58 protein-coding genes and 1 riboswitch are annotated in these 57671 nt (G+C 41.8%); of the genes, 11 read left to right on the forward strand and 47 right to left on the reverse strand.

Annotated features, from left to right (window positions below; translation table 11 throughout):
- On the reverse strand, positions 1-709 hold a 709-nt coding region (locus ACIQXU_RS05155; protein WP_402987145.1), incomplete at its 3' end, for an SH3 domain-containing protein.
- Between the two features lie 316 nt (positions 710-1025).
- Here ACIQXU_RS05155 and ACIQXU_RS05160 point away from each other — a divergent pair.
- On the forward strand, positions 1026-1526 hold the full coding sequence (locus tag ACIQXU_RS05160) for a lipoprotein (RefSeq protein ID WP_402987147.1): 501 nt from the start codon (positions 1026-1028) through the stop codon (positions 1524-1526).
- 206 nt (positions 1527-1732) lie between these two features.
- On the opposite strand, the gene ACIQXU_RS05165 is transcribed toward ACIQXU_RS05160, so the two are convergent.
- From ACIQXU_RS05165 to ACIQXU_RS05195, 7 genes are all read right to left on the reverse strand, one after another.
- On the reverse strand, positions 1733-2047 hold the full coding sequence (locus ACIQXU_RS05165) for a thioredoxin family protein (protein ID WP_402874112.1): 315 nt from the start codon (positions 2045-2047) through the stop codon (positions 1733-1735).
- 150 nt (positions 2048-2197) lie between these two features.
- Positions 2198-3919: an allophanate hydrolase gene (locus ACIQXU_RS05170; RefSeq protein WP_402987149.1), complete on the reverse strand. Its 1722-nt coding sequence runs from the start codon at positions 3917-3919 to the stop codon at positions 2198-2200.
- Positions 3891-7526 (reverse strand): urea carboxylase, encoded by a 3636-nt coding sequence (gene uca, locus ACIQXU_RS05175; protein ID WP_402987151.1) that lies wholly within the window; start codon positions 7524-7526, stop codon positions 3891-3893. The genes ACIQXU_RS05170 and uca overlap by 29 nt, the downstream gene beginning before the upstream one ends.
- A 5-nt stretch (positions 7527-7531) precedes the next feature.
- Positions 7532-8188, reverse strand: a complete 657-nt coding sequence (locus ACIQXU_RS05180; RefSeq protein ID WP_402874105.1) for an urea amidolyase associated protein UAAP2 — start codon at positions 8186-8188, stop codon at positions 7532-7534.
- Entirely contained in the window at positions 8188-8925 is a 738-nt protein-coding gene (locus tag ACIQXU_RS05185; RefSeq protein WP_402874102.1) for an urea amidolyase associated protein UAAP1, read from the reverse strand. The genes ACIQXU_RS05180 and ACIQXU_RS05185 overlap by 1 nt, the downstream gene beginning before the upstream one ends.
- A gap of 34 nt (positions 8926-8959) precedes the next feature.
- The gene (locus tag ACIQXU_RS05190) at positions 8960-10297 is read right to left on the reverse strand and encodes an APC family permease (RefSeq protein WP_402987153.1); all 1338 of its coding nucleotides are present in this window, start codon (positions 10295-10297) and stop codon (positions 8960-8962) included.
- 58 nt (positions 10298-10355) lie between these two features.
- Positions 10356-10463: riboswitch (guanidine-I (ykkC/yxkD leader) on the reverse strand.
- A gap of 311 nt (positions 10464-10774) precedes the next feature.
- A complete protein-coding gene (locus tag ACIQXU_RS05195; RefSeq protein WP_402987155.1) occupies positions 10775-11311 on the reverse strand; it encodes a GNAT family N-acetyltransferase in 537 nt (178 codons plus the stop codon).
- Between the two features lie 127 nt (positions 11312-11438).
- Here ACIQXU_RS05195 and ACIQXU_RS05200 point away from each other — a divergent pair, with 127 nt between their 5' ends.
- Positions 11439-12365, forward strand: a complete 927-nt coding sequence (locus ACIQXU_RS05200) for a ketopantoate reductase family protein (RefSeq protein ID WP_402987157.1) — start codon at positions 11439-11441, stop codon at positions 12363-12365.
- 220 nt (positions 12366-12585) lie between these two features.
- On the opposite strand, the gene brnQ is transcribed toward ACIQXU_RS05200, so the two are convergent.
- Positions 12586-13950: a branched-chain amino acid transport system II carrier protein gene (gene brnQ / locus ACIQXU_RS05205; RefSeq protein WP_402987159.1), complete on the reverse strand. Its 1365-nt coding sequence runs from the start codon at positions 13948-13950 to the stop codon at positions 12586-12588.
- Positions 13951-13983: 33 nt separating this feature from the next.
- On the reverse strand, positions 13984-14964 hold the full coding sequence (locus tag ACIQXU_RS05210; protein WP_402987161.1) for a proline racemase family protein: 981 nt from the start codon (positions 14962-14964) through the stop codon (positions 13984-13986).
- 245 nt (positions 14965-15209) lie between these two features.
- On the opposite strand from ACIQXU_RS05210, the gene ACIQXU_RS05215 reads away from it, so the two are divergent.
- On the forward strand, positions 15210-16202 hold the full coding sequence (locus ACIQXU_RS05215) for a proline dehydrogenase family protein (RefSeq protein WP_402987163.1): 993 nt from the start codon (positions 15210-15212) through the stop codon (positions 16200-16202).
- Positions 16203-16285: 83 nt separating this feature from the next.
- On the opposite strand, the gene ACIQXU_RS05220 is transcribed toward ACIQXU_RS05215, so the two are convergent.
- A complete protein-coding gene (locus ACIQXU_RS05220) occupies positions 16286-17578 on the reverse strand; it encodes an AAA-type ATPase lid domain-containing protein (RefSeq protein ID WP_402987165.1) in 1293 nt (430 codons plus the stop codon).
- 138 nt (positions 17579-17716) lie between these two features.
- Between ACIQXU_RS05220 and pruA the strand changes: the two genes are divergently transcribed.
- Entirely contained in the window at positions 17717-19261 is a 1545-nt protein-coding gene (gene pruA / locus ACIQXU_RS05225) for an L-glutamate gamma-semialdehyde dehydrogenase (RefSeq protein ID WP_402987167.1), read from the forward strand.
- Positions 19262-19423: 162 nt separating this feature from the next.
- Here the strand turns inward: pruA and ACIQXU_RS05230 are convergent, their stop codons facing one another.
- The gene (locus ACIQXU_RS05230) at positions 19424-19897 is read right to left on the reverse strand and encodes a DUF4306 domain-containing protein (RefSeq protein WP_402987169.1); all 474 of its coding nucleotides are present in this window, start codon (positions 19895-19897) and stop codon (positions 19424-19426) included.
- 19 nt (positions 19898-19916) lie between these two features.
- Positions 19917-20198 (reverse strand): hypothetical protein, encoded by a 282-nt coding sequence (locus ACIQXU_RS05235; protein WP_402874078.1) that lies wholly within the window; start codon positions 20196-20198, stop codon positions 19917-19919.
- A gap of 174 nt (positions 20199-20372) precedes the next feature.
- On the opposite strand from ACIQXU_RS05235, the gene ACIQXU_RS05240 reads away from it, so the two are divergent.
- A complete protein-coding gene (locus tag ACIQXU_RS05240; protein WP_402987171.1) occupies positions 20373-21029 on the forward strand; it encodes a DUF6944 family repetitive protein in 657 nt (218 codons plus the stop codon).
- Here the strand turns inward: ACIQXU_RS05240 and ACIQXU_RS05245 are convergent.
- Complete coding sequence (locus ACIQXU_RS05245; protein ID WP_402874072.1) at positions 21026-21433, reverse strand: VOC family protein; 408 nt, start codon at positions 21431-21433, stop codon at positions 21026-21028. The genes ACIQXU_RS05240 and ACIQXU_RS05245 overlap by 4 nt on opposite strands.
- Before the next feature lie 137 nt (positions 21434-21570).
- Here ACIQXU_RS05245 and ACIQXU_RS05250 point away from each other — a divergent pair, with 137 nt between their 5' ends.
- Together ACIQXU_RS05250 and ACIQXU_RS05255 are read left to right on the forward strand one after the other, a co-directional pair.
- The gene (locus ACIQXU_RS05250) at positions 21571-22332 is read left to right on the forward strand and encodes a YqjF family protein (RefSeq protein ID WP_402987173.1); all 762 of its coding nucleotides are present in this window, start codon (positions 21571-21573) and stop codon (positions 22330-22332) included.
- Positions 22333-22475: 143 nt separating this feature from the next.
- Positions 22476-23174 carry a hypothetical protein gene (locus tag ACIQXU_RS05255; protein WP_402957271.1) on the forward strand — a complete coding sequence of 233 codons (699 nt, stop codon included), beginning with the start codon at positions 22476-22478 and terminating at the stop codon, positions 23172-23174.
- A 55-nt stretch (positions 23175-23229) separates the two neighbouring features.
- On the opposite strand, the gene ACIQXU_RS05260 is transcribed toward ACIQXU_RS05255, so the two are convergent.
- From ACIQXU_RS05260 to ACIQXU_RS05275, 4 genes are read right to left on the reverse strand one after another with little or no spacing between them, the layout of a single operon-like run.
- The gene (locus tag ACIQXU_RS05260; protein WP_402987175.1) at positions 23230-24405 is read right to left on the reverse strand and encodes a hypothetical protein; all 1176 of its coding nucleotides are present in this window, start codon (positions 24403-24405) and stop codon (positions 23230-23232) included.
- Between the two features lie 34 nt (positions 24406-24439).
- On the reverse strand, positions 24440-25261 hold the full coding sequence (locus ACIQXU_RS05265; RefSeq protein WP_402987177.1) for a hypothetical protein: 822 nt from the start codon (positions 25259-25261) through the stop codon (positions 24440-24442).
- Between the two features lie 8 nt (positions 25262-25269).
- Positions 25270-25956 carry an ABC transporter ATP-binding protein gene (locus tag ACIQXU_RS05270; RefSeq protein WP_402987179.1) on the reverse strand — a complete coding sequence of 229 codons (687 nt, stop codon included), beginning with the start codon at positions 25954-25956 and terminating at the stop codon, positions 25270-25272.
- Complete coding sequence (locus ACIQXU_RS05275; RefSeq protein ID WP_402957265.1) at positions 25953-26330, reverse strand: GntR family transcriptional regulator; 378 nt, start codon at positions 26328-26330, stop codon at positions 25953-25955. The genes ACIQXU_RS05270 and ACIQXU_RS05275 overlap by 4 nt, the downstream gene beginning before the upstream one ends.
- Before the next feature lie 289 nt (positions 26331-26619).
- Between ACIQXU_RS05275 and ACIQXU_RS05280 the strand changes: the two genes are divergently transcribed.
- Both ACIQXU_RS05280 and ACIQXU_RS05285 read left to right on the forward strand, forming a co-directional pair.
- Complete coding sequence (locus tag ACIQXU_RS05280) at positions 26620-26964, forward strand: PadR family transcriptional regulator (RefSeq protein WP_402987181.1); 345 nt, start codon at positions 26620-26622, stop codon at positions 26962-26964.
- Positions 26961-27305 carry a DUF1048 domain-containing protein gene (locus ACIQXU_RS05285; RefSeq protein ID WP_402957263.1) on the forward strand — a complete coding sequence of 115 codons (345 nt, stop codon included), beginning with the start codon at positions 26961-26963 and terminating at the stop codon, positions 27303-27305. Before ACIQXU_RS05280 ends, ACIQXU_RS05285 begins: the two co-directional genes overlap by 4 nt.
- A gap of 117 nt (positions 27306-27422) precedes the next feature.
- On the opposite strand, the gene ACIQXU_RS05290 is transcribed toward ACIQXU_RS05285, so the two are convergent.
- From ACIQXU_RS05290 to ACIQXU_RS05355, 14 genes are all read right to left on the reverse strand, one after another.
- A complete protein-coding gene (locus ACIQXU_RS05290; protein ID WP_402957261.1) occupies positions 27423-27578 on the reverse strand; it encodes a hypothetical protein in 156 nt (51 codons plus the stop codon).
- Between the two features lie 106 nt (positions 27579-27684).
- Positions 27685-27930 carry a DUF2164 domain-containing protein gene (locus ACIQXU_RS05295; RefSeq protein ID WP_402987183.1) on the reverse strand — a complete coding sequence of 82 codons (246 nt, stop codon included), beginning with the start codon at positions 27928-27930 and terminating at the stop codon, positions 27685-27687.
- Between the two features lie 152 nt (positions 27931-28082).
- On the reverse strand, positions 28083-28727 hold the full coding sequence (locus ACIQXU_RS05300; protein WP_402874033.1) for an FMN-dependent NADH-azoreductase: 645 nt from the start codon (positions 28725-28727) through the stop codon (positions 28083-28085).
- 372 nt (positions 28728-29099) lie between these two features.
- Positions 29100-29420, reverse strand: a complete 321-nt coding sequence (locus ACIQXU_RS05305; RefSeq protein WP_402987185.1) for a hypothetical protein — start codon at positions 29418-29420, stop codon at positions 29100-29102.
- Positions 29421-29459: 39 nt separating this feature from the next.
- Entirely contained in the window at positions 29460-30146 is a 687-nt protein-coding gene (locus ACIQXU_RS05310) for a class II glutamine amidotransferase (protein WP_402987187.1), read from the reverse strand.
- 17 nt (positions 30147-30163) lie between these two features.
- Positions 30164-30427: a hypothetical protein gene (locus tag ACIQXU_RS05315; RefSeq protein WP_402987189.1), complete on the reverse strand. Its 264-nt coding sequence runs from the start codon at positions 30425-30427 to the stop codon at positions 30164-30166.
- 24 nt (positions 30428-30451) lie between these two features.
- Positions 30452-31960 (reverse strand): glutamine synthetase family protein, encoded by a 1509-nt coding sequence (locus ACIQXU_RS05320; protein WP_402874022.1) that lies wholly within the window; start codon positions 31958-31960, stop codon positions 30452-30454.
- Between the two features lie 19 nt (positions 31961-31979).
- Positions 31980-32558 carry an aromatic-ring-hydroxylating dioxygenase subunit beta gene (locus tag ACIQXU_RS05325; RefSeq protein ID WP_402874019.1) on the reverse strand — a complete coding sequence of 193 codons (579 nt, stop codon included), beginning with the start codon at positions 32556-32558 and terminating at the stop codon, positions 31980-31982.
- A gap of 18 nt (positions 32559-32576) precedes the next feature.
- Positions 32577-33872 carry an aromatic ring-hydroxylating oxygenase subunit alpha gene (locus ACIQXU_RS05330; RefSeq protein WP_402987191.1) on the reverse strand — a complete coding sequence of 432 codons (1296 nt, stop codon included), beginning with the start codon at positions 33870-33872 and terminating at the stop codon, positions 32577-32579.
- Positions 33873-33894: 22 nt separating this feature from the next.
- The gene (locus tag ACIQXU_RS05335; protein WP_402987193.1) at positions 33895-34671 is read right to left on the reverse strand and encodes an SDR family NAD(P)-dependent oxidoreductase; all 777 of its coding nucleotides are present in this window, start codon (positions 34669-34671) and stop codon (positions 33895-33897) included.
- A complete protein-coding gene (locus ACIQXU_RS05340) occupies positions 34650-35885 on the reverse strand; it encodes an acyl-CoA dehydrogenase family protein (RefSeq protein WP_402987194.1) in 1236 nt (411 codons plus the stop codon). Before ACIQXU_RS05340 ends, ACIQXU_RS05335 begins: the two co-directional genes overlap by 22 nt.
- 159 nt (positions 35886-36044) lie before the next feature.
- Positions 36045-37823 (reverse strand): hydantoinase B/oxoprolinase family protein, encoded by a 1779-nt coding sequence (locus ACIQXU_RS05345; protein ID WP_402874009.1) that lies wholly within the window; start codon positions 37821-37823, stop codon positions 36045-36047.
- Positions 37816-39939 carry a hydantoinase/oxoprolinase family protein gene (locus tag ACIQXU_RS05350; RefSeq protein ID WP_402987196.1) on the reverse strand — a complete coding sequence of 708 codons (2124 nt, stop codon included), beginning with the start codon at positions 39937-39939 and terminating at the stop codon, positions 37816-37818. The genes ACIQXU_RS05345 and ACIQXU_RS05350 overlap by 8 nt, the downstream gene beginning before the upstream one ends.
- A complete protein-coding gene (locus ACIQXU_RS05355; RefSeq protein WP_402987198.1) occupies positions 39936-41129 on the reverse strand; it encodes a M24 family metallopeptidase in 1194 nt (397 codons plus the stop codon). Before ACIQXU_RS05355 ends, ACIQXU_RS05350 begins: the two co-directional genes overlap by 4 nt.
- Positions 41130-41447: 318 nt before the next feature.
- Between ACIQXU_RS05355 and ACIQXU_RS05360 the strand changes: the two genes are divergently transcribed.
- The gene (locus ACIQXU_RS05360; RefSeq protein ID WP_402957237.1) at positions 41448-42176 is read left to right on the forward strand and encodes a FadR/GntR family transcriptional regulator; all 729 of its coding nucleotides are present in this window, start codon (positions 41448-41450) and stop codon (positions 42174-42176) included.
- Between the two features lie 85 nt (positions 42177-42261).
- Here the strand turns inward: ACIQXU_RS05360 and ACIQXU_RS05365 are convergent, their stop codons facing one another.
- The 6 genes from ACIQXU_RS05365 to ACIQXU_RS05390 all read right to left on the reverse strand — a co-directional run bounded on the left by ACIQXU_RS05365 (position 42262) and on the right by ACIQXU_RS05390 (position 48530).
- Positions 42262-43614, reverse strand: coding sequence for an LLM class flavin-dependent oxidoreductase (locus tag ACIQXU_RS05365; RefSeq protein WP_402987200.1), 1353 nt, complete (start codon positions 43612-43614; stop codon positions 42262-42264).
- A gap of 36 nt (positions 43615-43650) precedes the next feature.
- The gene (locus ACIQXU_RS05370; RefSeq protein WP_402987202.1) at positions 43651-45009 is read right to left on the reverse strand and encodes an LLM class flavin-dependent oxidoreductase; all 1359 of its coding nucleotides are present in this window, start codon (positions 45007-45009) and stop codon (positions 43651-43653) included.
- Between the two features lie 23 nt (positions 45010-45032).
- Positions 45033-45854, reverse strand: a complete 822-nt coding sequence (locus tag ACIQXU_RS05375) for an ABC transporter permease (RefSeq protein WP_402987204.1) — start codon at positions 45852-45854, stop codon at positions 45033-45035.
- Between the two features lie 26 nt (positions 45855-45880).
- Positions 45881-46687, reverse strand: a complete 807-nt coding sequence (locus ACIQXU_RS05380; protein WP_402874284.1) for an ABC transporter ATP-binding protein — start codon at positions 46685-46687, stop codon at positions 45881-45883.
- Positions 46688-46700: 13 nt separating this feature from the next.
- Positions 46701-47732: an ABC transporter substrate-binding protein gene (locus ACIQXU_RS05385; RefSeq protein WP_402987206.1), complete on the reverse strand. Its 1032-nt coding sequence runs from the start codon at positions 47730-47732 to the stop codon at positions 46701-46703.
- Positions 47733-48179: 447 nt separating this feature from the next.
- A complete protein-coding gene (locus ACIQXU_RS05390) occupies positions 48180-48530 on the reverse strand; it encodes an avidin-fold protein (protein ID WP_402873986.1) in 351 nt (116 codons plus the stop codon).
- 193 nt (positions 48531-48723) lie between these two features.
- Between ACIQXU_RS05390 and ACIQXU_RS05395 the strand changes: the two genes are divergently transcribed.
- Positions 48724-48879: a hypothetical protein gene (locus tag ACIQXU_RS05395; protein ID WP_402987208.1), complete on the forward strand. Its 156-nt coding sequence runs from the start codon at positions 48724-48726 to the stop codon at positions 48877-48879.
- A gap of 221 nt (positions 48880-49100) precedes the next feature.
- Here the strand turns inward: ACIQXU_RS05395 and ACIQXU_RS05400 are convergent, their stop codons facing one another.
- From ACIQXU_RS05400 to ACIQXU_RS05440, 9 genes are all read right to left on the reverse strand, one after another.
- Positions 49101-49586, reverse strand: coding sequence for a hypothetical protein (locus tag ACIQXU_RS05400; protein ID WP_402873978.1), 486 nt, complete (start codon positions 49584-49586; stop codon positions 49101-49103).
- A gap of 24 nt (positions 49587-49610) precedes the next feature.
- On the reverse strand, positions 49611-50099 hold the full coding sequence (locus ACIQXU_RS05405) for a GNAT family N-acetyltransferase (protein WP_402987210.1): 489 nt from the start codon (positions 50097-50099) through the stop codon (positions 49611-49613).
- Between the two features lie 201 nt (positions 50100-50300).
- A complete protein-coding gene (locus ACIQXU_RS05410; protein WP_402987212.1) occupies positions 50301-51533 on the reverse strand; it encodes an MFS transporter in 1233 nt (410 codons plus the stop codon).
- Positions 51534-51537: 4 nt separating this feature from the next.
- Positions 51538-52275, reverse strand: coding sequence for an alpha/beta fold hydrolase (locus ACIQXU_RS05415; RefSeq protein ID WP_402987214.1), 738 nt, complete (start codon positions 52273-52275; stop codon positions 51538-51540).
- Positions 52276-52441: 166 nt separating this feature from the next.
- Positions 52442-52681: a YczF family membrane protein gene (locus ACIQXU_RS05420; RefSeq protein ID WP_402987216.1), complete on the reverse strand. Its 240-nt coding sequence runs from the start codon at positions 52679-52681 to the stop codon at positions 52442-52444.
- Positions 52682-52722: 41 nt separating this feature from the next.
- On the reverse strand, positions 52723-53835 hold the full coding sequence (locus ACIQXU_RS05425) for a GerAB/ArcD/ProY family transporter (protein WP_402987218.1): 1113 nt from the start codon (positions 53833-53835) through the stop codon (positions 52723-52725).
- A gap of 25 nt (positions 53836-53860) precedes the next feature.
- On the reverse strand, positions 53861-55072 hold the full coding sequence (locus ACIQXU_RS05430) for a Ger(x)C family spore germination protein (protein ID WP_402987220.1): 1212 nt from the start codon (positions 55070-55072) through the stop codon (positions 53861-53863).
- Positions 55062-56690: a spore germination protein gene (locus ACIQXU_RS05435; protein ID WP_402957212.1), complete on the reverse strand. Its 1629-nt coding sequence runs from the start codon at positions 56688-56690 to the stop codon at positions 55062-55064. Before ACIQXU_RS05435 ends, ACIQXU_RS05430 begins: the two co-directional genes overlap by 11 nt.
- Positions 56691-56908: 218 nt before the next feature.
- Positions 56909-57667, reverse strand: coding sequence for an SDR family oxidoreductase (locus ACIQXU_RS05440; RefSeq protein ID WP_402873962.1), 759 nt, complete (start codon positions 57665-57667; stop codon positions 56909-56911).
- Positions 57668-57671: the final 4 nt, after the last annotated feature.

Genomic DNA, 57671 nt, shown 5'->3' on the forward strand with positions numbered 1-57671 from the left:
TCGCCCAGCCTTTTGACTCTGAATACACCGTTACTTTAGTGCCTTTGGTTAATTCAGTGACTATTTTCGCGCTCGCCGAACCACTTTTCCTCATATTCAGCGTACCTGAACTCACATTCACGTATTTTGTCGTCGTTTTGACGGTCGCAGTAACTGCTTGCTTAACCGCTCCTGGCTTTTTTGTCGAAAGGTAGGTTGTATTCACATAGCCTTCCTTATTGTTCGCTTTGACTTTTGCCCAGCCTTTTGACTCCGAATACACCGTTACCTTGGTACCCTTGCTTAGCGTCGTGACTATTTTCGCACTCGCGGAACCACTTTTCCTCATATTCAGCGTACCTGAACTTACATTCACGTATTTTGTCGTCGCTTTGACGGTTGCGGTCACTGCTTGCTTAACCGCTCCTGGTTTTTTTGTTGAAAGGTAAGCGGTACTCACGTATCCTTCTTTTCCATTCGCTTTAACTTTAGCCCAACCTTTGGATTCCGAATAGACGGCTACCTTCGTGCCTTTACTTAGCTTCGCCACTACGGCTGCGCTTTCCTTACCGCTTTTTCGCATATTCAGCGACCCTGAGCTCACATTCACATATTTTATCGTTTCTATCGTTTTTTGTTCGGCTGATAGTGGAGCTGCAGATATATGTTCTTCAAAAGCAACAGTACTCAATACTGCGAAACAGAAAGTCGGTATAAGTAACTTTTTCATATCATTCTCCCTACTAAAGTATTATTTTTATTACATTATTTTAAATATCGGTTAGAATTAGTATTCTGATATAGGTATTTTAAACTATTTTTATGACATAATTGTGTATTTACCTAAGATTACGACTATTGTTAAGTTCTTTTAATCTAATAGTAAAATAATTAATATTTATGTAACATAATTGAAATGATATTATTTTAAGGTATATGGTTCATCCATCAAAAAGGAATGTCATGTAAGCAAGGTTTTTGAAAATATTTGTAGAATAATAAGTTGAGGAAAGAAAAAAAGATTTCCATTAATAAGGAGGTTGCATATGAAAAAGATCATCCATTTTTTAGGCGTGGTTGCCGTATTGGCTGCTTGTTCGAATAGTGAGGTGAAGTACGATGGAGCACCTTTGAACATTGCAGTAATTGGCGAAACACCTGAATTTAAAAATAATAGTATTTCTGTTGAATCGCTATCATTAGACAAATTAAGTAAAGATATTGCAAGAATCGAAGCTAACTTTGATGCCGTTCTGTTAGCACCCGACGTTTTTGAAACAGCATCAGACGATAAATTTGTGAACGTTTATAGAAGTTCAGACATTCCGATTGTCTTCTTCGATTCTAGTAAAAAGCACGATCCCTTTATAACGGAGGGCCTTACTTATGAAACGGCCCATGATTCTTTAGCGAATGGTTCTCATACGACCATTTATTTACATGATGATCATGCAAATAAAGAGGATGCTTGGTATTTTTATGTAGACGATAAAAAGAACATTGACCAACTTTATACCGATCTCTTCAAAAAAATTGAGGAGTTATAAACAAAAGAAAAATGCCCCTTTAGTGGGGGACATTTTAATTCGTTACATCGACTATATCTTGAATCGAATCTTTAGCTCCCAATCGCCAGATCGATGGCTTGTTGAATTTTGTATACTGCGTAACAATTTAATCCTATTCACATACCATGAAACGAAAAACAACCCCCACATGACGATACATGCGAGGGTAGGTTCCGTGCTTATTATTATAGGTTATTTAAAAACTCATTCACTTGATCAGGAGTTTTAGCGTTCGCACTGTGCAGGTGGGCGATTTTTTCACCATTCTTGAATACCAATAATGAAGGGATTCCCATGACAGTCTGTTCTTCCGCGATTTCCGGGAATTCGTCTTTATCGATGGTGAACCAATTCTTGTCTTGATGTTCTGCTGTGATGTCACCGATGAACATATCCAGACGCTTGCAATCCGGGCACCATGTTGTCGTGAAAATCCCGACCGTTAATTCATCTTGTTTGATTTGTTCACGATATTCTTGTTCTGTACTAATCGTTTTCATAATATTCTCCTCCGAGCTTTTCTAAAAATAGCCTATGTCGCATATGTGACTCAGTGATAAATATATAGGTATTTCCTTCATTATTCAAATTCTAACTACAACTCACCAGTCAGATTCGTTATTGTTCCCAACATTACAGAATTCCACTACTTATTCAATCGATGTCGTTTCTAAATAACGCCACCCACCGGTATAAGAAATATCCAATGCTTGCTCGATTGCATCTGGCTCACAAATAAAACCAAGAACTTCAAGACCGTTTGCTAGCTGGACTTTTCCCATTCCAAGCGGTGCAGGAATCCGTTGCATAAAGGCACCGAGCTGTGCAATTGGCATATCCCATACCTCGACTTCTATGGCGACACCATCTGCACCCCGAACTAACCCAGGTTTAGCTGGCTGTGTAGCTAGTTGATATAATCGATAGGTAGAGGCTGTTGTTGTTTGATAGGCAAAGGTAGCTTGGCATTCTAGCATTTGGTGCTCTAATGCAAAGCCACGCATATGAAGTCCGCATACGGCAACGGGAATTGTGTTGCCACGCTCAATAGTAGTGGCCAGTCCTTTTAATAAATGCTCTTCATCGAAGCGGCTAAAAAGTGTAATGCCAAAAGGAACATCTGCGGTTGCATGATCTGCCGGAACAGCAATCGCTGCCAAATCGAGCAAATTGCAATGATTCGTATACAAGCCCAATTGTTGATTTGTGGAAATCGGGTCTTCTTTTGCCTGTTGAATCGTCCACGTACCACCTGTTGTTGGCAAAACAAGCACCGCATTCTCTAACTCTAGCATCGCACGTTTCTTTAAGGCTTGCAGTCGATGCATTGCCTGAAATAGCTCGGTGGCACGATACGTTTGATTTTCGCTTTCACGGAGTAATTGGCGCGTAACATCGAAGATTTCATCAGGATGGTCCTCTACAAAATCCCCAATCGCAGACCAGCGCTCCGCAATCCATGGGCCGTCGTATAAAATGGCTGCGGCTTCTTGTAAGTACGTCACATCTATATAACGGATCGGCACATTCCCATTTTCCAGACGTTGCACCGTACGATTCCAGGCCGCTTCATATTCGTGGGCATATGGGCCAAAAAACGTTAAGTCGTTTTTCGGCAAACACACTACAGCTGGATTTGCAGCGGGGGCCAATGGTACGGCGCGGCTCCAGATATCAGCCGCATCCTCCCCGCGTACAACGGCATCCACCGAATAGACATCTTGCAGTTCAGTCGCAAACACCGTCACACAATCCAAACTTTCGCATGCCGGAACCACACCTTTCACGGGCCAAGCGCCCAGACTTGGTTTCAACCCATACAACTCATTTAATGCGGCTGGTACGCGACCCGAACCCGCGGTATCCGTACCAAGACCAAAGCTTGCAAATCCTAATGCCACCGCGACGGCCGATCCCGAGCTCGAACCCCCGCTGATCAGTTCTTCGTTCAAGGCGTTCTTCACGACACCATATGGACTACGCGTGCCGATCAGCCCCGTTGCAAACTGGTCTAAATTGGTTTTGCCAATTGGAATCGCACCAGCATCAATTAAACGTTGGACAACAGTCGCACTTTCAGTAGGTGTATAGGCATAGGTTGGGCATGCCGCAGTCGTGTCGACATCAACCCAATCAATATTATCCTTAATGACAAATGGAATTCCATATAAAGGAAAGTTCTGCATATTGACTCGTTCCAATTTTTCAACATAAGGCGTCAGTCGTTCCCATGTCGGGGGAACAATAAATACCGTACTCGCCGTATAGTCTTCCACACGCTGTAAAATATCGGTGACTACTTGCCGTGGCGTCAAGCTACCATCTGCATAAGCTTGTTGTAAATTATTGATAGATAATAATGGATTCATCATCTTTTACCTCCACTTCTATGGGTTCTAGGGCTACCATTAATTGATTGGCTTGTACTTCGTCTCCAGGAGAAACATAAATTTGTTTCACAATGCCATCAAATGGGGCAACCTGCGGAAACTCCATTTTCATACTTTCTTCAACTAGCAATACATCCCCTTTTCTTACATACATGCCTGCTTCAACAAGTACTTTCCATATGCTCCCCGGTAATGTACAGCGGATGGCCTCGCTATTTTCGGGCACATCGCTATCGACATTCACCGCTTCATGATGCTCTGCTACATATTCGTCTAATCCAAGGTCGCGCCAACGCTCACGCTCTGTATCAAACGCTTGCTGTTGAGTTTGTTTAAAGCTTTGCGTTTCGACTTTAACCTCTTCCAAAAATCTGATATAGTCACGGAGTTTGAATGTTGTCTCTTCAATCTTGACCTCAAATTGACCACGTAAAAATTGTTGGCGTTTTATTTCTAATTCTTCTTCTGCTACTGGATAGAAGCGAATTTGATCGAAGAAGCGTAATAACCATGGCTTTCCTTCTGTAAAACTTTTTGTTGCTCTAAGGCGATTCCACATTTGGACCGTACGGCCAACGAATTGATAGCCACCAGGTCCTTCCATGCCATATACGCACATATATGCGCCACCAATCCCAACCGCATTTTCAGGCGTCCATGTCCGCGCAGGATTGTACTTTGTCGTTACGAGACGGTGCCGCGGATCGAGTGGTGTGGCAACGGGTGCCCCAAGATATACATCGCCAAGCCCCATCACTAAATAATTGGCATCAAACACGATACGACGAACATCATCAATTGCTCCAAGACCGTTCATACGGCGGATGAATTCGATATTACTCGGACACCAAGGTGCATCCGGACGGACATTTTTTTGATAACGCTCGATGGCTAATTGTGTCGAAGGATCGTCCCATGACAAGGGTAAATGGACGATTCGCGAAGGTACCTCAACCTCTTCCAACACAGGTAATGCTTGATTTAGCTCGTCTATAATACGGCATAATTCCATTAGCGTCATTTTCGTTGAATCAATATGCACTTGCAGGGAGCGGATACCTGGTGTGAGGTCAATCACTGGAATATCAGTGCGCTCTTTAATCGCCTCCATTAACAGATGGGCTTGGAAACGCAATAGTAAATCCAGAACCATATCACCATATTCCACAAGCAAATTTTCATCCCCATCTGCACGGATAACCATCGGGAAGCGGCCTTTCTCGCTTCTGAATAAAATCGCCGTTTCTGGATCAGCTTGTTCCATATACCCTACATCGTTCATCTCTTCAAACGAGGTGACCGTTAATTCCTCTAAAAATTGCTCTTGATTTTTACGTAGAGCATTGGCCTCGTCTACTGATAATAATTTAAAGCGTACCGTATCACCCGCGTGCAACTGACCGATCTTCCAAAACTCTGCCGAAGCCGTCGTCACTGGACAAACAAAACCGCCGAGGCTCGGTCCATCCGGGCCTAGTAAAATCGGCATATCACCTGTTAAATCCAGGGTACCAATCGCATAGGCATTGTCGTGAATATTCGATGGATGCAAGCCTGCCTCGCCTCCATCTTTACGTGTCCACTTCGGTGTGGGACCAATGAGCCGCACCCCTGTCCGGGAACTATTAAAATGCACTTCAAAGTTGGTTGCCGTCAGCTCTTCTAAGTAGGCTGCTTCTAAATATTCCTTCGTGCAATGAGGACCAGCAATAACGCCAATTTCCCACTCATGTGTATAGTGTTGCTGAGCTTCGACTTGTAAGGCGCGCGGTACAACGGGTTCTGCCGCATTAACGCGTAACACATCACCTGTATGTAGTGGTCGGCCATTGTGTCCTCCAAAGCCACCAAGCGTAAATGTCGAGGCACTGCCTAGATACTTCGGCATATCAAGTCCCCCTGCCACGAGCAAGTAACTGCGCATGCCTTCTTCGGCCTCTTCTAGTGACAGTACTTGTTGCGCAGCTACTTGAATCGTTTCGTAACGTGCAACTGGCACCCCATCGAGCGTCGCTTGCATATCGGCCCCTGTTAAACAAATAGTCATCGGTGCACGGAAGCGATAACTACCGCCACGCAGTGTCAACTCTAAGCCTGGTGCATCGAAGGCATTGCCAAGTAACTGATTGCCGATGCGGAATGCATAGCTATCCATCGGACCACATGGCGGCACTCCGACGTTCCAATGTCCTGTTCGCCCCGGAAAATCTTGTACCGTCGTTTGAATGCCACCATCTAACACTTCAATACTTGCTTCCTCTGGTAAAAAAGATTCCAATAGCTTCGTATAAACGGCCCCTGACCGCACCGATTCTTCCATTAATACTTGCTCTAAATATTGCAGGTTTGTCGTCACACCATATACACGCATTTCAGATAATGCTTGCTGTAACTTTGTAATGGCATCCTCACGCGTATCGGCATGGACAATCACTTTGGCAACCATTGGATCATAATACGTTGAGATGGAACCGCCTTTTTGGATGCCAGTTTCGATGCGGACACCCGCTGGCCATACGATATCATCTATCGTCCCGACACTTGGCTGAAACTGGTTAAAACAATCTTCAGCATAAATGCGAACTTGCATGCTATGACCTTGTGGCGATGATATTAGTGTGGAAAGATTCGCCAACTCCCCGGCTGCCTCTTTAATCATCCATTCCACTAAATCTACACCTGTGACTTCTTCCGTCACACCATGCTCTACTTGTAAACGCGTGTTCACTTCCAAGAAATAAAACTGATCACTCACAGGATCGTATAAATATTCCACCGTACCAGCACTACGATAGCCCACTAGTTTCGCTAAACGTATGGAAGCTTCCAACATCTTTTCACGAACCGCTTCATTCAATAGAGGTGCGGGTGTCTCTTCCACTACTTTTTGGTTGCGGCGCTGCAATGAGCAATCCCGTTCGCCCAATGCCACAATTTCCGTCTCTGTACCAAAGACCTGCACTTCTACATGGCGTGCACTTGCAATATATTTTTCAACAAATACACCACCATTATTGAAGTTCTTCTCTGCTAAATGCGTCACTGCTTCAAACGCCTCACGCAATGCTTGCTCATCCTCACACACTTTCATGCCAATGCCACCGCCACCAGCCGTACTTTTTAAGATCACTGGATAGCCAATCCTTGTAGAGGATGCTAGTGCTTCTTCTAAATCCTCAATCAAATGCGTACCGGGCAGTAACGGTACTTGCGCTTCTTTTGCAAGTTGACGTGCTGAGTGCTTTAAGCCAAATTGTTCGATTTGTTCAGGTTTAGGTCCTACAAAAGCAATGCCACTCGCCATACAATCACGTGCAAATGCGGCATTTTCACTTAAAAAGCCATAGCCTGGATGAATCGCTTCAGCACCAACGGCACGTGCCTTTTCTAAAATTAAATCCGCATTTAAATAGCTCTCTTTTGCAGGCCCATCGCCGATGAAAATGGCTTCGTCTGCCTCAGCTACATACGTATTGTCCTGATCGGCCGTTGTATAAACGACGACAGATTGTACATTCATTTTCTTTAATGTTCGAACGATTCGTGCAGCAATTGCACCTCGGTTAGCAATCAATACTTTTTTGAACATCTTATTCACCCTTCCCAAATTAGTAGTTGAATTGGTGTTGGATTATACGCATTACATGGATTGTTGAGCTGTGGACAGTTGCTAATGAGCACCACTGTACGTGTGATGGCACGCATCTCCACATATTTACCTGGAGCGGAAACTCCATCATCAAATTTCAGGCCGCCCTCAAGTGTGACAGGCACATTCATGAAGAAGTTTACATTAGGGGATAAATCACGTTTTTGCATGTGTTGATATTGATCGCTTTTCGCTAACTGCAACATATATGTGTCACGGCAATTGTGCATGGGTAACGTTTCGCGGGCATAACGTACTGTATTGCTTTGGGCTGAACATGAGCCGCCTAGTGTATCGTGACGCCCACACGTATCGGCGACAATTTCAACTAGTTCTGTACCCATCTCGGACAGTAAAACGGAGCCTGTTGATAGATAGATATTTTTTTGTTTCTGAATCGTTTTAACCGCGCTATAGTGATCTGTCGGTACCTCTGCATTGAAAAATAATGTATCTGCTGCTTGATTGCCTTCCAAGTCCACGATTCGTAATACTTGGCCCGGTTCTAATGTATGTAACCAGCCATCGCCCGCTAACAACCTTTTCGAATAAATGGCCTTCGCCTCTTGTCGTTCACTTTCAACATTATTAAATACAGCCATTAGAGAACGCCTCCTTGTGTAAGTTGTACATATTCCCACGTATTCTCATATGCGCGCTTATTTTCATCGCGGTGAAGGACGCATGGATCATCTCCGGTTGCAGGCATCGTATCCTTTACTTCCACGGTTACTTCCGCTTGTGGATAAGTGGTCGCTTCCGATAATGGATGGGGCGTATTCGACAGAGCCATGAAAACATCCATCTCCGTCCGTAATGTCACTGTATCTCCAGCTTTTACATGATCGGGTGCTAGATGCATATAGCCTGCATCATCACAGGATACTTTTGAAAATAAGTTGACAACAGGTCCTAAATCTTGGCGGCTTAAGCCATTACGGAACAATTCGATAAGCAAGTTATCTTCTCCATTACGATAGCGTTCATTGCGTGATTCTTGATACGTTGTTTCGCCGAATTGTGAGTCAATTTGCGCTTTTGTCGAATAACCGCCGATGGTATCATGCCAGCCGACAGAATCTTCGGTAATGCTCGCTAGAACACGGCCTTGGTCACTCATTAATACATTATGCTTCGTAAAAAAGGCAGTATATTGAGCTTTTAATGAATCCGGCATATTGTAGCGTTCTGCCAAATCATGTGCGTTAAATAGCAACAACGATACATTCGCTTGTTCCGCTGACACGGTAAAGGTAATTTCTTTGCCGCGTTTGATGAACGCCGACCATTTGCCCCCTGCTGGAATGATTTTTGATACGATCACACTTGTCTGTTGCATATAACCGCCTCCTATAGATTGAATATTCTGATTTTTAAACCAACTTTTTATCTAAATTCCTTAAACTCGGTGCCGTGATTCTATTTTTCAAAAATAAGTAGACAAATCCAAAGGCAACCCATGCTCCCCCAATCCATAAAGTATGAGGATCGAGTAGCGTCCATAACCATCCGATGAACAACACCCCAATGCTTGGGAAAACCAGATAGAAGAAGGTGGCTTTGAACCCTCGATTCTGCTCCTTGATATAGTAGTGGGAAATAACGCTTAAATTAACAAAGATAAAACCGGTCAAAGCGCCAAAGCTGACGAACAATACCGCCGTATCAAGGTTGATGAAAATGGCTGATAAGGAGATTGTTGATACAAACAAAATGTTAAGAATGGGTGTACGTAGTTTTGGATGTAATGAAGTAAATACCTTTTTCGGTAAAACGGATGCTTCCCCTAATGCATAGAGAAAACGTGTTACACTGGTCATTGAAGACAAGCCTTGTGTGAATGTCGCAATAATCAGCACCATGATGAAGAGGGTACTAAACAAATTGCCGCCGACCATTTGAATCAAGCTATACGCCGCATTGTCTGGATCTGCAAAGCTGAATGCCGGGAATGCAATAGCTGTTAAAAACGAGATCATCGCGTACAAAGTGATTGCGATGAAAATAATATAAAAGATGGCTCGTGGAATCGTCTTTTTCGAATCAATTGTTTCTTCTGCCATTGTTGTAACCGCATCAAAACCTAAGAAGCAGAAACAAATCAGTGACGCACCGGAAAAAACTGATACAACTGAACCCTCACCAACCAGCAATGGTTCTAAGGTGAATAAAGCACTGGCACCTTGATTAAGGACAATGTCTTTAGCTGTCAATAAACAGAAGATGAGGATAAACCCGATCTGGACCAACACTGAAAAGCCACTAATGCGTGCTGCCGATCCAATTCCGATAATATTCACAACCGCTAGCACAATGTTCATCAGGATAATCCAAACGAATATTGGGATGCTTGGAAACTCAGCGTGCATAAAAATCCCAAATGTTAAAATGGCGATAATCGGAGAAAATAGGTAATCGATCAATAACGCCCACCCGACCAAAAACCCAGCCTTTGGGTGAATCGCTTTACTCGTATAGGTGTACGCAGAACCTCCGGTCGGATACACTTTAACCATTCGACTGTAACTATACGCAGTAAACACAATGGCAAGAAACGCCACGATATAAGCGGGGGTCATTAAGCCATCGGCTGTTTCAAATACCACACCATATACCGTAAAATAAATCATCGGTGTCATCCATGCTAGCCCCATAACAACAATTTGTGATGTCTTCAAACTTCTCTTAAATTGTACGTTGCTGATAAGCATCTACCCCTTTCATCAATGGCTATAAAAAAAGATAAAAGCCCGGGTGAACTATACTAAGTTCTCCCGGGCTTTTATCCCTCCGTGTATATAGCAGTATGATTTGCTATACTCTTTCTCTCGGTCCAGACTTCAATATAGATTGAACGGAACCCTAGAAAGATATTTTATGATGTTGTGCTCTGTTATAATAACCCAATTATAGTCAGAATGTTATGAAAAGTCAACACGTGATGTTACATTTTATAACATCAATTGAATATTTCTATATCTGGAGTGGATTTCCAAGAGAAAAATCGACCCTAAGCCAAGATGAACCAAAGAAATCATTTCTTTCGTGAATATGGGGTGGTCTCATTTCATTTCTTTTAGTAAGACTCCCCTTCTATTAATCCTTTCCAAAAAGAAAAGGACCCCCTTTGGTCCTTTAAGATGTTTCCTATTTCCACTAAACGTTCAACAACATAACTATGAAGATATTTAGAAAGGCCATTCATTTAGTTGTATCGGCGTTATTTCTTTCTTCTCCCAATCCCTTCTAATGAATGCATAGCAAACCGAGTCCGATATACTCCCATCGTTATTTTCCCAAGCATCCCGTAGATATCCTTCTTTAACAAATCCGCATTTGTTACATGTTTTTCTCATAGCTAGGTTGTCACTACGCGTATAGGCTTCTATCCTAATCTTCCGATCTGGCAAACCAAAAAGATAGTCTACGATCCAGTTAACAGCTAGCGTTCCAATCCCTTTTCCTCTAACACTTTTGTCTAAACGAATGTCGAAGGAAGGGATGGTGTCGGTTATATCATGCAGCATAATCAATCCGATTTTTTCATTGTCTTTTTCTATCCAGATAGTTTCCTTATCTTCTTGATACCACCCCTTATGGTACGCTTCGACAATTTGTTCGCCAGAAGGTTGTGGATCCGAGTGATAGGGCCACGTATTATTTGTCAAAAGGGAAACTAAATCATGGTACTCATTCTCAAATTTGATCATGTTAATTTTGCTCATTATTCCATCCCCTTCTTCTCTTTCTCTTTGCCTTCGATAGGCTACTGTTATCGTAAGTAAAACTATTAGAAAATTCAATAAATTATGTTAGAATGCTAATGGGACATGTACAGGAGGTAGAGGAAAAATGACAATGAAAAAAGTTTCGATTATTGGGCTAGGTGCATTAGGGGTTTTGTTTGGACATCATTTGTCCAAGAAGATGGGAACAGAGGATTTACGGATCATCGCTGATTCCGATCGCATTATGCGATATGAAAACGAGAAGCTTTATAGTAATGGGGATCCTTGCAATTTTCACTACGTCACACCTGAAGAAGACTGTGGGCCGGCAGATTTGTTGATCGTTTCCGTTAAATATAATGGGTTGAAAAATGCCATTGAATCGGTAAAGAACCATGTCGGAGATGATACCATCATTCTTTCCCTACTGAATGGCATTACAAGTGAAACCATTATTGGTGAAACGTATGGAATGGATAAAGTACTGTATTGTGTGGCCCAAGGCATGGATGCAGTAAAGGTCGGCAATGAACTAACCTACGAACATATGGGTATGCTCTGCTTTGGTTCAAGGGAACCTGGTGTCATTTCACCACAAGCAAAAAAGCTGGCAGAATTCTTTGAACAGATGGATGTGCCTTTTGAGGTGGATACGGATATGTATAGAAGACAATGGGGGAAATTCATGCTGAATGTAGGGGTCAATCAAACGGTTGCTATCTATCAAAGCAATTATGGCGAAATTCAGCGAGAAGGAAAAGCCAGAGACATGATGATTGCAGCCATGAGAGAAGTAATTGCTTTGTCGGAAAAAGAAGGTGTCCATTTAACGGAAAAGGATCTGGGGTATTGGCTGAAAGTATTAGGGACATTAAGTCCAAATGGCAAACCCTCCATGGCTCAAGATGTAGAGGCGCAACGAATCAGTGAAGTCGAATTATTTGCTGGAACGGTTATTGAACTGGGAAGAAAGTATCAAATGCCCACTCCTATCAATCAAGAACTATATGAGAAGATCAAATCGATGGAAAGGCAATATTCCGTTCAGTGATGGTGGACTCCGACGGAAGTCGGGCTGATTTTTTTAGTTTTAGAAAAAAGGATGAACGAAACTGCTTTACTGGCTAATCCTTTTCTGTAGCCATTCATACGTTCATTATATTTTTTTATGATATTCCATAGGCTTAACAACTTTCAAAGAATTAGAAAACCTCTACCCTGGCCACCAATCGATTGGCAAGAGTAGAGGTTTCGGTCTCATTTCACAAGGCTCACTTTGATAGTGTCGAGTTGTATTCCATCTCTACGTCACTATTCTTTTGAGACTTATTTTTAAAGAACATACCCACGATAAAGCCGATGATGCCGGTAATGATCCAGCCTGCGCCGTTCGTGAAAAATGGAATGAAAGAGAAGATGTCATTAATGGTTGAGGTAGCTAGATTCGCATCTTTAAGTGCATCCAAAATGGCGACAAATGTTACGCCCACGATGGTTCCGATATAAACCGATTGAGCTCCGCCAAATAGTTTGTCTAAGAAAACTAAAGCAATTAATGCGATAGCAATCGGATATAACAACATTAAGACCGGGGATGCCATGTTAAGAATCGTATTCAAGCCAAAGTTCGTGATGACCAAGCTCACGGCAGAAATCAGAATCAACCATTTTTTGTAGGAAATCGATGGAATGATCCGTTCAAAATATTCCGCCACGGCCGCAAGACAAGCAACATTGGTCGTAATGCCTGTCAGGAAAATGACCACACCGATTAAGTACAGGCCCACTTGCCCAAACAAAGACTTAGACGCCAATGCAATCAGTTCACCGCCATTTTGTTTATACCCGATGGCATCGACACTGGACGCACCGATCCAAGCCATGGAAACCTGCAATAAAATCAGGCCTATCAACGTGACGACCCCCGCTTTAATGAAGACCGAGGAAACTTCCTTAGCTGACTTCACCCCTAAAGCATCGACTGATTTGATGAAGATGCCGCCAAATACAAATGCCGCTAAAACGTCCATTGTGAAATAGCCTTGCGTAAAGCCTTTTAAAAAGGCAGCGGTTGACGTTTCATACCCAGCACCTGTTACAGGAGCATAAATCGAACCCATGGGCGTGAAGATGGATTTACCAACCAAGATCACAAGCAGAACCCCAAAGATTGGTGTGATCATTTTACCGAGTCGATCCACGAATTTGGAAGTTTCCCAGGATAAATAGATGGTTAGTCCAATGAAGATGATAGAGAAACCCAGTAAGAAAAATACGTGCATAGTAGATTGAGGAATCAACTGGCGAATGCCGATTTCATACACGACACTCGTTGTTCGGGGAATGACATATAAGGGCCCTAACGCTAGAAACAGAAGGACACTAAATACTAGAGCGAACTTGGGATGCACCCGGCTCGCCAATTTTTCGACGGTCCCGCCCCCTTTCGTTAAAGCAATGATTGCGAGAATGACCAAACCAACACCCGTGATGAGAAATCCACCCATCGCAATGACGGTGTTCGTACCGGCTTCTTGACCAAGAACCGGGGCGAAGATGACATTCCCAGCACCTAAAAACATAGCGAAAAGCATGAACCCAATGATAATAATCTGATAGTTTGATACCGATTTCATGGAAGCGCCCCCAATTATGTTATTGTAATAAAATTAAATAGAGAATCCTGTTTCATACACATCATGGTTCTGTAATACAAAAAGGTGTTCCCCAGTAATCCATGCTGATCCTGTAATCTCGGGGGTCACGGCTTCAATCCCCGCTACTTCTGTATGCTTCACTACCGTCCCTTTGAACTTCGATCCGATAATGCTTTCCTGAATGATTGATTCGCCCGCTTCCAGGTCCAAGGTTGCCATTTTCGCACAAGTCCCTGTCCCACAAGGTGATCGGTCTATTTGCCCATCACCGAATATGACAACATTCCGATAATGGTTAGGCCCTACCTTTTCGCTGATTTCTATTAAATCAACCGTATTGATTTCCGGCTTCAACGGATGTTCGATGGATAACTGACTGTTCAATTTATCGCGAATTTCCAAAGCCTTATGTATCATTTCGTTTTTATTTTCCAGTGAGATCTCTATTCCTAAATCATGAGCATTCACTATTCCAAAAAAACTTCCCCCAAATGCCACATCCACGTTTACCTGTCGATCATCTGACAGGTGAACAGGGGTTTCCTTGTAGAGAACGAATGACGAAACGTTTTGGAATGACACGCTTTCGACAACGTTATCTTTATACGTAATCAAGCACTCTATCAAACCTGCAGGCGTATCAATGAACACTCTATCTTTTTTAGGTATGAGCGCTTTCGTTAGACACATGGTTACAGTCCCAATCGTTCCGTGGCCACACATGTTCAAGTAAGATCCGCTGTCCATGAAGATGACGCCTATATCCGCCTTGGGATGTGTCGGTTTTGTTAGAATGGCTCCGAACATATCTTTGTGTCCACGCGGCTCATTCATCAGCAACTTGCGGAAATCATCAAAATGATTTCGCACATAATTCTTTTTATCCATCATGGTTTCCCCCATGATTTCAGGGAATCCATCGATGACAATTCGTGTAGCTTCCCCCATCGTATGCGTGTCGATTGTTTGAATTTGTACGTTATAATTCTCCATCGCTACCCCCTATATTTTACAAACATGAAATTAATACACATCATAATTCATAAATAGTTTTTTGAAAAGACAGAAAATAAAGATGTTTATATTTTGAATACCTGGAAAATATTTATTTTTCCTTGAAAACCCTTTATTACCAAAGCTTATTTTCAAAGTTTCACAGAAAAAGAAAAAAAATGATTTGATTTTCTTGAAAAAATATTATAATCTTCAAATAATTTCATAATTTAGGGGGCAATCACATGATTTTACGTGATTTTTTTATTCATCTGTCAGAAAATAAAACCTTGAACAGCGCTGCACAACGGTATGGGTTAAAGCTTGGGGCACAAAGTGTGGTCGCAGGGACGAACATTGAAGAAACGATTCATACCATCAAACATTTAAATCAACAAGGTATTTCCTGTACAGTAGATAACCTTGGTGAATTTGTATTCGAAAAAAGCGAAGCGACGGCAGCAAAGGAACAAATCATCAAGGTAATCGAAGCCATTCATGAAAACCAGGCAGATGCACATATATCCCTCAAACCATCACAGCTTGGTTTAGATATTGATTATGATTTTTGTCTTCAGAATTTATTAGAAATCGCTGAAAAAGCGAAGGAATATAATATTTTCATCAATTTCGATATGGAAAATTATGAACGCTTACATCCCTCATTCGATTTGATGGAAACGGTCCAAGAACACTTTGGTAACGTAGGGACCGTCATTCAGGCTTACTTCCACGAATCGATGGAGAATATCGAGCGATTCAAGGATTACCGTTTACGAATTGTAAAAGGAGCCTACAAAGAACCTGAAACGATTGCGTATCAAAGTAAAGAGGAAATCGATAAACACTATATCGACCTGATTGAATACCACTTATTGCACGGAAAATTCACATCGATTGCGACACACGATCATCGTGTCATCAACCATGTTAAGAAGTTCGTCATCCAAAATAATATCCCTAAAGAAAAATTCGAATTCCAAATGCTTTATGGCTTCCGTAAAGAATTACAGCTAGAGCTTGCAAAAGAAGGATATAATTTCTGTACATATGTCCCATTTGGCGCCGATTGGTATGGATACTTCATGAGACGACTGGCCGAAAGACCTCAAAACCTGACATTGGTCACAAAGCAAGTCTTCAACAAGAAAACAAATATCGGAATCAGCGTAGCGACCGGAGCATTTATACTGGGCCGACTTTCAAAAAGACGTTCAGTTAAGCAAAAAACACGATAAGGCAAACTGGATGATTCCCGTTGTTTTCGGGAGTCATTTTTTTATACAGGAAAACCCGAATGAACATCATTCGGGTTTTCCTGTTACTCATTGAATTTTTTGAGGCGGTATTGCAGGCTTTGCCTCCGAAGGCCAAGTGCTTTTGCCGTTTGCGAAACGTTGCCATCGAACATTTTCAAGGCATTTTGGATATAGTACTCTTCGACTTCGTTCATGAATACGCTTAATGGACGAATATCTTTTTCATTTTCCGCTACAAACATGTTCCCCGTCGTATCGGAAAGCTCCTCGCTTTGGATCTTCCACCTGAAATAAATCGGCAGCATATCAAAATCAATGGATGTTTCATTCGTCATCGTACTGGTTATATCATCCAGCAATACTTCTAGCTCTTTTAAATTTCCTGGCCAATCATAATCGAGAAAGATCTGTTCCACTTTAGCTGAAAGCCCTTGGATCCGGCTTCCGGTATTATTGCGATAGCGCTTAAAGTAGTCCGATATAAATGGCTTAATATCTTCTTTTCGATCACTTAATGCGGGGACATTTATACAAACCGATGCAAAGAAGTAATATAAATCCTTGGAAAGCTGCCCTTTCTCGATCAAATCAATCGGGTCTTTTCCGACGCTTGCTATAAAAACGTGACTCTCAAGATGTTCCATGAACAGATTAAGAATCCTTTCCTGACCTTCAAGGGAAAGGTATTCCACACGCTCACAAAAAATCGTGACCTGTTCATTTTTATCGATTTGCTGCTTCAGCTGGTCGATCAACGCTTGTTCATCATTCCGGCAAATCAGTGTAATGAAATGATCATTTTCAGGGTTCAAATCATGATGGATCCCTTCTGCAATCATGTCCTTTCCCGTCCCGGACTCCCCATAAAGCAAAACAGGCATCCTCGTTTTGGCAGCCATCTTGGCCCGTTCGATCACCCCTGCCATAAGTGGGGAAACAGCTGTAATGATATCGAATGTGAGGGGTTGCCCATACCGCCGCAATGGTTGATAGGCCATTAATTCCCTCTCGGTAATATCCTTCGATATCTCGACAGCGCCAATCAATTCATCGTCTTTTTTAATCGGCAGGATATCGGAAATCGTCACAATTTCCTGACCGACACGATTCCAGAAATTCATTTTGTAGTTCTTAATCGGCTCACATGTTTTCAGGACCCGGTAAAGATGGCTGTCATTAATTTTAGCGATCATTTCTTGCTCGAATTGATCTTCCTCAAGCGAATGAATCCCTTTTAGCTCCCGCATTTTTGCATTATAGATCACGGTTTTCCCCTGAGCATCCACGGCGTGTATCCCTGCTGAAATATTGTCCGTGATATATTTATAAATCTCGTGCAAATCTTGCTGTTTCATTGGAACACCCCTTTTGAATTTTTGTAAATTTTCGGAAAAGTTATTGTAATATGCCAAAAAATGTTGCATTATATATATATTAACAATAACATAAGTGCACAATTATTTGGCACCCGTGATTATAAGGAGGATATTAAATTGATTCCATACACAACTGAACAACTAACTGACTTTTCAAAAAAGGAAAACCAACAAGCTTACACTGAGGCCATTCAAAAGGTTCAAAGTGAACTTGGAAAAGATTATCCATTAGTTATTGGTGGGGAACGCATTACTACTCATGATAAAATCACTTCTTACAATCCGGCTAAAAAAACCGAAGTCGTGGGCACTGTATCTAAGGCAAACAAAGAACTGGCTGAAAAAGCGATGCAAGTTGCCGATCAAACATTCAAAACTTGGAGCAAAGTAAAACCTGAAGTTCGGGCTGACATTCTATTTAAAGCAGCTGCGATTACAAGACGCCGTCGTCATGAAATGTCTGCAATCATGACAATCGAAGCAGGTAAACCATGGGTGGAAGCAGATGCTGACACAGCGGAAGCCATTGACTTCATGGAATATTATGCGCGTCAAATGCTCGAATTGAAAGACGGGAAACCAGTAAAAAGCCTTCCAGGCGAATACAATAAATTTGGCTATATCCCACTGGGTGTCGGTGTCATCATTTCACCATGGAACTTCCCATTTGCCATCATGGCAGGTACGGCCGTAGCAGCCGTGGTTACGGGGAATACCATCTTACTGAAACCGGCATCGACCACACCAATCATTGCGTATAAATTCATCGAAATTCTTGAAGAAGCCGGCCTTCCAGCTGGTGTCGTGAATTACATCCCAGGACCTGGTGGCGAGGTTGGCGATTACTTAGTCGATCACCCACGCACTCGCTTCATCAGCTTCACCGGTTCACGCGATGTCGGTCTGCGCATTAACCAACGTGCAGCAGCCGTAAACGAAGGACAAATTTGGATCAAGCGCGTCATTGCCGAAATGGGCGGGAAAGATACCATCGTCGTCGACAAAGAGGCAGACCTTGAATTGGCTGCACAATCGATCGTTAAATCCGCGTTCGGCTTCAGTGGCCAAAAGTGTTCTGCATGCTCACGTGCCATCATCGTCGAAGATGTTTACGATACCGTGTTGGACCGGGTGGTTGAATTGACAAAAGAATTAACAGTCGGAGATCCGACCGACCATAACAACTTCATGGCTACCGTCATAGACGAAAATGCCTTCAAAAAAGTGACGAGTTACTTTGAAGTGGCAAAAGAAGAAGGACGCATCCTAACGGGTGGTGAAGCGGATGATTCAATCGGCTACTTCATTCAACCAACTGTTGTCGCAGATGTAGCACCAAGAGCACGCTTGATGCAAGAAGAAATCTTCGGCCCAATCGTCGCCGTTTCCAAAGCAAAAGACTTTGACGAAGCGCTAGAAATCGCCAATAACACAGAATACGGCTTGACAGGTGCCGTCATTTCAACAAACCGTAACCATATCGAACAGGCACGCGAAGACTTCTTCGTAGGGAACCTATACTTTAATCGTGGCTGTACAGGAGCAATCGTTGGGTACCAACCATTCGGAGGGTACAATATGTCCGGAACTTGTTCAAAAGCAGGCGGCCCTGACTTCTTGACGTTGCATATGCAATCCAAATCAGTATCTGAAAAATTGTAAGAACCTCTAGCCCATGTCGAGTTTCTTCCTATTATATAGGAAAGATAAAATCATGAGCCACAAAAAAGGAACAGCCCTATTAATGCGGGCTGTTCCTTTTTTGTGGCTCATATATTCCGAGTTTCTTCTATATATATATTCAGATTCATAGAGTACCTATAACTAAGCCACTCTTTTGGATGTGGGGGTCCATTTAAAGTAGTACAACATTCCGACCAAGATGGACACTATGCCCAAGATTAGAGATATCCCCTTGAAGAAATGGCCCCCAACCGTCGGTGAACTCCAAATCAAACCGCTAATGAGTAACAATAAAACGCCCAGCCCAGTTAGAAAGAAAGCCGATTTTTTCTGGCTTCCCTTACTTACTGTAAGGCCCGTTAGCGTGACTAGATATAATAGTGTCAACATCATAAGTGCCGGGAACAACGGCCTGAACTTGGCCGCGTACACAAGATGGTCCAGATTGGAAATATCCTCCGGGCCTTCAACTTGAGTGTGTAATAGCTCCGAAAAAGGCGTCGAATATTCCCACTCCCATGGATTGTCCAAGATTTCGCTTCCTTCATACCACGCACAAAACGTGAAAATCATAAGGAACAGCATCGCCATTATGACCTGTATTGCACCCTTCATCGTCATGTCCCCTTCCCTCTTACATGGTCGTATACATATAAACCAATAAGAACCAAACCAAAGCATATCCGAAATCAAGCAGATAGACTTTCCTTTTTTCCTTTTGTAAATAGCTTTCCATTCCATCTATAATCGAACTTATACCCGCTAATAGGAAAATCAGCTTTAAGTAAAAGAAATCTTTTCCGTTGATGATTGCCATCACTAAAAGGATGATCATCGCTACCGCAATCATCGTATGAAGGATCATATTCGCTTTTGTTCTTTTCGCATTTCCTCTCTTTATAAAAAATATCCCCATTTGAACCCCCGCCTACATGGTTAATAACATTCTTATTTTTTATTAAAAGGTAAGTAACTCCCTATCCAGTTTAACATAAATATCCAAATTATATGATATTCCTCATCGTTTACCTGTACATAAACGTACTTCCCGGAATACCATAAGGTAACTTCTTGTAAGGGGCGTTGGACTATGAATACAAGCGGAGAAGACCTCCTTATTATAGGGGCATGGATATTGGGAATAGGATCGGTTGTTGAGGCGATTGGGCAGACCCAGCAATCCTTAACAAGTTCTGATTTAGGAAAGGATTTAATTGTTAAAGGCAATGGAATCGAGGCGTTCGGTAATTCGCTGCAAGCCATCGGGAGAACCAAACTGTTCAATCCAGAATATCAACAGCTCTCGCAAATTTATTCGATTATTGGCGCCTGGCTTGAAGCTGCAGGGAATACGGCAAATTCAGTTGGGATCAGTATTGAACTGAGTGGTGAAGAGGAAGAAGGCTTAAAAATTGATACCTTAGGTAGTGGCATCCAAGGAACTGGCGCCGCTTTTGAAGCATTCGGAGGCTATATTTCAGAGGACTCTCCGTTCAGGTCTCTCAGTATTACGGGAAACAGCCTCATATCATTGGGCTCTTTCCTAGTCGCAATCGGCAATATCTTCATCTTACAGGAACACACGGAAATTGGTGAAATAATCTTGTTGGTGGGAGGATGGATTCAAGTCATTGGGGCTTTTGTCTTGATTAACGCCATTACAATTGAGGTAGAATCTGCATCAGCCCCTGTAAATGATAGTGGTAATCCTTATTCGTATCACCACTATCATTTTGCCCATCCCTAAAGGGATTCAACAGGAGCAACCAATTCCACTTTCAATCTATCGGGATCCTCGAAGAATACAGCATAATGGTCCTTCCCACCAGCGAACGGATGCCTGTCGGGATAAAGAATGCGCATTCCCTGCTGTTTTAATTTATGTGTCATCTCATCCACTTCCTGGCGTGAACTTGCATGAAAAGCTAGATGATTAAGCCCTACTCTTCCCCTATGAAAGGGAATTTCGAGAAAACGCTTCTCTGCTTGGACAAACACCACATACAGATCATCGATTCTCCAGCTCCTCCCCCCATCCCATTCCTGGAAAGGACGATACCCTAGCTCTTCCAAAAACCAACTCCAAAATGTCACGGTTCTTTCCAAGTCGGATACATTTATTTCGATATGATGAATGAAACCTTTTGACATGTGCCCACCTCCTTTGTTTTATATCGAAAACGGGTTCATTTTGATATACTACCAGTAACTGGTTTATTTTAGCATAAAAGAAAAGAATAGATGCTTGCAACAGATTTAAACCAGCCGTGAATAAGGAGGAGAACAACATGAAAGACCAACCTAAACACTTCTTTGATAACCAATGGGACGATAGCCATCGTTCATGGTCATTGCCAAGATTACCCTGGACGATGAAACAGACATGGAATGATCTATTGTTTGCCCATTATCCAATAAAGATCGACGTCTTGCGAAAGTTAGTACCTACCGTGCTGCCGATAGATTCTTTTGATGGCATGGGGTGGATAGGCGTCGTTCCGTTTCATATGACTGACATCCGCTTAAGAGGGCTACCTCCCGTTCCAGGCACGGACCGGTTTCCTGAACTCAACGTCCGGACTTATGTCACGGTGGATGGAAAACCGGGGGTGTACTTCTTTAGCCTGGATGCGTCCAATATGCTTGCGGTCAAGACTGCCCAAACTGTATACCACTTGCCATATAAGTTTGCCGATATGAATGTGCAGCGCAGCGGTGATGTCATCGATTATAAAAGCAAGAGAAGAAGTGGCAGTCAAATATTCGAGTGTACATACAAACCAACCTCAGAACCGTATCTTGCCGAAAAAGGTTCTTTCGATGAATGGCTTACAGAGCGTTATTGCTTATATACACTAAACAATAGAGGAGTGCCGCTTCGCTGCGATATCCTGCATAAACCCTGGCCGCTCCAGCATGCTGAAGCGGATATCAGACAGAACACGATGCTGACCAACCAAGGCATTCATGTTGAAAACGACAAGCCCATCTTGCATTTTGCAAAAACATTGGAAGTCCGGATGTGGCCATTGGTCCGTGCGACCGACTAAATGCTTGGATATAGCCATTATATCGGTCAATGTTGAGCATTTATCGGTCTAAATCGGAATATATCGGTCAATTTCGCACATTTATCGGTCAAAATCTACATTTTATCGGTCAACGTAGCATTCCTACAAACGGAGGGGTCATGATGAAAAAATGGATAGGGATGTTGGCATGCAGTTTATTCCTTGTCTCTTGTAATGCTCAAGAATCAATCATTGAGATTGAGTGGGTCGATTTCGTTAAAATCAATGGCAAACAGTATGAAGGGGTCCATTCCGCTATCCTTGCCGATTCCACTTTTATCGGTGAAGAGATAGGAGAAGTGAAGTTCAAAGTCGCGGATCATGTATTCGATGTCAATTACAAGACGAAAGAAGGTGACGCCGCATTCTGGGAAAAGGGTACGGAGGTCTTTTCCGTACAAGGCAAGCCTGAATTTGCTGCTATTCAGTCAAAAGACGAGATCAATGGGTATGCAATCTATCATGAAGTTACGGAGAATCAAACATTTCGGGGCAAATACGAAGACATCGATGAAGAATCGATCAATCGAATAGATATATATAAAGAGGATAAAGATAATCATCCTGTACTGACCCATTCATTATCGGATAAACATGAGATACAAGCTATGACCCTGATACTTAACGAAGGAAAGACGAACGCCAGCTTTAATCCGAATACCAGCCAAGGAGACCCGGCTGGCTATCAACTCGCATTCTATACCGAAGAACCGATCGCCTATACGTTCCCCTTATTTTTCGATGGGGAACAATGGTATTGGATACCATGGGATACCGTTCTTTTATCAGATAATGTTGAGAGATTCATAACCGAAAAATAGAAGACTTATAAACCTGAAAAACTCCCCTTCTTCAAGGGGAGTCGCGGCATGGATTTTATTTGATAATTACATCATGCAATTGAATGAGATAGTTCTTATCTTTCTTTTGACCGTGCGAATCCTTCACCAATTTGCCTCTATAGAGCGTCTTTCCTGTTTTCGCATCGACAATCAGCAATTCATCTGCGGTAATGGCAAAGATGCGTCCATCCTTTATTTCAGTGAAATCAACAGATCCCGGTTTGTAGTCATTTATTACTTTCTGTTTATCGATATCGAAGGTGAGGATATGCATCATCCCTTCCTCCCATCCTGTCACGTAGAGAGTCTCCCCATCAACGGAAAAGTCACTTTCCACAGATTCAAAGGTGATATCCTTTTCATTTGGAATCTTGATTTTTTCCAGTTTCTTCGTGTCATAATGATACGCGTAAAGAGAGCTTTCCCTTTTTTTCTCCGTGAATCCTCCCTCTTCACTATACCTGCCTTTTACTAACGCCAGTAAGAACACATGATTGGCCATCCCTCTATCGACTTTTGACGGCATGGCGAAATGTCCTTCATTGGATGAATCAAATGTTTCGGACAAAAGTGTTTCATCAGCCACCACTTTTTTACCGGCTAAATCGATGGTATAGAGATGGATTTCATCTGTATCTTTTTCATTGTCTGTTTTCACATCATTTTGAGTAAGGATTTGTAATTTCGATTGAACAAATTGGACATCCCTGACTATGATGTTCTCGTATTTTGCTTGTTCTGGGACGTCTATTTCAAAAGACTTTTCTTCCTTGTTTTTCTTTGCCAAACTATCAATAATAAAATTCAAGCTATACTTTCCATTCTTATCATCGCCATTCATGGTTACGATCGTCAGATTATCTTGATCTTCATAATAGGTTTCAATAAATGCTTTACCCCTCATGAATGAACGGTACTCTTTCACTAACCGGTTATAGTTGGGGTCGTAGTAACCGAGTAGGTTTTCATAATACGACCGTTCTTTTGCATATTTCAATTGATTGGATTCCAAACGAAAGGATTCATTTGAACTTCCCTCTTCATACATTCCACTTACAAGGACGGATTCTAATTCTGTTTCGTCACCTTCGATTGTTTTAAATGTAAGTTTGGGAAGGTTTGAAGCGTAAGAAGTTACTTGAGCATAATACGTTCCGATGCTAAATAGACTAACGACGACGATGAGGATGCTGCTGATATATCGTTTCACCCTGTTCACTCTCCTTATATTAGTTGGTGGGACTTTATACGGTTACACGTTTCTTTAACAACCAAGAGCCAAGCCAGATGGAGACGGCTGTAATGATAATCCCCAAAGCGATTAAACTACCGAAGATTTCTGATGGATAAAGAGAGATTCCGTTAGAACCATTCAGCCAAATAGGCGATAGAAACAATGCGCCCGCTAGTACGGAATAAATAATGCCTAGCACAATCCCTTTGATCCGGTAACTTCTTTCCAACATGATGGCTGTAAACAAGACAAACAGGATCATCAGCCCGATTCCATAGGAAATGATAAATTGAGTGAACGAGTTAGGAATGATGAGCGCTAACACTGGTTTGGATCCAAGGATGGTCATCACACTCATTTTTGCGGTTAGGAACACTTCCGGCATCATGGAATTGAATAGAGCATTCTCCATCGGCAGGATGATCAATTGTAAGGCAATCAGTCCTAATACCATCAAGAAAATCGCTGTCGCTTTGGATAAATAGAGAGATAATCTCGTAGTCGGAAGCATCAACAGGCGATAAATAAAAGTATTTTTCCCGAACCAATCACGGTACCAAATGAGAAAGATGTAGAATATAAGGGCAACGGCACACAACGCAATCGGTCCTAAAAACCAGAGCGACCCTGAAACCAAGTTAAAGTTCACTCCGCCATACACTTCTAAATAAGTAGCTTCGGTCAATTTTTCTTCTAACATGGTTTGATCAGTTTTATTTAAGAATCCTTGTACTTTAATGATCACGCCTACAAATTGCGAAAGAATCGTGATCAACAACAATGAAAAATAGATTTTACTAAAACGGTTGATTTCGAAATTGACTAGCTTCATATAACGCATCATCCTTGATACACCTCTCTCATTACATCGACTACTGATTTTCCTTCCTCTTCACGCATATCTTCCGTATTGAACTCTTTCAATACATTTCCGTTTCCAAGTAAGATGACCTTATCGATTAAATGTTCAATATCACCGATTTCATGGGTCGTGATGATAACTCCCCTGTCCTCGATCAAGTGACTGGCAAAGACGTCGGCAATTTGTTCCCGGCTAAACATATCGATGCCGGAAAATGGTTCATCCATTAGCACGTAATCCACATCAAGAGACAGACCCAGCATCAGGTTGACTTTCGCCGTGTTCCCTTTTGATAAATCTGATATCCTTGTGTTTTCCTCCAGTTTGAAAAAATCCAGCAACTCATTGGCTCTTGACTGATTCCATGTTGTATAGAAATCGTTCATGAAAACCATCGCCTGCTTAATCGTCATTTGCGGAAGCATAATCGGAGCGTCCGGAATGAAGGTAATCTTTTCATATCGGTCTGTATCCAGTTTTTCATTATCAATCAGAATTTCCCCGCGATATGGCGTCAATCCCATAATGGCCTTCAACGTCGTGGTTTTCCCTACACCGTTTATCCCGATCAGGCAGGTGATTTCCCCTTTCTTCGCGGTAAAAGACATACCATCCAAGATTTTCTTACGGCCGTACTTCTTAGAGATTTGCTTCACTTCGATCATTTCTCTTCCCCCTCTTTTACATATTTATCTTTCACGACCTGAAGTAGCTCATCAACCGGTACATTAATGGGACGAATGGCCTCTACAAAAGAATCGACCGCAGCAAGAATAAGCTCCTGTCGGACATCATGTAACATCTCTTCATTCGTAGTGATTCGACTTGGGAAATTTCTTTCAGTATGAATCAAACCTTGTTCCTCCATTTCTTTATACGCCTTTTGAGCCGTATTCGGATTAATATTCAATGTTGCCGCCAATTCCCGGCGTGAAGGGATTTCCTGTCCCGCAACTAACTCTCCAATGGCCATCTGTTCTTTGAAATGCCTCACCACTTGCAAATAAACCGGCTCACGGGCATTAAACGAAACGTTCATTAAACCACCCCTATATTTAATAAAAGATCTGATAATCACACTTGGACTCAAGTGTATGTATTAAGTGGTTCATACACCTTATGTATGTACTATACCCGTAATACACTTCAGCTGTCAATATCGTTTTAAAAAATATTTCCATTTTATGATGAAGACGATTCCTCCAAAAATACTCTATAGATAAATGGAAGGCGATTGACAAATCACTACCATGTGATACTATGTACTAGTAGTAAGTATTACTAAATAGCGTATAAAATCCAACAACAAACATATGGGGTGAATTCTTTTGGAGAATCTGACAGAAATGCTGAAAGGGGTGCTTGAAGGTTGTGTGCTTGAAATCATCAGCCGGGGCGAAACGTATGGCTACGAAATTACACAGCAACTACAAAAACTTGGCTTCGTTGATGTAGTGGAGGGCACGGTTTATACGATTACGATGAGGCTTGAGAAGAACAATCTGGTAGACATCGAGAAAAAGCCATCCACGATGGGACCACCAAGGAAATTTTACACCCTCAATGCAGCGGGTCAAGAAAAGCTTCAAGTTTTCTGGACAAAATGGGCATTCATTTCAAGTAAACTGAATGAACTTAAAAACTTACCGATTGAAAGGGGAGACGCAAAATGAGTTTTTTTGAAAAAATAATGGGAAGTTTTGATGAAAAGAGAGAATGGAAAGCGATGGAGGCGCGTGCGAAGGCTCTTCCTAGTGAATACCATAACGCTTACAAAGCGATCCAAAAGTATATGTGGACTGCTGGCGACAGCCCCACCGATTGGGAGGGTACCAATCGTATTTTTTCCGGTATTCTCGATCTTTTCGAGGAAGGTGCAGCGGAAAGCAAAAAAGTCACTGACCTGACAGGTGAGGACGTGGCTGCCTTCTGTGACGAACTAGTGAAGGATGAGCAAACTTGGAAGGATAAGTATCGTAAGAAATTGAACGATACCATCGGACGTATTGATTGAATCTATTTGAAGGATAAGAAGCAAACAATTTTAAAGAGCCTCGCTACGTAGAATGTAGAAGGCTCTTATTATTTTCGAAAAATGTCAGCAAACCCAATGGGCCTGCTGACTTTCCGTTCAGCTTGGATCATTTTCATCCAATGAGAGTGTAACGACTTTTGTATAGTCTCCTTTTGCCACCTCTTCCGGAGTGGCGCTTTCATCCAGCTCCTCTTGCGTTGTGATTCCATCGGCTACGATCGGTTCTTCTTCATGATTTTCGCGCTTTTTCATGGGCTACACCCCTTTCATTGATAGAATATCCAGGAGTGGCTTTTTCATTCTTTATCTACTATACAAATAAAGAGCAGACCTATTCAGGTCCACTCTTGGCCTTATATTATCTTTTTATCGGGCGTTCCAACGTCAGAATTTCATCTTCCATGGAAGAAAACTGTTGTTCCACGACATGTTTAACATCTTGGACGGCCGCGTTATAGAAATGAGGAGCAAGTGTTTCCTTGACGAAATCCAATACTCTTTCCGCGGAAAATTCCGTGATTTCCTCATCTCTTTCTTGCGAGAAGAAATACTGGATATCGGAAATCATTAATTGCTGTTGTTCTTTTGTAAGTTTTATAAACAAAATCGAACACCCCTTCATGGATAGTACATGTAATTATAAATGGTGATGGCCCCCATTTATAGCCTGTTTTTTCATAAAAGAATATGTACAGCACAAAAGTAAAAAAAAAACGACCAACAAAGCAAAAAGCTTCGTTGGCCGTTTCCGTTTAATTACCCTTTTACAGCTAATTCTGCTAGGCGCTGTGCAGAAGCTTTCACTTCTTCCAACCCTGCAGTAATGATTTCTTGTGCTTTATCAGGCATTGCATTGTGACCTTCGATGATGACTTCATCAATGATTTTCATGCCGAATACGCCACCGAATACATTGCGCATGTAGTTCACTGCCATTTCCATTGGAGCCGCTTCCGGAGTTGAGTAAATTCCGCCGCGAGCGTTTAGGAAGATCGCTTTTTTGTCTGTCATTAATTGAACCATGTTCCCATTTGCATCATATTTGAATGCGAATCCTGCCGCATACACATAATCGATGAATGTTTGCAATTTAGCCGGGATTGTTAAGTTCCATAATGGGAACGCGAATACCACTACGTCAGCTGCAGTGATTGCATCCATTGCTTTTTGTTTAGCAGCCAAAAGACGTGATTCAATATCCGTTAACTCTCCGCCTGTTTGCACTTTGCCGAATGCGTTGAAAATTTCTTGACCGAAGTATGGTGTATCTTCTTCAAACACATCGTAAGTCGTTACGTTTACATCTTTGCCTTCTAATGAAGCCATGAACGTTTCGTACATTTTGCTTGAGATACCTTCTGTTGCCGGACGGTTGTTTGCTTTCACTACTAATACATTCATTATATAAAATCTCCTCGTATTAAAATATTTTGATTTAAGTTATCTTCAATTCAAGATATTTATATCTTACAAGAAAGCATGCATATTTGTCAACACACTTGTTTGGAAATTGTTTGAACTTTTATCCAGATTATTGATAATTAGATCATTATCCTCATTCTCTTTCTTTTAAGTGTTCCGCAAATCTTAATAAATAACCGTCAGGATCCATGATTAAAAAACTCTTTTTCCCCTAGGCCTGGAGCATGGAGAATAAAAATTTTCTATGTACTAAAAAGAGGGTGAACCCACTACTAAGTCGCTATCAAAAGACTTAGTAGTAATGGGCTCACCCTGTCTATTCAGAAAAATATTTTTATTCAGCTTCTTTCTTTAATGAACGTATTGTCTTCGTTCATGTAAGCATTCATGAGCAAAAGAATCAAAGTAAGCTTTTAATCCACCTTTACCAAATTGTAGATACATTTTATTGGGATTATAAAGATTTTTTGAATGCAAATATCTCAAGAAATAAATAATTCCCTTCCGCCTCGCTGTAATATTATAAAATCCATATTCAAAAAACCATAAATCAATACGATTAAATATACCTTTATTAATAAAAAATATTTCTGAACACCAATTCACAAACGCTAGATCAGGCAAATATACAGCAATTTCATCTATGATTTCTTTTAAATCTATGCCGTGCATTACATAATCCTCCTTTTTATTTACGTAGACATGCTAAGATCATTCTAAAAGTAATGAAGTAAATAACGGTAATGGACGTATATCCTTTGCGGATGGGAAAATGTTTTGGAAGACAAAGTCATCATGACTGTGCACAGATGTCGATACACACTTTATATCATCTAATTGAAACGAATACATCTTGTTATCCACATTTCCAGAATAGATGATTGTCGCTTCATTTTTTCTAAAAAGCACCATATTCGCTTTTCCTTTTAATGCACGATGTGTTTCTTCCAAAGCTTCTACCGGGCGATTGTATTTTTTATAGTGTTGAAAGAAGTATTGGAAGGCTATTTCGCTATCTGAAGTTCCTTTTAATAACTGAAGAAAAGACGACCGGAAAGACTCATGTTCTTCAAAATTCCCATTATGCCCAAAAGCAAGGGAGTGGTCGGTTGTTAGGTACGGTTGAATATTGAAAGGAGTAATGCTGTTCATCAAGCTAGGCCGACGCAAGTGTATAAAAATTTCTTTGGAGGTTATACCCTTTAGCCTTTCAGATGCTTGTTGATCTTTTCTAATCCCGTCCACGGATTTATAGCAGCGTAACTCCCCTTCAGTGTCCTTCCAAGCAACACCCCAACTGAATCCACCGAGTCCGTATTCGTCCAATAATTTCGCATAACCCAGAACCCATTCCATTGGAATAGAGTTCTGAGACTTTACGATTAATAGTTCACACATACAAGTCCCCTCCTTGCCTAGTTATTCGTAATTCTTCTTTGGAGGGTATGTTTCCAAGGTTTCCATAGATCGACTTCCGATATAATTTCCATACACTTGGCATAATCATCACGATCTATAGCCAGGTAATCTTCATTGGCATCATGGGAGTAAATGCTCCTATCCTGGACATGTGCCAGTCGAACGGCTTCGGCTAACGTCTCATAAATAGTTATCTTTTTTTGTAATTGTTGAATATATGACTTTAACTCTTCTATTTCTTTTTGCTGTTGCAGATCCATACTATCTTCACCTCGTCCTCCGCTTTAAAAGATCTCAAAATACTCCAGGTGTTCCCATTCGGTCACGATATTCGCATAGTCTTCTATGTTATTTTCTTGGACATATGTCGTATAACGATTTATTTCACTTTCTTTCATGCTAATAATATAATTCACAAAGTCTGTTCCCATTTTATTATGGAAAACTTCACTTTCCTTTAGTGAATCCACAGCAGATTGTAGATCTTTTGGCAATAACGGGCGATTATCATTATAGGCTTCTGTACTTAATGGCCCTGGTTGTAGTTTCCTCTCTATTCCATCCAGTCCCGATAAGATTTGTGAAGCCATGTATAAGTATGGATTGGCAGCTGGTTCTCCAGCACGGTTTTCGAAGTGAAGACTATCATCTTCGATTCCACCGATTACACGAATCATCGTCCCACGATTATCTAAACCCCAACCAGCCCGATCAGGGGCTAATGAGTTAGGTTTGAAGCGCTTATATCCGTTTACTGTTGGGGTTGTAAAAACGGTTGCCGCCCTTGCATTTTCTAGGATACCGGCAATGAACTGTTGTCCGATTTCTGAAATGGGACCATCTGAATTGTTTGGTATAAAAGCATTTTCTCCTGTATTTATGTCAATCAAGGATTGGTGTAGATGCCAACCGCTTGAGAAAAACCCTGGAATCGACGGCCTGCACATGAAGGTGGCTAAATATCCATGACGTTTACAGATTTGTTTTACAGCTGTCCGAAATAAAAGCATGGTATCCGCTGTATCAATCCCTTTCATTGGTGCAAACGTAAATTCTAATTGACTTGGCCCCCATTCATCCTCCATCGTGAGCAAAGGTAAGTCCAATTGTTGGATATTTTCAGCGATTATTTGTAAGATGTCATCTATTTCATCATTATGCGCTTCCAGTTGATATTGATAGCCGCGCGCAACCGGTACTACTTTTGGAGGTTGCCCTGGGCTACCAGGCGCTCCAAGTAATGAGGCATCTATTTCATCGTCTACGATTTTGGTTAAGGAAAATTCCACTTCTAATCCGGAAAGTAGGTCATAGCCTTTGGAGTTTAGTTCTTTCAATGCCTTTTTACAGATTTGACGGCTGTCATAGGGGAGAGGGTTACCATTTTTCAAATAGGCATCACATAATATCCATCCAGTATGTTCAGCCCATGGAAGAGATTTAAATGTAAGGGGATCAGGTACGAGTGTATAATTTGGGCAGCCGGTCATTTCATCTGAATCGAATCCGCCGCCTTTCATAAAGGGGTTATATACAATGGCATTGGCTGTATCGAAAAATAGGGGACCCGTATTAAAATCAATCCCGTTTTTCATAGCCCCTAAAAATGCTGGAATGGTTAAAGTTTTAGCCCGTGATATACCATGTTGATCCGACCATGCGACACGTATCAAACGTAAACCCTTTTCTTTAATCACGGCATGGATTTTTTCAACGGCTTCACTTTGTTCCGTATTCCATAAGTTAAAACGATCGATAAATCCCCGGTTTTTTACGATTCCTTGGCTATTCATATACAAATCTCCCCTTTTTTTATAAAATAAACGTCATATTTTCATGGCCTTGATCGCAATCAATCAAATTCACTTGCTTAACGGCTATTTTCCATTGATTGTTTTCCTGCACTAATCGATAGCCATTCCAGCCTGCATATGATTTTTGTTTACCATTACGAAACTCGGATACCAAGAAGTTAGTGCGGGCCCGAAGATCTTTTTGGTTGGATTCTTTCCATACCTCTATATTGCTTTGCAAACGAATGGTTCTTGAACTTGGGATCTGTGACCAGGCATATCCAGTACGAAGACGGTAGACCCGGTCTTCCAAGCGGCGTCGATCATCAAAAGCAATGGATACTTGTTTTTTCGGATTACCTCCACCGGGTATAGATGGAATCCAATATAAACATTCAGAAGAAAAGAGGTTCAGCCAATCTTCTAGCTTACCTTCATCCAATAAACGTGCTTCTTGATACAGGAATTTTTCAATTTCCCTCGTTATTCCATCGTCTGCAACACCTACGTCTAATTCCCAGTCTTTTAAATGATCGATTAACTGGTTGTAGTAATCGTTATCCATATAATTCGAGAACTTGGAACTATCTACTTTCATGTTTGATCCCTCCTATTCTTAATGATGTGCACCTGAATGGACTTTGCTCGTCATCAACCTTTTCCACTCTTTGTAGTAATTACGGATGTACAGTTCATCCGTGACCGGTCCGGTTATCACACCTTGTTCGTTCGTGGATTGTTGATTGGAAAGGCCAAATCCCCTTTCGGTATTGATCCACTCCACTTCCGAAATAGACAGTCCCCGTTGGCACTCCTCGAAGTTCGTCATATCATCAGGTTCCCCGAATGCCGGAAAGTCTTCCTGGCTTCTCATACGCAATGTATTTATTTCCTCAGGCAACCCTTCAACTGCAGTGGAATACCATATCAACTCTGTACGATCTACAGCATGTGGCTGAATCACTTGGACTTGATTGCCTATGAACAATAGGTTTGGAAAGATATTAAGATTCATCTGGGCACCAATTGCCTGATCTAATAATGCATCTGCCTCATCGCCGTATTTTTGACGGACATTCCCTTCATTAACTTCACGTCCTGGCTGTGCTCTTTGTTGTGCCCAGTACTCACCTGTTTCACTATAGTTAGGACGTTGATCGATAAAAGTATGACCATTCCCCAAATACTGTACGTACATTGGACCGTAATCAGGGTTCGCAGAGAAATAAGTCATATCTTTGTTTTCCCCCATTCTTCCACCCATTTCAAGCAGGGAGCGGTGTGAGAAAGTGACATGATAACCATCTGCCGCATTATCGTATGTCAATTTCCAATTTCCTTTGTAAATCATCCGGTGTGCATTACCAAGGATGATCCTTTTTCCATCATAGCGATCGAGCCATTGATCCATTAATTCTTTTGCCGCCCCAAGATGTTCCTCCAAACTAGGAGCCTCTTCATTTAAAGTAGCAAAGATGAATCCACGATAACTCTCGACTCTTGGTACTTGCCCTAATCCTAGTTCATCTTTATTAAAAGACTCCCCATATCCCTTGGGCCATGGGACACCAGCCAGTTCTCCATTATTCCGAAAGTTCCACCCATGATATGGACAAGTGAATACTTTTGCTGAACCCTTTTCCGCTCGGCAAACCGTCGCCCCTCGATGCGTACATCTATTGAATAGGACTCGAAAAACTCCATCTTTGTCCCTTACAGTTATGATAGGACGTTGGCCGAGGTAGCCCGTCTTAAAGTCATTATTATTGGGCACTTCACTTTCGTGTGCTACATAGACCCAAGTCTGCCCGAAAATATTCACCATTTCTTGTTCGAAAATTTCCGGTTTAGTATATAAATGCCGATGTACTCGGTTTGGCTGGATTAGTTCATCCCAATTTTGTTGCTTCATTAGCTTATCCCCCTCTAGACCTTTATTGAGCTAAGTACCCTCCATCTACAACGAACGAAGATCCTGTAACGAATGATGATTCTTTGGAAGCTAGAAATAGGATACAGTTCGCAACTTCTTCCGACTCGCCATATCTGCCGATTGGATGGGCTCCACCAACTGCACTCCAAAAGTTCTCCAGATCATCCGTGTGCGTTTCATTAATCTGGTTCGTTTTTGTTGCGCCTGGCGCTACACAATTCACTCGAATTCCCTCTTTCCCATAACGGGTAGCTAATGAACGGGTTAGTTGAAGAATACTGGCTTTAGTCATGTTATATAAATAGGTGCTTTTCCCCATCATCTCTTGACCGACGAAGGCTGAAATCGAACTCAAATTGATAATGACCCCACTCTTTTGTTGTACCATCGTTGGGATGACCGCTTTACAGGTGAGAAACATGCTTTTTACATTCGTCGAGAACACTTGATCGAATTCCTCTGTTGAAGTCTCCGTTATATCTTGAATCCAATGAATACCTGCATTGTTAACCAGAATATCAATTTTCCCGTACCGTTTTATTGCCGCATCGTGCAACTGTTGAACAGTGGTTTCTAGAGAAATATCACCAGGAACTAACACGCACTGATCAGGATTTGATAATTGCGAAACTACTTCTTCTAACACCGCTGCATTTATATCATTTAAAACTAAATATGCGCCTTCTTTTGAAAATCGTTCAGCCGTGGCCTTACCGATACCACTGGCTGCCCCCGTTATGATAGCTACCTGATTCTTTAATTCTTCACTGTTTGACATACTTCTTCCTCCTTCAAAAACGGCAAGATTTCTTCAGGATTCAAGCCTAAGTCCATGGTTCCGATTAAATCTAGGCATGCATCTTCGTTAGGTGGCATAATGGGTGCTGTCACCGCATCTCTAAGCATTCTTTCAAATGGCAGTCCTTTCATGAGACCATGTGCACCACAGGCAATTGTAGCTGAACGAACTACACGGCCAGTCGTTTGGGCGGCAATGTACTTCGCACGGAGACACGCCGCTGTCGTTTCAGGGCCCGGCCCTTTTGTATCATGTAACCAAGCGGCATGATAGACTAGGAATCGAGCGGCCTCGAGATCCGCGAATATCTCTCCTGCACGTGCTCTCATGGCCGGGTGATAGCCCATGGGTTGAGAAAAACCTTTTGGTTTTCTTGTCATCAACGTTTCCTTCACCCAGTTCCCGACCCCGCGCCCGATTGCGTAATACATCGATGCAAACGTCCCGAAAGCCCAGGCTGCGTTTTTCATAATAAACGAATTCAAAAATTCTTCCGTTTTATGAATGGCATTTCCCTCCGGAACAAAAACATTTTCATAGACTACTGTGTTACTGCGCGTTGCACGCATACCCAAAGTATCCCAAATGTCGATTACAGAAATCCCTTCCGATTTTGTTGATAAAAAGAAACCGATGCTGCTTTGTGGATTCTCGCTTTCTTCCGGATGGGCGTATAGATACACATAGTCACTTGCTTCAAACATCGACGCAAATGCTTTTTTTCCATTTAAGATATAACCTCCTTCAACCTTCTTCGCTTTTAAGGAAGGGGTATAGGATTGCCCTATTAAACTAGAAGAGGTTGGTTCCGAAACAGATTGGCACAATAGTGCGCCTTCGTTGATGACTAGATCGGCAATATACTGTTTCTTTTCATCACTAATTTCAGGGTTTTCCATAATGGCTGCCGTTCCAGCTACATGCATATTCCATGACATCATGGTTGCCGCACAGCCTTGTGCAAGCTCTTCAACCGCAATCGTGTAACCGAGGAACCCTTCTCCAAGCCCTCCAAATTTCTTTGGAATCGTTAAACCGAAAAATCCAGCCTCTTGTAATTTCTTATAATTTTCCACTGGAGCTGACCGTTCTTCATCATGCTTCGATGCACGAGTTGCAAAGTCTTTCGCTAGTTCTCTACACGTTTCTTTTAACTTCATTTGTTCGTTTGTCATTTGAAAACTAATTGTCATATAGGTATCCCCAATCTATCGATTATTTTTCAATGATTTCATGCCGTGTGTAATACCAGTTTAAAAAGCCTTCAATCGCTTATTTTTTCTAAATTTTCAGATATCTATTATTAAAGGGAACATACCGGCTTTCTCCTAAGTTGAAGTTCCTATGCCTACCTATTTATTCACCTTCAACCTTTCTTCTCGCAACCTATTAGTAGCCTGTTCATCTACTACGAAGGTTATTGAATCGATCAACACACCATAATCTTCTCGTGCTTTTTCGATAGAAAGCAATCCAGCGATAGCTTCCTGTTGGACTTTATTTATATCGCGAAGGAATGGTGAACCATATCCACCACCACCTCCAGAATACATTTCCATAACTGTCCCTTTTGGTACATCGAACAACATATCTTTTGAACCTAATTGCTGTTCTGTACCATCTGGGAACTTCAAGGAAAATTGATTATATGTCCCATCTAAACCGCCATATATTCCTTTAGGTAATTCAGCACCTTCATATGCCATGCCATCACCGATTGTACCGACTGAGTTATTGTCCCCATCAATGCGCACCTTGACGTAGGTACCATACCCTCCACGGTATTGACCTGAGCCAGCCGAGTCTTTCAAGAGTTCATATCTTTCTATTAAAAATGGGTCTTTTATTTCGAACATTTCCGGATCTTGCGAAAGCATGCAACCTGCTGCACCTGAAAAACCGATTCCATCAAAGCCATCACTGCCCTTCAAGGCACCCTGACCGCCTTTGGCCATAAACCCAAAATCAAAGTAAGGTTCATTATTTCTTGGATCTGTTCCCGTCCATACAGGTGGACACGCTTTTGCCCAACCCGCTGTTACATATTCAGGCACGGCCTCCTGTAGAGCATTCATAATCGCTTCGAGCAAAACGTCCGCCATTTGATTACCAAATAAGGTTGCTGCAGGGAATCTCGGGTTTACGATGCTTCCTTCCGGAAAAAAGCACTCCAGCCCTGCAAATAATCCTTCATTTTGGGCAATGGTATCGCCTGGATTAATCAACATCAGATAGGCAATGGCACACGCAGCCTTTGCTGAAGCCGGTGGCATATTTGTAAATCCAGGGGCTTGATCGGCAGTTCCTGTGAAGTCCATTTTCACTTTTCCATCGTCGATTGTAATGGTTACTGCTACTTTGTATTTCTTCTTGGTATCAAAACCATCGGAGACCATATAGCTCTCCCCATAATAAGTGCCCTTTCTCCACTTGCTGACTCTTTCCTTCACTTGCTTCTTTGTAGCTTCAATCACGTAATCTAAATGATTCCGGAATGTTTGTTTACCATATTTGGCTATAAGATTCACAAATTCTCTTTCCCCGATGTTGCAAGAGCCAATCATAGCTTTGACATCTTCTTCAACAACTTTGACACGTACATTTGAAAACAGCATTTTCCATACATCATGGATGACTTCGCCTTTTTTTACGATTTTCAATCCTGGGATCCGTATGGCTTCCTGCCACACTTCCGTATGTTTTGGATTATAACCGCCTGGTGTCGCGCCTCCTAAATCAGTTAAATGTCCCTTGCTGACAACCCATCCAACCAATTCGTCCTCATGGAATACCGGTTTATAAACGCCTACATCATGTGTTTGATTTCCCCCTTCAAAGACATCATTGTGTAGAATGATATCTCCAGGAAAAATGTCATCTTTAAACGATTCTATTATATTGGGTAATGCAGGTTGGGCCCCAAACCCGATTATCGGTATGTTCGCACTCTGTTCAATCATTCTCGCTTGATGATCGAATAGCCCCGTAACGAAATCTCCTGCTTCATTAAATACCGGTGAACGTGATGTTCGCTGTAACACTTTTGCCATGTCATGGGTTATAGCATTTAACCGACGCTGAATGATGGAAGCCAAGATTGGGTCAACACTCTTTTCTACTATCCTACTCAATTGCGACACCCCGTTTCTCTTCAATGAATGGTTGTAACAATTTCTCATCCATCTCCTTGCGATACATGATATAGTTGTCATTTTTGTCGAGAAGAACATTGTACCCACTTAATACAACGATAGTCGTGACTTTCTGTTCGATGATGGCGGGTCCAATCACTTGATTACCATGAACCAATATGTCCCCGTCATAAACTGGGGTGTCCATCAAGGTTCCCTTTTGACCATGAGAAACTGGACGATATCCCTTTATTGCATGTTCTGATGACGTCCCTTTATATTCCGTTTGTTGCATGTTAGGTTTTTTCGTTACACCGATTGCCGATAAATTGAAATTGATCACATCCACTTGCATTTCAGGCGTGGAGTACCCGTATAGTTGTTCATGCAATGTGTGGAACTTGTTTTCTATTACTTCTATCGTAAGGCCGTCCATCTCCTCGGCTGTAAATGGCACGGTTACTTCGTAATATTGACCGTAGTACATCATATCCATGCTATATTGATATTGCATTTCATCCTCTTTTACTTTATCTTTTTTCAACGTCTGGTATCCTTCGCCCTCTAACTCAGAGAAAATGGCCTCCACTTGCTCTATATTGATTTTTCCAAGTGGGGAGCGATAGGCTTTGACATAATCATGACGTAGGTCAGACATCAACATGCCCGCTGCGCAGAAAATGGATGATTCTTTTGGAACGATGACAAGAGTGTTATCCAATTCCTGAGCAATCGCTACCGCATGCAACGGTCCTGCACCTCCTGCACAAACAAGAGGAAATTCCCGAGGATCATATCCTCTTTTCACTGTTATTTCCCGTATGCCACTTGCCATATTCACGTTGACCATATCTATGATTCCTTGGGCCGCTTCTTGTACAGATAGTCCAAGAGGTTCAGAGATATGTTTTTGGATGGCCGTTCTCGCCTTCTCCACATCGAGTTTCATCTTGCCGCCTAAGAAAAAGTTCGGGTTTAAATAACCGAGAACTAAATTGGCATCGGTTACTGTCGGGAACTCTGCCCCGAATCCATAACAGACTGGACCTGGATGGGCTCCCGCGCTTTTAGGACCTACATGTAGCAATCCACCTTCATCGACCCAGGCAATAGAGCCACCTCCTGCACCAATTGTATGGATATCCACGGTTGAAAGACTTATTGGCCAATCAGCAATTTCACCTTCTGTTCGGATAAGGGGATAGCCATCCTTTAATAAGGCAACATCAAAACTTGTTCCACCCATATCCATAGTCAATGCATCCTTAATTCCAAGAGGTTTTAAATAATAACTACCTGCGATGGGAGCAGAAGCTGGACCAGATAATAAAGTATTGGCGGCTTTTTCGATAGTCGCCTCGGGAGTTGCCACTCCACCATTTGATTGCATAATTAACAGCGTGCCTTGGAATTCTATATCTGATAAACGCTGGATCAATTTCGTTAGGTATTTTTCTATGATGGGGCCAATGTAAGAATTGAGGACTGTAGTACTGACGCGGTCATAAAGCCTTGCACGTGGGATTAACTCGCTGGATAAGGTTAAATATACATTGGGAAGTTTTTCTTTTAGTATGTCTCCGACTTGTTTTTCATGGGAGTCATTTGTATAAGAATGCATAAAGCAAACGGCAATAGCTTCGACCTCTTGCTTTTTCACATATTCCAAGGCATTCAATACATCTTGCTCAGAAAGCGGTGTAATTTCACTCCCAGAGTAATCAAGTCTTCCTTCTATCCCTACTCGCAGATCTCGTGAAACGAATGGTGTAGGTAAATCATATTTGTTGTTATAAGCATCAGGACGGATTCCCCTTCTTATTTGAAGAATATCTTGGAACCCTTCTGTTGTGAATAGAGCTGTTTTGGCTCCTGAATAGGTTAATGCTGCATTTGTTCCAACCGTTGTACCGTGTACAATCAGCTCGACATTTCCAATGAACTCTTTTAACGAGAGTCCATGGTTGCCTGCCATTTCACTCAAGCCATTGAAGAATCCGATTGTAGGGTCTTGGGGTGTGGAAAGGGTTTTATACACTTCGGAATTCCCATTTTCATCAATTAATAAAAAGTCAGTAAAAGTACCTCCAACATCGATTCCTATTCTAAACTTCATCGTATAGTTTCGCCCCCTATTAAAATAACTTCATGATTACGTGATGATAATCGTTCGGCGCCATCCTCTGTAATGACAAAAACATCTGACATGTAAGCGGATTTTTGTTTATCGGTTCGCATAATTTGAGGGTGAAAACTGATGACCATACCTTCTTTCAAATAAAGTAATTCTTCATCATCTTTACCTGGCACTTCTACTCCAACGAATGCTGTATTCGTTTGTCTTGCGACAAATGGTCGTTCAATTACATCCATTCCAATTCCATGACCCGTTAAATGACCACAATGATATCCTTCTACTTGTGCCATCTTTTCAACCTGTTCTTGAATATCCGTCACTTTAACTCCCGGTTTCATCGTCACTTCGGCATATTGAATACCTTTTGCCACTAGACCTGCCAATTTCTCCATTTCTTCATCTCGCTGTCCGAAACAGAACATTCTGGAATGCTCCACCCAATGTCCTGAAGGCCCAGTTACTTCTAAAGAAATGATCAAGTAATCTCCATCCTTGATCACTTTCGGCCGTGGATTTAAGAAATATGGTTCTACTGCTCCTGCTTGTTCGCTTGATAGAGTTAAATACAGAGTATCTTTTGCTCCTAAAGCATGAGCCGTGGAATAAGCGACCGAAACGGCTTCCTCTTCAGTTAAACCCGGTTTGATATGATCGATAATGGCATCGAAACTTTCTTCAATAATACGATTGGCCTCTTTAATTCCTTCTATCTCTGGTTTACTTTTAATAGAACGAATTTCATCAAATGCCACACTAGCGTCCACCCATTCAATATCAGGTAATTCTCGAGTTAAATAATGGAAGTCTTCGATTTTCATTGTATTATTCAATCCAACTACTCCAACTACCCCCGTTGTAACGTTATGCCCTTTTAACCTTCGGACTACTTCCATGATTTCATGGTCGGAAGGGAATAGCGTATCTGGAACACGACGATCGGTACACCAATGGAGCCCGGATGGAAGAATCTGATATTGGTCATCTGGCAACACTAATCCGAAACCGTATCGATGGATCAAGTGATTGTCAAATAAGTAACGCAGGGAACCTTTCTTCCCTAAATAAGAATCAGCTACAAATAACATACCTTTGTAATTCTTTTCTCTGACTACATCCCTTACCGCTTGTAACCGTTGCTCTCTTTCTGTTTGTTCAAGTGTAATGATCACTTTACCACCTCTTCTTTAGTTATTAGAAAATTCAATAAAATCTAATAACATAATCTTACCACCTTCATTCCAATTGTAAATAACCTTTAATTGTAAAATGTTTTTACATTTAAAGGTTATTTACAATACTATTGATTTGCGTTGAAAAACACATTAATATCAAATTATATCAATTTATGTAAAAATATAGTAATATTCTATTAAGCTCCACAGTAAACAAATTAACTTACTAAATACAGTTGAACTCATTTATAAACGCTTAATCTATAATCAATTTAGTTGTTTTGTCCGTAAAAAATCCATCGAGGTGATTGGACGTTGATCCATACAAAGAAACTATTAAGTCTATCCGAACAAATAGCAGAGCAAATTAAAGATTCCTTAATCAATAAAGACTTAAAGCCTGGGGATAAACTGCCTGGGGAAAAAGAACTTGCCAATGAATTTCAAGTGAGTAGGCCTACAGTTCGGGATGCCATTAAAATATTGTCGTCTTCTAAATTAGTCATAACAAAACCGGGAGCTAAGGGGGGACACTTCATTACGGAGTTTGACCCTGATTCATTCGTAAGTGACTTTAGCGATTACATAACTCTTTCCCTCAGTTTAAAGGGGATTACGTTAGAGGAAGTAATCGAAATGAGAAAAATGATAGAGATCAAAGCATGTGGAATTGCTGCAGCAATGCGTACAGATGAAGATCTTATTAGGTTAAAGAGTTTAATTCCAAAAATAGATTCCGTTAATGATTCGCACTACTTTAGAGATGACTTTAAATTTCATAGGGCTATAGCAAAAGCCACAAAAAACCGACTCATAATGATTAATATTGAAGCGATTTCAGAAGCGATTATTCCATACTTTCAGTCAACAGATTGTTCCACTGAATTAAAAGAGGACCTTAACAAGGAACTGCACGGCATATACAAAGCCATAGAACAGAAGGATCCAAAAGCTGCAGAGGAAAAAATGAAAGAACATCTGAATCATTTCATAAACTTCATTCCTCAATTTGAAAGCGCCAGTAAGGAATTCCGTACATCTTGAGGCGATATATCGGTTGAATTTTAATGGTAAAGAAGTGCATGGAAAGAAAAACAAAAAACCGGGCAGAATCGCCCGGCCTTACTGGTTACACGGTTTCTATAATCTTGTTGACCAACGTGTTGGCTGGCCGATTCAGTCCTAAGTTTCCGCGTAAGGTATCTTCTGTGTATTCGGTACGGAATATGCCACGTTTTTGCAATTCAGGGATGACATGATCGACGAAGTCTTCAAGGCCGCCCGGTAAATAAGGAGGCATGATGTTGAATCCGTCCGCCGCCCCATTTTCAAACCATTCTTGCAATTGGTCTGCGATTTGTTCCGGTGTTCCTTTGATTTCACGATGGCCTCTGGCGCCGGCTGTTCGTTGATATAGCTGGCGTATGGTCAGGTTTTCACGTTCAGCCAGATCCTTCAATAATGTAAAACGGCTTTTACCTCCATTGATTTTTTCTAATTCCGGCAGGTCTGGCAGTGGTCCATCAACGGGATACCCTCTTAAATCCACACTGATCATCGCCGACAAAAGCGCAACGCCGGCTTCCTCTGGGATAAGTTCTTCAAATAATTGCTTTTTCTCATCTGCTTCTTCTTCTGTTGCCCCAATGATTGGGAAGACACCCGGCATGATTTTTAGTTCCTCAGGGGAACGGCCATATTTCGCCATCCTTCCTTTCACATCCGCATAGAATGCTTGAGCTTCTTCGATTGTTTGCCACGCTGTGAAAATCACTTCCGCCGTTCGTGCCGCCAGCTCTTTTCCAGCTTCGGATGATCCCGCTTGAACCACAACGGGATGGCCTTGGACCGGACGGGAAATATTCAAGGGTCCTTCTACGGAGAACCATTCACCCTTATGATTGATGGCATGGATTTTCGAGCCATCGGCAAATTGCGCGGATTCCTTATCCATGATCAACGCCTCATCTTCCCAGCTATCCCAAAGCTTTTCTACAACGTCCACAAATTCCTCAGCCCGCTCATAACGCTTTTCATGTTGAAGATGATGATTGGAATTAAAGTTCCGTGCTTCGGCATCCGTATTGGATGTGACGACGTTCCACCCTGCACGACCATTGCTTAAGTGGTCGAGCGATGCAAACTTACGGGCTACATGATAGGGTTCGTTGTACGTCGTGGACACAGTACCGACTAGCCCGATTTTTTCCGTAACCGCTGAAAGTGCTGATAATAGAGTGAACGGTTCAAAACTAATTCCCGCTCTTTGGACGTTTTTAGAACCGTTATGTTGCAACGCATTACCATCCGCAACAAACAGCATATCGAATTTGCCGCGCTCTGCTGTTTGGGCCAGTCTTTTTAGAAAATCAAAATTCAATATATTATGAGTTTCAGCCTCGGGATGGCGCCAACCGGCCACGTGGTGTCCAGGAATCATGAAAAAAGCGCCTAATTTCATTTCTTTTTTATTCGTACTCATCTAATCTCCTTCTTTCTACTATTCTATTTTCAACACTTATATATGAGCGCCCGCCACTTTTTCAAGGAGAGTGTTTTTCGGACGTTGTAATCCCAAATTTTCACGCAATGTGCTGCCTGAATACTCCGTTTTGTATATGTTCCGCCTTTGCAATTCAGGAATGACTTGATCGACAAAATCATCTAACCCGCCCGGTAAATAGGGAGGCATGACATTAAATCCGTCTGCCGCTCCATTTTCAAACCATTCTTGAAGTTGATCAGCAATTTGCACGGGTGTCCCTTTAATTTCACGATGCCCGCGAGCACCTGCAATATGTTGATATAGCTGACGGATTGTATACCCTTCACGGTTCGCCACATCCTTCAATAACTGAAAGCGGCTTTTTGTTCCATTGACTTCTTCTAAATCAGGAAGTTCAGGCAAGGGACCATCCAATGGGTAACCACTCAAATCGACATTGACCATCTTCGATAAAAGAGACACACCGGCTCCTTCTGGAATCAGATCGACCAATGCTTGTTTCTTCTCATTTGCTTCCTCTTCCGTATTCCCGATGACGGGAAATACTCCAGGCATGATTTTCAGTTCCTCAGGGGCACGACCATATTTCGCCATCCGCCCTTTTACATCCGCATAGAATGCTTGTGCTTCCTCTAATGTTTGCCAAGCAGTGAAAATCACTTCGGCCGTTCGCGCCGCCAGTTCTTTTCCGGCTTCGGAAGATCCGGCTTGAACTACAACCGGATGACCTTGAACAGGACGGGAAATATTCAGTGGTCCTGCAACGGAGAACCATTCCCCTTTATGATTGACGGCATGGATCTTTGAACCATCCGCAAATTGCGCCGATTCCTTATCCATGACCAATGCCTCATCTTCCCAGCTATCCCAAAGCTTCTGAGCGACATTCACAAACTCTTCAGCACGCTCATACCGCTTTTCATGAAGGGGATGTGCGTCGAGATTAAAGTTGCGAGCTTCTGAATCAGAGCCTGATGTCACGACATTCCATCCTGCTCGCCCATTGCTCAGATGGTCCAAAGAAGCAAACTTACGGGCGACATGGTAAGGTTCGTTATACGTCGTCGATACGGTACCAACCAGCCCGATGTTTTTCGTTACCGCTGCAAGCGCCGATAACAAGGTAAATGGTTCAAAGCGTGTATTTACGGTTTGCCCTAATACTTGTTCATCCTGCGTGTTAAGTGATACATGATCGGCAAGGAACAGTAAATCGAATTTTCCGCGCTCTGCCGTTTGGGCCAGCTTTTTTATAAAATCAAAGTTCATGATATCCCTTACCTCTGCTTCTGGATGACGCCAAGCTGCCACGTGATGACCTGGAATCATGAAGAAGGCACCTAACTTCATTTCTCGTTTATTATTCGTCATCAAACCACCCCTTCTACCTTCGATTATTGATTGACTTTCCAAGCCGAGAATCGTTTTTCCAGAGACACTAAAACATAATTCAATAACAATCCAAGCAAAGAAATCGTTATGATCCCGGCGTACATTTCAGCGATTTGGAAATTCATCTGCGCATAATTGATCAAGTAACCTAAGCCTTCTTTGGCTCCTACCATTTCAGCTGCAATTAACACGAGAATCGATGCCGTCCCTGCCATCCGTATTCCGGTAAAAATAGTCGGAATAGAGGCCGGCAAAATAACCTTATAGAATAGTTTCTGAGAGGATAATCCCATTGATTTAGCTGACTTGATGAGCAACGGATCGACATTTTGAACGGCGTTGATGGTATTTAAAAGAATCGGAAACGTACAAGCGAACAGGACAATCGCTATTTTGGATACTTCCCCAATCCCAAGCAATAGGATAAAAACAGGCAATAAGGCCAACGCGGCTGTATTGCGGAATAACTCCAATACTGGGTTCAAAAAATCTTTGGCCAAAGGAAACCAGCCGATGATCAGACCTAAAGGAATTGCAATCAATAGGGCCAACCCAAACCCAATGAACGAACGGAAGAAGCTTGCCTTGAAATGGGCGAATAATTCTCCTGATGTCACCAATCCCCACCATCCTGCAACCACTGCCGAGAAAGGTGGGAAGAATACGGAATCCACCAATCCAATTCGTGGTGCAATCTCCCAAATGGCTAGTAACAGGACGATCACGGCTGTCTGCTTCACAAGTTTTTGAAGCCAGGTAAACGATAAATGGATAGGTCGCTTTCTTTCAATAGGTACAGCAATAGCTTTTTCTAAACTGGACATCTATGAACCACTCCTTTTTTTATGAATTAAATGGAAGCCGCTTGATAGACCTTTTCATGAAGAAGGCTCCATATATGATGTCGTGCTTTTACAAAGTCTTCATGTGATCGAATGTCCACTTCGTTCAAACGTGAATCCAAGGGGATATCCACCATGTACTTGACCGTTCCTGGATTTGTGGACATTACTGCGACTCGCTGCCCTAAGTACACAGCTTCATCGATGCCATGCGTGATGAAGATGATCGTTTTCTTGGTCTTCTCCCAAATCCGTACCAATTCACTCTGCAAGGTTTCTCGCGTCTGCGCATCCAATGCGGCAAACGGCTCATCCATCAGTAGCACATCCGGATTATAAGCTAGACTCCTAGCGATGGCGACGCGCTGCTTCATCCCACCTGACAATTCATGAGGAAAACGATCTTCAAACCCCTCCAACCCGACCAAAGATAAGTAATATTGCGTCCGTTCATGTCGTTCTTTCTTCGGAACTCCCTTAGCTTCGAGACCAAAATCAACATTGCCTCGCGCTGTCTTCCAAGGAAACAAAGCATATTGCTGAAACACGATTCCGCGGTCCAATCCAGGTCCCGTAATTTCCTTTCCATCAAGGAGGATACGGCCTGAAGTCGGTTTCGTTAAACCACCGAGCAGATCCAACAACGTGGATTTCCCGCACCCACTTGGACCGACCAGCGTTAAAAATTCACCATCTTTCACGGAGAAGTTCAAATCCCTTACCGCCGTGAACTCCTTCTTCGAGCCTTTTCCCTTTTCGGTATCCCGTACAGTAAACACCTTTGTCACTTGATCAAATCGAATTTTATCCGCCATATCCACACCCCATTCATTTAGTTTCAAGCTCTTTCGTATATGGATTATATTCATTCGTATATAAGTCATCCAACTTCACTTGGCCCTTTTTGATTTCCCCGTTGGCTTCTAGCCAATCCGTCCATACTTGGAATTCGGATTCTTTTATATAGCCACCTTTTGCGGCTACGCCCGGACTTTTCCAATATTGAACCGTTTCCGAATCTTCTTTTCTACCTCGTTTCTCTATGATCGATTCAAAGCGGGCAATCACTTCTTCACGAGGTGTTGTACGTGACCATTCAATCGCTTTTGCAGTTGCTTCCACAAATTTTTTCACGGTATTCGGGTTTTCCTTTATGAACTTATCCGTAAAGACATAACTTCCTGCCGTAAAGGTTCCAAATAGATCATAATCACTAAATAATTTACTGATGCCTCCATTATCCAGTGCCCTGTCACGTGCCGCTCCATTTAAAGCCACGACATCGATTTGCTTTTGGCGTAATGTTTGTTCACCATTCCCCGTTGGCACCACCACTAACGTAACCTGTTTGATTTCATCATCCGTGAGGCCATTTTTCTTTAAATATTCCTTTAGAACCAATTCAAGATGGGCTCCAAGCGTATTTACCCCGACTTTTTTACCGATTAAATCACGTGCATCTTTTATCGGGCTGCCTTCTAATGTATAAAAGCCGACGAAGGTGTCTTCATCACTCCCATAATAACCAATGACCGATTTAATGGGGGCGCCGCTTGATTTCAATTTGATGATGGCTCCATTAAAGGCACCACCGAAATCCGTTTGACCCGTCGCGGCCGTTTGAATATCCTGAGGTCCGCCATTCACATTTCCCACCCAATCTAACTTAATCGGATCTAAATAACCTAAATCCTCCGCCAGTTCTGGATAGAGTACCGATCCAGCATATCCCTGATACTTCAGTTCCACTTTTTCATAGCCATCCTGGTTTTTCTCCACTGCTTTCCCTGAAGAACAACCAACTATCACAAGTAATGCACCAATCCATACTAAAAATAAGGCCTGTCGAGTCATTTTCATTTTTTACTCTCCTTTATTTACGGGGCTCTTAAACACAAAAGACCCTCGATTAATTTTCCAATTAAACGAAGGCCTCCAGAAGTCTAGTCAGCCACACTATTCAATTATGATTCAGGGACCACATGAACATCCCTTTGAAGATTCTTCCCATTAGAGCTCCTTGCATTGGATCAATATGTATATATCTGAAACGTAAATCCCCCCTTTCTTAAACAAAAGAGGCCCCCATTTTCACCATGTGGTGAACGTAGGGGCCTCCGGTTAACCAGTAAGCCAATTCATTTAATTCCAATAAAGTTTATAGGTTTAATATATTTACTTTTTCAAAAAATGTCAATCATTTTCTGAAAGTTCTTTCTTTTTACCCATTTTATGTAAAGATAATTCGCTATTTAATTTAGATTAGACAGGATACAGAATGGTGCAGCATTCATTCACCAACAGGAATCACTGTGGGCAGGTCACTTCTTCAACAATCGATTCCCCCTCACTCTGATCACGATCTGACCACTTCCACTTTTCCTGCAATCGGATTCTCCCATCAGATAGGAACTCAGGTGTGGAAAAGCATTGCCCGCCTCTGATCTCCTGCTGAACATTTACATGGTTATACCTAAACTGGATGCAGCCATTTTCCTGTACAATTCCGATCATGGTCCCTTTTAGGATGTCCCCTCCGCTATAGGTGGCGAAAAGAATATTCCCTTCTTGATGATAGTCAAAAATGGTTTTTGAAGAAACCTCTCCGTTTGCTGTATTATCAGTCGATACAAAAGTACGTCCATCGTAATTAATCATAGATAAAGGCTCCTTTTAGTTTGTCCTCTTGACCTGTGTACTGCCAGACCCAAATAATTTTTCGTTCTCCTAATCAACCAATATTTATATCGATATAAAATTGTTTAATCAACGTTCATTTCCTTACAAGCCCATCTATCCCCTCTAGCATTGTGTTAAAATTTGGTTATATAGACTAGAAAGAGGTTTTAAAATGATGTTTTACTTTTGGATAGTGGGTATCGCCATTATTGCTTTTTTTACAGGGGAAATTGCTACGGTCATGATGCTCTACTTAATCTTGATTGCCCTACATGCCATCCATTCAACACTTAAAGATTTTTATGATGATTGGAAAAGTAAGCAGTAAATGATGTTCGAATGTTTGATTTCTTTTCTCTTATTTGTTGCTCTTTTGAATTTAATTCCTCAATTTTTCACTATGAAGTTAGCAAATACATATAAGAATAAAGCTTAACTAGTTGGATGGGTAACTTTTTTAAAGTTACTCATTTCTTGAAAATGTCAAACTATCTCATACATAGCCAAGATTAAAAAATTGGCGGAATGTAAGCGACCCCGATGGTTCACTCACTCTTCACCCTCAAAGTTCAAATAGGTTACGTCTTCTTTTTTAACCACCGTAAATACTTCGTTATCCTTTGCATATAATACGGTATCGCCATAACTATACTCTCCGTGATTAAAGGAAATGCCGAATTTATTATTGCTTGGGTAGCCATATATGTAACAAACGACTTCCCCCTCTTTCATGAACACGATTTGATTCATGCCCTCGTTGACCGTTTCCTTAATTCTATCCCACTTATATCCGACCGTCTCATACACATCTTCTTTTGTATAATACGCGGGAAATGAATAGACTTTATCCCATTCAAATGGAGTAAACTCCGTCAAATTCACAGGTTCGTCCGGTATCTCCATCGTCAGGATCTTATCTTCGAGCAGCTTTGCATTCGTATCCCAAATCTCCTTTTTAAAGGGATTCGCCCATATGAAGACAATGAGAATCGTCAAGAACACCGAAGCTATCATATACCTTTTCTTATTATTCATATAACCTCCTCCTTAAATTGTTTTTTAAAAGTAATCCGGGATTTCAAAAGGATCTCTATCATTTTCTTTTGAGTAGTACATACATATGCTATCCTTATATTTTTGCTTAGCAGGTGGCAACTCAATAAATTTCAACTTGTTATAGAATTCCATTCCGATATCGCTATACAGGAAAAAATCCGTACACTTTTCATTTCGCTCTAACTCCTGTATGACTTGTTGAATCAGGGCAGACGCATAGCCTCTTTTCCTTAGGGTAAAGGGGGTGGCAATTGATCCAATTCCTCTACTGGTTCTACCTTCTGATGAAGGTAGTTCGTATACGATAAGAGAACTTATTACCTCTTTTGTTTCTGGATTTTCTAAAACATACCATGTGCCCTTCTTGTACTTACTAGATTGGTTACACATCGTTATATATTCGTCAGAAGGCATCTTTTCTCCCCAAACATCGTACCCCATCAGATACACTGACTCCATATCCTCACTTGTTGCTTTTCTGATCTTCAGCATATACCGACTCCCTGTTTTTACTTGGTCCCTACCGGATTTTCATGTAAAATGACTCAAAGGAGGTTACGGATATGGAACTACATTTGCCTAAACGTATCCTAATATCTTTAACAATTGGCATCTTCCACTCTATGACTTAATGAACTTGAAGTTTCGGCAAACAGCTATTTTTGTTTTGAAGAAGATTTCCCTATCCTAGAGTCATAGATTCCTCGTCGTTATTTCTTCCTTTTCTTCAAAATATTGTGCTTTAGAAGGGATGAATATGGTCAGGCAAAGGGCCCCGGCCAGCACAATTCCTAATAGGCAAAAGCCGATACAAACCATTTGCAACGAAAACCAGTCGGCCATTAACCCGAGTAACAACGTCAAAACAATTTGTACGATGCCTTGAACCATTTCTGCCATGCTGCCAAATCTCCCCATAATAGCAACCGGTACATTGTTTTGGAAAAAGGTGGCGTATCCCGCGTTCGCAAAGGACATGACGAAACCTAAAAACACGAAGGCTGACGTCGCCGTTATAAAGTCCACGGATGCATAAAATAACAGGTATCCGATTGTTGATAGGAACAATCCCCCTCCTACAAAGTATCGAAGTGGCAGTTTCTTGGATACCGCAGCCGCAACAGCCGCACCTCCCAATGCCCCGGCACCCGTGAGACTTGTAATGAAGCCATACTCTTTATCCGTCAATTCCAAATGCTGTTTAATGAAGGTGACTTCTTGTGAATCCAAGGCATAACCGATGAGCACGCCCCCTTGAAACAAGATGTATACCGTTATGAAGAACTTGGCCACCTTCGTGAATTCCCTGACCGCTTTCCAATCGCTCAGGAGCGTTTTCAAGGAAACTGGGGCTCTTCCTACATCACCTAAATCTTCGTCCACATCCGGAAGAAAATAGATGAAACCTGCACAAACGAAAAATGTAATCGCATTGATCACAATACATAAATCGGTCCCTACCGACATAATGAGGATTCCTGAAATGGCGGGTCCCAATAAGAACGCACCTGAACTGGTCAAACTCATGATGGAGTTAAAACGTTTTCGCTGTTCAAGAGGAACGAGCTTCGTTATGTAGACCGATGAACTTGGGCCAAAAAAGGCGCCCACAATATTGATTAATAGTAGCACCGCATAGATAGACCATAATGACCCGATAAAAGGAATCAAGAATATCAAGATCCCTCTTACGACATCAATGGACATCATCAACCGGCGTTTATTGACCCGATCAATGACACTCCCCGACCAGGTATTCGTGATCAATGTCGCTAATGGCCTGATCATATACAGTCCAGCCACCGCTGCCGCTGAACCGGTCAAGTTCAAGATGGAAACATTAAGGGCAATTAAGTAAATCCAGTTTCCTAGATACGAAACCCCTATTCCTGATAGTAATAGAATGGGGTTCTTCCAACTCTTCATTCACTCACCCCTTTACTATCGAAGAATTGTTATCCAGTGACTCTATAAAAGTATGTAGTGTTCGTGAATATAATTCGGGCTGGTCTCTGTGCACCAAATGTCCCGCGAATGGAATGATGGAAACGTGGATATCCGAATTCAATTGCTTATAGGTTACGGCCGCTGAAATTTCGTTTTTCTCTGCTTCGCCGACCATACACAAAACTGGAACAGCAAGGTTAGAAACATCTCCCGTTTCGTCGAACGGATAAAAATCGTCTCCTTGAAAAGAGCGGAGTAACGCTTTCCAGTCATTGTTTCCATGCATTCCATCCAAAATCGAAACCACTTCTTCATTTTCAAATAGTTGTTCGTGATGCTCTGCTTCCTGTTTGGAAAGTTCCTTCCAATTATCCGGCTCAATGGGGAAAATTCCGGAGAAGGTTAAGGATGACACTTGCCCGGGATATTTCTTAGCAAACAATAAAGCGGCTATGCCCCCAAGGGAAACTCCGGCAATATGGCACTTTTCAATCCGCAATGCCTTCAATGTGTCATGGATGTCGTCTGCGCAATGACTGAAATAATGATCAATCGGACCCTCCGATTGACCATGCCCCCTTAAATCAGGACGAATCACTTTAAGATTCCTCTCTGAAAAATAATCGCTTTGTTCTTCATACTCCGTTAATCCCGTCATACCGCCTGAATGAATCAATACAAGCGGGAACCCTTCTCCTGAAATGCTTGTATGTAAGATCATCCCCATCTCTCCAATCATTCTATAAGTTTTCATTTATTATACTATTAATCATACATATTTTTACATAATATTCAGATAAAAGGGGTTGGGTAGCAAACCCCTATAATCACGCCTCCCAAAGTCCTTAATCATTAAAGCCAAGAGTTTTGCGCTATGTTTTTTGTATTTAATCTTTTGTTGTTCCTTGCTTCTTTTTACGGTTACGATAAATGGCTAGAGTAGAAATGCAAACTATATAGATAATAAAAAGAAAGAAAAGAACCACTTCCTCTACCTCCATGACAAGAAAAGGATTAAACGTGTCTATAATGGAAGTGGGCACATCAAAGCCTATGAGCATATCTATTCCTAACGAAAACAAAATCAAGCATACAAATATCAAAATAGAGATTCCTAATACTTTCAAGCCTTAACACGCTCCCCATAGATTTTGGTCCCACCGATTTATCAGTTCACATTCATTCCTTCATCCTTCCCTTTCCTATTCTTGATAAAAGCAATGAGCAGAAGGAAAAGAGGTATAACCAACTGAAAAGGAAGATGGATATACAAAGGAGCAACCTCTAGTCCTTTATATACATGTTCTGAAAAGTTGCTGGCAATTAATATCGATAGTAGTAAGACGCTGAACCCCATTGGATAAACCAATACAGAAGATTCTTTGATCTGGAACAAATTAGTGGTACCTTCCACAGATGCATAGAAAAAAACACCTAGCTTAAAGAAGCCTGCAAAAACGGAGGATAGCATAAAAGTAACATCCAATCTTTCTAAAAACCCAGCTAGCTCTATGGTCTGGATAGTAGAAAGAAGGGGAAACTGCGTGCGTGAAAGTAGACTCACACCGAGTACACTGATATTTATTGTCATGATCAGTGCCAGAATCATGCCACTTAACCCTAGTCCGTATAATCCTGTTTTCATCACCTTTTCGGGCTTGTTCAAAAAGGGAAAAATCATGGTGAATACAATAATTTCACCGAATGGAAAGTATAGAGTAGTAAAAGCGGTTTTTAGGACTGGCCTTAATCCTTCTTCCAATACAGGTTGCAAGTTAGAAATATGCATACTTCCAGAAATACTAATTAGTATGAAGCCGCTGATGCCGAGTAAAGCGATAATAATAAAAATCAATTCTCCAGTTCGGGCCAGGACCTCGATCCCTTTTCTAATTGTATACACGACGACTATGATCATCAGTGCATTCATAATAAATAATGGACTTTCTGGAAAGAAGACCGTGATCAAAAGTTCCCCAAAATCCCTCAGGACTCTAGCCGAAATATAAATAAAGTAAAGGATGTAAAGGAAAGCTAATATTTTCCCTACAAAGCTACCTAGTATTTTTTGCAGATATTCGGTCAAAGGAATATCTGGATAGTACGAAAAAAGAGCATAATATATCAAAAATAAGCATAACCCGCCTGACAGTCCAATTAGTATAGCCAGCCAAGCATTCTGTTTCGCTTCAACCGCGAGGGGGACCAATATCGCACTGCCAAGTTCAAACAAGACAATAAGCACGAACAGCTGATGTGTACTGATCTTTGCCTTTTCCAATAAAATTCACATCCCATTTTAGACTTTACATATCTGAAAGATACGAATTTTTTCTTAACCCACTCCGCCTGATAAAAGCTTCTACCTCAACCTTTACGGTCAATTTCGGGAAGTAAGCTTCATTCCACTCACTTTTCATACCTTCCCATTGCTTTGGGTCGGACCGATGAACCACTTCGCCAAATCCGAAAATATCCGTTTTATTTAGTTGAGTCTTCTTAACTGTCTTTTCTAGCTCCTTTTTGATTTCTTTTCTCACTACTTTTTCCAATTCCAAAATTATAGAAGGATCATTTAGATTGATGGGTGTCCTTACTTCGCGAATATCCCCTTCCGCCCGGATTCGTACCGTAATGACAGGGAGGTCCTTCTTCGTGTCAGCAATGACTTTAACTTTTTGACGGATAACATTATAGACAAGGCTATTTTTATTCCCTCTCCAATCCAGTTCAACATCGGTTTCTTTAATTCTGTCCAGTATCCAAACAACACCTCGGGAGGTTTCGCCCTGATACCAATCAATTAACTTCCCGTCTCTAAAAATGGCTAGCCCGTGCGCTTCCAGTGTTGTATCGAGCTCCGACTTTTGAACATTCGTCATATCTTTGCCCTGTTTGACCTTCCCTTTCATTCGAAAGCCGCTGAGGACCGGTTCCCTTCCATCGGCAGTAAGTACAGAAATGAATTCCTGAATGGAAACCTCCAAATGCTCTCCTTTTGTTAATTCAGTAATTTTTAATGTGCCGTTCACTTTCTCTGCAGGAATTTTATCTATGGCCGTCAACGTTTTAAGCAAATCCCCCGCTTTTGTATCATGGGCAATCACAAGTTTTAATGTGGCCCTGATTTCTGGATCCCTTTCAAAAGCATCTAAAATGGTTGAAATTCCTTCTTCCTTTGCCAGTTCTTCACTGATGACTAGTAGATTTGCATGAGCATGATAGAGCCTACGAGAGACTTTCGATGTTGCGTTGAAATGAGCCTCCAGCGTACTATGCCCCTTAGCACTGTATACGGAAACAGCAGGACTTTGTCCGCCCCCACCGCCCTGGAGCCCTCCTGCTACGTTACCTGGATTGATTATTTGTATCGTCTTGGTATAGGTTCCATCATCATTCTTATCAATCGCCATAGCAGAAATGATGGCTAGGTCGTTTAACTCCTTCTGGTTCCAACACCCTGATAGGAAAATGGGGATTATCATCATCATATAAAGAAAAATCGATTTATGGTTCATTGCGACCACCTTTTCTTACGGTAGAATTCACCATGTTGCGAGGTCCTGGGGGCTTAGGTTTCTGAGTTTCACCTTGTCCAGTATTAGTAGATTCGCTCATTAATCTTGGTTTCTTTTTGTAAGCCCAAAGTGGCCTACGGAAAATCGTATCTCCGACTTCATCCTTTATGAATGGGGCCAACGGAGACATATAAGGGACACCGAATGAGCGCAGGCTGCATAAGTGAACAATTAGGACGATAAAGGCAAGGGTGATTCCATAGAAACCGAATACCGCGGCACTTAACATGTATACAAATCTGATCATACGTGCAGATATAGCCACTTCATACGAAGGTGTTGCGAAGCTGGCAATGGCTGTTATTGAAACGACAATGACCATTGCCGGTGAGACTATGCCTGCCTGTACAGCTGCCTGCCCAATGACAAGCGCCCCTACGATAGATATAGTCGAACCTATCGCTTTAGGCATGCGTAGGCCTGCTTCTCTTAAAATTTCAAAGGTTATTTCCATGATGAGCGCTTCGAGAAATGCCGGAAATGGGACCGATTCACGTTGTGCCGCAATGATTATGACCAACTTTGTTGGAAGCATCTCCTGATGGGAGGTGGTAGCAGCGATATAGACTGCTGGTCCTACAAGAGAAATAAAGAAGATGGCGATACGTAAAAAGCGAATCGCCGTAGAAATGTCAAACCGTTCATAATAATCTTCAACAGATTGAAAAAAATCATTAAATAAGGCGGGAACAAGCAATACGAAGGGCGTCCCATTAACAAATATGGCAATTTTCCCTTCAAGTAGATTACCTGCAATCTTATCTGGCCGGTCTGTATGGTTGATGGTCGGAAACGTCGTTTTTGTCTCATCTTCAATTAACTGTTCGATATATCCAGATTCAAGAATGCCATCGATGTTAATCCTTTTTAATCGGGTACGCACTTCTTCAATGATTTCCTTTTTTGCAATACCATTTATGTACAATAACGATACATCCGTTTTCGTTGTTTTACCTATCTTCATGGACTCACTCCACAAATCTGGAGTATTAATTATTCTACGAACCATTGCTATATTAGTCTCAATGGATTCCGTAAAGGACTCTTTTGAACCACGAATAGCAATACTTGTAGTCGATTCCTGAATGGAACGTCTCTCTCCACCCTGCGTGCTGGCACTGAGAGCTTCCCTTACCCCATCTATAAAAATGATGGTGTTGCCTGACATCAGGTCCGTGAATAAAGAATCCCAATCAACAACTTCTTTAATCTCTCCAAGAGCAATAACCTCTTCGCCAATAAACTGTAAAGCCTCTTTAGGAATGGACTTTTCGTGTAACACAGGATTATTAAGAATGGACTCTATTAAGAAATCATGTAAAGTTTGAGTGTCAATTAAACCTTTAATATATACAATGGCAATTTTCACCTTGAAATTTTTTTCAGATAATGATCGAATCACGATATCCGAACTGTTCCCCGTTTTCTTCTTCAAAACTTCAAGATTCGCTTTCAATGTCATCTCCAAATAGTCTTTTAATTTAGCACTAGAAGGATCTTGACCGTTATTCTTTTCATCATTTCCCGAATCAGGCTTTCCTTTTATAAATGAAAACATGGCACCGACCTTCCTTTTCTTTTCCTATTCTGTTCGTGAATGTACCCATTTATGCAAGGCTCTCCCCGGTAAGAAGGACAAACTTTTGTCTCCCGCTACCCATGGGAATTCAACCCTATTTACTATTTATGAAATAAAAAAGCACCTCAAAACCGCTAGGTTTTGAGGTGCTTTTAGGTATACCGTATCAAATTAAAATCTTCAATATAAGGTTTGGATTAATAAGTTGTCCAACCGCCATCAGCTGTAACGACTTGTCCATTGATGAAGCTAGCATCTTCAGATCCTAAGAAGATAGCCAATTTAGCAATCTCTTCTGCTTGGCCGACACGCGGGTTAAGGGCCATTCCTAACCCTTGGCGAGCTACACCCACTTCAGAAACGCTAGTCATCGATGAAGTGATGTTCGTCAAGACAGCACCTGGAGCGATGCCATTGCAACGAATGTTTTTGTCAGCGAACATGAATGCCGTGTTTTTAGTTAAACCGACCACCGCATGTTTAGAAGCTGTGTAAGCTGCACCTGCACGTCCGCCATGTAGGCCGCCCGCAGAAATGTTATTCACGATGACACCATGTCCTTGCTCTAGGAATAGTTTCGTCGCGATGCGCATGGATTTCATGACAGCTGTCGTGTTTACGGCAAAGATCATATCCCAACGGTCATCTGAAATTTCGTTGACAGGCTCCATGCCGTCCATGATGCCAGCATTATTCACTAAAATATCCAGTTTGCCGTATGTTTTTACCGTTTCATCGAATAAGCGCTCTAAATCTTCAGCCTTCGTTACATTCGTATCGATAGCGAATGCCGTTCCGCCTTCTGCCACGATCGCTTCAGCAACAGCTTTTGCACCTTCTAAGTTCATATCCGAAACCACTACTTTCGCCCCTTCAGTTGCATAACCTTCCGCAATGGCTTTCCCCATACCTGACGCTGCACCTGTGACGATTGCTACTTTATCTTGTAATTTCATTAAA

This window comes from Peribacillus sp. NPDC097284, from assembly GCF_044761765.1.
Classification (GTDB): Bacteria; Bacillota; Bacilli; order Bacillales; family DSM-1321; genus Peribacillus.

What these genes read in the sequence shown, in the direction of transcription:
- ACIQXU_RS05160 (WP_402987147.1), top strand. Translation starts at nt 1,026, where the DNA reads ATGAAAAAGATCATCCATTTTTTAGGCGTGGTTGCCGTATTGGCTGCT.
- ACIQXU_RS05165 (WP_402874112.1), bottom strand. Translation starts at nt 2,047, where the DNA reads ATGAAAACGATTAGTACAGAACAAGAATATCGTGAACAAATCAAACAA.
- ACIQXU_RS05170 (WP_402987149.1), bottom strand. Translation starts at nt 3,919, where the DNA reads ATGATGAATCCATTATTATCTATCAATAATTTACAACAAGCTTATGCA.
- uca (WP_402987151.1), bottom strand. Translation starts at nt 7,526, where the DNA reads ATGTTCAAAAAAGTATTGATTGCTAACCGAGGTGCAATTGCTGCACGA.
- ACIQXU_RS05180 (WP_402874105.1), bottom strand. Translation starts at nt 8,188, where the DNA reads ATGGCTGTATTTAATAATGTTGAAAGTGAACGACAAGAGGCGAAGGCC.
- ACIQXU_RS05185 (WP_402874102.1), bottom strand. Translation starts at nt 8,925, where the DNA reads ATGCAACAGACAAGTGTGATCGTATCAAAAATCATTCCAGCAGGGGGC.
- ACIQXU_RS05190 (WP_402987153.1), bottom strand. Translation starts at nt 10,297, where the DNA reads ATGCTTATCAGCAACGTACAATTTAAGAGAAGTTTGAAGACATCACAA.
- ACIQXU_RS05195 (WP_402987155.1), bottom strand. Translation starts at nt 11,311, where the DNA reads ATGAGCAAAATTAACATGATCAAATTTGAGAATGAGTACCATGATTTA.
- ACIQXU_RS05200 (WP_402987157.1), top strand. Translation starts at nt 11,439, where the DNA reads ATGACAATGAAAAAAGTTTCGATTATTGGGCTAGGTGCATTAGGGGTT.
- brnQ (WP_402987159.1), bottom strand. Translation starts at nt 13,950, where the DNA reads ATGAAATCGGTATCAAACTATCAGATTATTATCATTGGGTTCATGCTT.
- ACIQXU_RS05210 (WP_402987161.1), bottom strand. Translation starts at nt 14,964, where the DNA reads ATGGAGAATTATAACGTACAAATTCAAACAATCGACACGCATACGATG.
- ACIQXU_RS05215 (WP_402987163.1), top strand. Translation starts at nt 15,210, where the DNA reads ATGATTTTACGTGATTTTTTTATTCATCTGTCAGAAAATAAAACCTTG.
- ACIQXU_RS05220 (WP_402987165.1), bottom strand. Translation starts at nt 17,578, where the DNA reads ATGAAACAGCAAGATTTGCACGAGATTTATAAATATATCACGGACAAT.
- ACIQXU_RS05230 (WP_402987169.1), bottom strand. Translation starts at nt 19,897, where the DNA reads ATGAAGGGTGCAATACAGGTCATAATGGCGATGCTGTTCCTTATGATT.
- ACIQXU_RS05235 (WP_402874078.1), bottom strand. Translation starts at nt 20,198, where the DNA reads ATGGGGATATTTTTTATAAAGAGAGGAAATGCGAAAAGAACAAAAGCG.
- ACIQXU_RS05240 (WP_402987171.1), top strand. Translation starts at nt 20,373, where the DNA reads ATGAATACAAGCGGAGAAGACCTCCTTATTATAGGGGCATGGATATTG.
- ACIQXU_RS05245 (WP_402874072.1), bottom strand. Translation starts at nt 21,433, where the DNA reads ATGTCAAAAGGTTTCATTCATCATATCGAAATAAATGTATCCGACTTG.
- ACIQXU_RS05250 (WP_402987173.1), top strand. Translation starts at nt 21,571, where the DNA reads ATGAAAGACCAACCTAAACACTTCTTTGATAACCAATGGGACGATAGC.
- ACIQXU_RS05255 (WP_402957271.1), top strand. Translation starts at nt 22,476, where the DNA reads ATGAAAAAATGGATAGGGATGTTGGCATGCAGTTTATTCCTTGTCTCT.
- ACIQXU_RS05265 (WP_402987177.1), bottom strand. Translation starts at nt 25,261, where the DNA reads ATGAAGCTAGTCAATTTCGAAATCAACCGTTTTAGTAAAATCTATTTT.
- ACIQXU_RS05270 (WP_402987179.1), bottom strand. Translation starts at nt 25,956, where the DNA reads ATGATCGAAGTGAAGCAAATCTCTAAGAAGTACGGCCGTAAGAAAATC.
- ACIQXU_RS05275 (WP_402957265.1), bottom strand. Translation starts at nt 26,330, where the DNA reads ATGAACGTTTCGTTTAATGCCCGTGAGCCGGTTTATTTGCAAGTGGTG.
- ACIQXU_RS05285 (WP_402957263.1), top strand. Translation starts at nt 26,961, where the DNA reads ATGAGTTTTTTTGAAAAAATAATGGGAAGTTTTGATGAAAAGAGAGAA.
- ACIQXU_RS05290 (WP_402957261.1), bottom strand. Translation starts at nt 27,578, where the DNA reads ATGAAAAAGCGCGAAAATCATGAAGAAGAACCGATCGTAGCCGATGGA.
- ACIQXU_RS05300 (WP_402874033.1), bottom strand. Translation starts at nt 28,727, where the DNA reads ATGAATGTATTAGTAGTGAAAGCAAACAACCGTCCGGCAACAGAAGGT.
- ACIQXU_RS05305 (WP_402987185.1), bottom strand. Translation starts at nt 29,420, where the DNA reads ATGCACGGCATAGATTTAAAAGAAATCATAGATGAAATTGCTGTATAT.
- ACIQXU_RS05310 (WP_402987187.1), bottom strand. Translation starts at nt 30,146, where the DNA reads ATGTGTGAACTATTAATCGTAAAGTCTCAGAACTCTATTCCAATGGAA.
- ACIQXU_RS05315 (WP_402987189.1), bottom strand. Translation starts at nt 30,427, where the DNA reads ATGGATCTGCAACAGCAAAAAGAAATAGAAGAGTTAAAGTCATATATT.
- ACIQXU_RS05320 (WP_402874022.1), bottom strand. Translation starts at nt 31,960, where the DNA reads ATGAATAGCCAAGGAATCGTAAAAAACCGGGGATTTATCGATCGTTTT.
- ACIQXU_RS05325 (WP_402874019.1), bottom strand. Translation starts at nt 32,558, where the DNA reads ATGAAAGTAGATAGTTCCAAGTTCTCGAATTATATGGATAACGATTAC.
- ACIQXU_RS05330 (WP_402987191.1), bottom strand. Translation starts at nt 33,872, where the DNA reads ATGAAGCAACAAAATTGGGATGAACTAATCCAGCCAAACCGAGTACAT.
- ACIQXU_RS05335 (WP_402987193.1), bottom strand. Translation starts at nt 34,671, where the DNA reads ATGTCAAACAGTGAAGAATTAAAGAATCAGGTAGCTATCATAACGGGG.
- ACIQXU_RS05340 (WP_402987194.1), bottom strand. Translation starts at nt 35,885, where the DNA reads ATGACAATTAGTTTTCAAATGACAAACGAACAAATGAAGTTAAAAGAA.
- ACIQXU_RS05350 (WP_402987196.1), bottom strand. Translation starts at nt 39,939, where the DNA reads ATGAAGTTTAGAATAGGAATCGATGTTGGAGGTACTTTTACTGACTTT.
- ACIQXU_RS05365 (WP_402987200.1), bottom strand. Translation starts at nt 43,614, where the DNA reads ATGAGTACGAATAAAAAAGAAATGAAATTAGGCGCTTTTTTCATGATT.
- ACIQXU_RS05370 (WP_402987202.1), bottom strand. Translation starts at nt 45,009, where the DNA reads ATGACGAATAATAAACGAGAAATGAAGTTAGGTGCCTTCTTCATGATT.
- ACIQXU_RS05375 (WP_402987204.1), bottom strand. Translation starts at nt 45,854, where the DNA reads ATGTCCAGTTTAGAAAAAGCTATTGCTGTACCTATTGAAAGAAAGCGA.
- ACIQXU_RS05380 (WP_402874284.1), bottom strand. Translation starts at nt 46,687, where the DNA reads ATGGCGGATAAAATTCGATTTGATCAAGTGACAAAGGTGTTTACTGTA.
- ACIQXU_RS05385 (WP_402987206.1), bottom strand. Translation starts at nt 47,732, where the DNA reads ATGAAAATGACTCGACAGGCCTTATTTTTAGTATGGATTGGTGCATTA.
- ACIQXU_RS05390 (WP_402873986.1), bottom strand. Translation starts at nt 48,530, where the DNA reads ATGATTAATTACGATGGACGTACTTTTGTATCGACTGATAATACAGCA.
- ACIQXU_RS05395 (WP_402987208.1), top strand. Translation starts at nt 48,724, where the DNA reads ATGATGTTTTACTTTTGGATAGTGGGTATCGCCATTATTGCTTTTTTT.
- ACIQXU_RS05400 (WP_402873978.1), bottom strand. Translation starts at nt 49,586, where the DNA reads ATGAATAATAAGAAAAGGTATATGATAGCTTCGGTGTTCTTGACGATT.
- ACIQXU_RS05405 (WP_402987210.1), bottom strand. Translation starts at nt 50,099, where the DNA reads ATGCTGAAGATCAGAAAAGCAACAAGTGAGGATATGGAGTCAGTGTAT.
- ACIQXU_RS05410 (WP_402987212.1), bottom strand. Translation starts at nt 51,533, where the DNA reads ATGAAGAGTTGGAAGAACCCCATTCTATTACTATCAGGAATAGGGGTT.
- ACIQXU_RS05415 (WP_402987214.1), bottom strand. Translation starts at nt 52,275, where the DNA reads ATGATCTTACATACAAGCATTTCAGGAGAAGGGTTCCCGCTTGTATTG.
- ACIQXU_RS05430 (WP_402987220.1), bottom strand. Translation starts at nt 55,072, where the DNA reads ATGAACCATAAATCGATTTTTCTTTATATGATGATGATAATCCCCATT.
- ACIQXU_RS05435 (WP_402957212.1), bottom strand. Translation starts at nt 56,690, where the DNA reads ATGTTTTCATTTATAAAAGGAAAGCCTGATTCGGGAAATGATGAAAAG.
- ACIQXU_RS05440 (WP_402873962.1), bottom strand. Translation starts at nt 57,667, where the DNA reads ATGAAATTACAAGATAAAGTAGCAATCGTCACAGGTGCAGCGTCAGGT.